Here is a 57,671-nt window from a genome sequence, read left to right as displayed (position 1 = left end):
CACCCGATGGCCCCTGACAGGTTTGACCGGACTGGTGATCGCAACATCCACCGACCCAGGGACCCTGGCCGCCCATCTGTTCACCAGCGCAGCCCCCATTCTTCTTGCCGCGGTGATACAGCCAGCCTTCGCCCTGCTGTCACTAGCCCTTCTGGGATGGGCGCTGCGGAAGCGTCTCCAACTCGAGCGGATGGCCCTGACGCCCTCCACCGGCGGGGCTTCCGGCGATGCGTGCACGGCCTGCCGGCCACTCTTTCCCGCCAGAACGGGCACCCTGAGAGGACCTTCCACCCCATATCGGCGCAGGTCACAGGCGGACGTAAGCCCACCCTTCCCACTGCCGCGTGGCCAGGTGCGCGATGGCAGCGGGGACCGAACCGACACCGGCGGACAATTCCCCCGGCTCCAGGCCCACAGAACGTAGGCTGTTCCCGCACGCAAGGATCCGGATACCTTGGGCGAGGACTTCACTGACCGACTCTTCCAGGGTCGATCCGGCGGCCAAGAGAGACACCCCGGGGCCTTGCACCACGACCTCGACGGGAACCCCCGCAGCGAGTGCGGCCACCGCGTTCGCCGCACTGCGCAGGGCGGCGGAGATTCCGGCACTGTCGGCCGGTCCCGCGGAATGGACCAGGAGACCGCGGGCAGCCCCCGCGTCCAGGGAATTGCCTGAAGATCCGGCGTCCGGCATGAAGGGCTCCTTTGTCGACGGCAGGGCTTCGACCCGGCCGAAACCTGCATCAGTTTGTCCCTTGCATGCTATGTGACAGCCAGGAAGGCCCTGTGAATAATACGACCGTGTGACTTTGACAGCGGCACTGTCGCAATGGCCGGCGCGCCGGAGTCTGGGGCGGCAGCCGCCTCGGCCCCGACATATCTGGTGGCGGCGGTGCCGCCCCGGACGATGAGCTTCAGGGGGCGGGCCCCGGCGGCCCATCAGGGTTCAGCACGGCGCGTGCTGTTGTCTCGTTTTTGGCAGTGGTGTGCCCCGACTGCAACAAGCTGTCACTACTGGCATTGGGCACCTCTGGCGCCGTATAATCCATCGCACCAATTTAGCCGTTCCTCGCCGCTGCCGCCGTCATCTTGCTGGGATGGTCCGTCCTCAAGCGGGCGGCTTCCCAGGCCCGGTGCCCGGTGCCGTCGACCAGGTCCGTTCGCTCCACATCCGGGAGGTATTGTCGGCGGAGGCCGGCGACGCGGCGCATGCCGGCACGGGCAGCGGAGATGCCCGGTGTGGCGCGATCGGAGTCGGCGGCCTGCCGACAGTCCACCCCGGGCACAGGGTAGATGCGGCCGTGCGGACCGGCGACCGACACTGACCGTGAAGAAGATCACTCCGCCCGTCCTCCGGCACACCAAGGTGATGCGGCTGCTCACAGCCGGGATCGACAGCACCGTCATCGCGTTCCTCGAGGTCTCTGATTATGCCGAGGCCTTCACCCCAGGCGCCCCGAGATTCCGGGCCAGGACCACCAACCTTGGCATAAGCAAGACATCGGCATAAAACGCACCAACCACGACAATGGCTTCGGGCAGTTCGTCGCGGATCGCGCTGGCGTAGCCGCGGAACGGGTCGGGGTTGGCGGCCTTGATCCCTGCCGCGAACGCGGGACCGCGTTCCTTGAGCCAGTCGCCGTGGAGGCCTTCCCCGACCGGCCCGCGACCAGGTCCAGCAGCCTTGCATGGACGTTGCCATGGGCGTCACGGGTGTGGTCAATGATGCCGGTGACCATTCCCGATCCAGGGAACCCGGCGTGCGTCCAGACATGCTCGTCGACCCCGAGCGCATCACTGCCGGCAAGGCGTTAGAGGCGTCCGACCCGGCGCCGACCCTCGGTCTCGATGCCCTTCAAGAGGACCCGCCACGAGACGCCGAGCTGGTGGGAGAGGGCGGAGACGGAGGCGTCGCATTTCTCCACGGCATCGGTTGCCCAGCGGATGGCACGGTTCGTCAGGATCGCCCGCTTGCCGGCCAGGGAGTGCTGTTCGCTGACGACTGTCGTGGGGCAGAGGCCGACCCGGCATTGCCATAACCGTTTGGCCCGGACGAGCCGGACGGGCCCGCCACAACAAGGGATGTCGTGAAGCCGGACCCGGCGCCGGCGATGTCCCACGGCAGCGACACCGCAGGCAGGGCAGCCGGTCAGGCCCTGGGCGGTTTGACCATGGACGATCAGGCCGGTGGCGGCCTGGGCAACAGCGGTCATATGAACGCCGGGAACACCCAGAAGGGCATCGGCACGCCCGCACCACCGTCCACATTCGCAGGAAGTAGGGTTGGACACGTCAGGGCTCCTGATGAAGTTGGAAGTTTGGTCGCTACCAATTCAAGGAGCCCCTGACGTTTCTCCCGGACCGCCACGCCGGGCATAGCCCAAACCCTGACACCTGGCCGGTCCTAACCACGCTTAGAGACGAAGGGCCGCTTATGGCATGGCCTTGAATTCGCCCGTTCCCGAGGAGCCTGATCGACGGTTGGAACAGTTGGCTGCCCAGGAGCGTGCAGCGACGTCGACGGTGCGGGCTCGGTGCTCGTTGATGCCGCGCCCGACCGCCACCACGGTCCACACCAGGGCGAACAGCCAGAGGAGCACGCTCGCCTGTGGGCGCACGGCGGCCAGGGCGATGAGGAGGCCAACGGCGATGATGTCCATGGCCAGTACGAGGCCATACCGGCTGCTGGGCTAGTTGGTTTCTGGCTGGCTCATGGCTTCTCTGCGGCCCTCCCGATGGTGGTGTCTGTTGATTCGTCCGTCTCCAGAAGGGCAGCAAGCTCCGAGAGCGCGGGGATGGCTTCTTCGATCAGGGTTTGGCGGTGGCGCGGCAGTCTGGACAAGGCGTCGGCCACGCGACGTTCATTGGCGTTCTGCCAGGCCTGCAACAATTCCGTCCCGGTTCTGGTCAGTCGCAGGTTCTGGGCGCGCCGGTCTCCGGGGCGCGGGGTGCGGCTGACCAACTGTGAAACCACCATTTGCTGGATCAAGTTGCTGACGGTGTTCGTCGCCAGGCGCTGTCGGGCGGCGAGCTCGCTGACGCCCAGATCGGGTTCGTCGGCAAGGCGCTGGAGGATTTCCACCTGTGCCATGGGCAGTGCCTCCCAGGGGAACTCATGTCGAACGCTCGAGCGCAGAACGCGACGCAACCGGGTGATGACGTCGGTCAGTGACCATGCATCTCCGACCCCGTGCAGTGGTTCGCTGGGGGGCTCGGGAAGCGCTTCTGCCGTGTGGGTCATGCGCCCATGCTATCTCTCTTGGTATTTTCTGACATAGAATATTTCTATGTCAGAACAACTTGCCCTGGGGGTTCCCGGTCCAAAAGCGTGGTGGAAACGACTCTTTCGTGAACCCGCCAGACCCGATTGGGTCCGACGCCGTCCCTCGGCGCCCTGGCTTGTGGTCGCCACGGTGTGCATTGGCGCGTTCATGGGCCAGCTGGACGCCAGCATCGTGACGCTGGCAATTCCCAGCATCAAGACGGACATGAATGCCTCCCTGGCCCAGGTTGAATGGGTCGCCCTGATCTACCTGCTGGTCCTGGTGGGCAGCATCTCCGCCATCGGCCGCCTCGCCGACATGCTCGGCCGCAAACTCCTGTACACCTACGGCTTCGGGCTCTTCACCCTGGCGTCGCTGGGATGCGCCCTGGCCCCGGACATCACTTGGCTGCTGGTGGCCCGCGCGATCCAGGCGGTCGGGGCGGCAATGTTGCAGGCCAACAGTGTTGCGCTGATCCGCACCAGCATGCCGGCGGGCAAGCTCGGCAAGGCGATCGGCCTGCAGGGCGCGGCCCAGGCAGTGGGCCTGGCCATGGGCCCCTCCGTCGGCGGACTCCTTGTCGGCGCGGGAGGCTGGCGCTGGGTGTTCTACGTCAACATCCCGGCCGGCATCATCGGCCTGGTGCTCGGCTGGTTCCTGCTCCCCCGCACCCACGTCAAGGCGCCCAAGGTCCGGCTGGACTGGGCCGGGCTGCTCCTGCTCATGCCAGCAACCGGCGCGCTCCTGCTGGCCCTCTCCGAGGCCTCACGGCTCGGATTCGCCAACCCCCTGGTCGCAGCACTGCTGTCCGCTTCCTTGGTACTTTTCACCGCTTTCGTCCTCTGGGAACGGCGGGCGCCCCACCCCTTGGTCGACATGGGGCTTTTCCGTGCGGGCACCTTCTCCCGGGGCATCACCACAGGCCTGCTCAGCTACCTGGTCCTTTTCGGCGTGCTCTTCGTGACGCCGTTGTATTTGGAAGCGGCGCATTCCATGCCGCCGGTGCAGGCCGGGTTGTTGTTGACCATCTTGCCCATCGGACTGGCACTGATCGCCCCCGTCGCCGGGACACTTGCGGACCGGCTTGGGGCCCGCGTCCCCACTACCGTCGGCATGGCCCTGGCGGCCGCCTCGTTGGCGGTCCTGGCCTTCTCCGGCGGAAATCTCTGGCTCGCCGGTTCCGCGCTAGGCGGGATCGGGGTGGGTCTGGGTTTGTTCACTCCGGCCAACAATGCCACCGTCGCCGCAGCCGGCCACACGCACCAAGCAGGTATGGTCAGCGGGGTGATGAACATGACCCGAGGCGTCGGCACCTCCCTGGGTGTAGCCTTCGGAGCCGTCCTCTACGTCTTGGCCTCCGGAACCGCAACAACCGGCGGACGCGCCCCCGCTTCCACTGCCGGATTCGAACTCGCGATCACAGTGTTCGCCGCCACAGCCTTGCTCGCCGCCATCCTGGCCGTCTCCGGCAAGCGGCAGGCCGGGTCCTGAAGGCTTCACGGGCACGGCACCCGACGGTACCTGCGTCGGGTGCCGTGCACCACCGACCCCCAGCGTTTCCGCAGCAAACCATGACAATGTGCACGATGACGACCCGCCGCGTCCCTCACTCACCGAACGGCACCCCATGACCAACCAGACATTCCTGCCCTCCCCGACGGTCAGCGCCTTTCACCTGGGCCCACTGACCATCCACTTCTACGCCCTTTGCATCATCGCCGGCATTGGGGTAGCCATTTGGCTCGGATCCAGGCGCTGGATCGCCCGGGGTGGGCGCCCCGGACAGGTCATGGACGTCTGCCTCTGGGCCGTTCCCGGCGGCATCATCGGCGGCCGGCTCTACCACGTCATCACCGATCCCGAACTGTATTTCCTACCCGGACGCAACCCGTGGAACGCGTTCGCCATCTGGGATGGTGGCCTGGGCATCTGGGGAGCCATCGCCCTGGGATGTGTGGGCGCCTGGATAGGCTGTCGCCGGGCCGGGGTGTCCCTGATCGCCTTCCTGGACGCCGTCGCCCCCGGCGTCATCTTCGCCCAAGCACTCGGGCGGTGGGGAAACTGGTTCAACAACGAACTCTACGGAGATCCGACAACACTGCCCTGGAAACTCCAAATCCATCAAATGGACACAGCCGCCGGAACCGCCGCCACGGACGCCTCAGGCCACGCGATCATCCTCGGCTACTACCAGCCGACATTCCTTTATGAATCACTCTGGTGTCTGGTCGTCGGGCTCGCCCTGCTCGCCCTGGACCGGCACTACAAGCTCGGCGCCGGTGCCGTCTTCGCCCTCTACGCCGGCGGCTACACGGCTGGACGGTTCGCCTTTGAGCTCATGCGCTCGGACTACGCGAACCTTATCCTCGGCCTTCGGGTCAATACCTGGGTCGCCGGACTGATCTGCCTGGCCGCAGCCACAGCATTCATGGTCCTGCGCACACGCCCACGCTCCACCGCCTACCCACCAACCGCAGGCCCCACAGGCACCCCGGGTACGCTGCACGTCCGGACAGGCACCAGCCAATAGCCGCGCACCACGCACCTGTGGCTTTCCACCGACTCCTTTTTATTCGGCCACCAACAACCACCCGTGTTGGTGCCCAACGAACACCCCCCCGCCGAGTCGATCTTGAAAGGCCCACAGACTGATGAAGTCAACAAGAAACCCAGTCTTCGATACGGCAAGCACTGTGGGCAGGCTGCTGCTCCTGATCGTCGTCAGCGTCGCCTGCGGGGCCCTGGTGGCGGGCCTGTTCGCCCCGGCAACCGCGCTGGCCGCCACGGTGGCCAATGACTCCATCAATATGTTCAATGACCTCCCGGCAGGCCTGGATGTGAATCCGCCCGCGCAGGCCACCAAAGTTCTCGCCAGCGACGGGTCCGTGATCGCGAGGTTCTATGCCGAGGACCGCCACAACGTGTCACTGGCCAACATGTCCCCGTTCATCAGGAACGGCATCGTCGCCATTGAGGATGCCCGGTTCTACCAGCATGGCGGCATCGACCCGACCGGCATCCTGCGCGCCATTGTCGCAACCGTCCAGGGCGGGCGCGAGGGCGCCTCCACCATCACCCAGCAGTACGTGAACAACGTGATCATCGAAAACCTGGTCACGGCCGGCAAGACGGACCAGGCGAAGCTGGGGGCCCAGAAGACCGTGGGTGACAAGCTCAAGGAAATGCGCATGGCCATCGCCATGGAGAAGAAATACTCCAAGGACCAGATCCTGCAGGGCTACCTGAACCTCATCTACTTCGGCAACGGCGCCTACGGCATCGAGGCGGCCGCGAAGCTGTACTTCAACACGACCGCGAAGAACCTGACCCTGCCCCAGGCCGCCGCGCTGGCCGGGGTGGTCAACAGCCCCTCGGTCTATGATCCCGTGGCGCACCCGGACAATGTGGTCACCCGCCGCAACGAGGTGCTGGGCAAGATGCTGGCCCAGAAGAAAATCACCCAAAAGCAGCACGACGCCGCCGTGAAGGCCCCGCTGACCCTGCACGTGAACAAGCCGTCCCAGGGCTGCGTTGCGGCGGCCATGGCACCGTACTTCTGCGACTACGTCCAGCAGCTGGTGCTCAACAACCCCGCCTACGGGGCCACCCCGGAGGACCGGGCCAAGTTCCTCTTCCAGGGCGGGCTGACCATCAAGACCACCCTCGACCCGAAGTTGCAAAAGGTCGCCCAGACCCGGGTGGATAACACCATGAGCCCCACGGACCCGCTGCAGCGCGGGGCCGACGTGGTCAGCGTCCAGCCCGGCACCGGCAAGGTCCTGACCATGGCGCAGAACACCGTGTACAACCCGGCGACGAAGCCGGGGAACTACATGGGCAACTTTTCCCTTCCGCTCAGGGACGCCAACGGCCAGCCACTGCACGGGTCCGGCGGCTTCCAGATCGGCTCCACGTTCAAGCCGTTCGTGTTTGCCGAATGGCTCAACAGCGGCCACTCCATGATGACCATGATCAACGGGGCGGTCCGGGACTACCCGCCGGGCTACCCGTGGAAGAACTCCTGCGGCACCACCACGGGCTTCTACGACCCGGCCAGCGGCACCACGCTGTTGCCCAACGACGACCCGGACCACTACTACCCGATGACCGCCTACCTGGGCCTGGCGATCTCCATCAACACCATCACCTTCCAGACGGCCACGCAGCTGGACTTTTGCAACATCCAAAAGATGGCCACGGCCGCCGGCGTCAAGAACGGCACCACGAACAAGCCCTACGACCTCTCCCACATTTCCAACCTGATCGGCTCGGAGAACGTGGCGCCGATCGACATGGCAACCGCGTATGCCACCTTTGCCGACGGCGGCGTGCGCTGCGAGCCGATCGCCCTGACATCGATCACCGACCCAACAGGCAAAAGCTACCCGGTGCCCTCGGCGAACTGCCAGCGGACCATGACCAAGGAAGTGGCGGCCGGGGTGACCTACGCCCTGCAGTACATGCTGGTGCACGGCTCCGGCTACGCGATCCCGCTCAACGACAAGGCCACCGCGTTCGCCAAGACCGGCACCTCGGACGGCAACGTCGAGACCTGGACCGTGGGCGCCAACTCCGGCATCGCCACGGCGGCCTGGTTCGGCAGCTACCAGGGCAACGGCCCCCAGTGGGTCAACCAGAACATCACCATTAACGGCGTCTACTACCCGAACATTGACGGCAACCAGCTGGCCGGCTCCAACTGGGCCGCGGTCATGAACGCCGCCGCCGGCAACCCCGCCTACCCGGTCCACCCGCTCACAAAGCCGCCGGCAAGCATGCTCAGCCAGACCGCCCCGCTGGTCGCCGGCACCAACGACCCCCTGGCCGGCAGCGGCGTCCCCGTAAAGCAGCAGCCCAATGCGGGCGGCACCCGAGACCAGGCGCCGGCGACCCGGTTGCCCGTAAAGACCCACGCCCCGGCCCCGACGAAACCCGGAAACCACAAGAAGAAGTAGCCAGGAACACGACACACTCAAAACGCAGCTCCAGCCGGCCGGCCGGGCCGGTGTCGCTGTTACCGGCCGCGATGTCCCGGGAGCCCCGGGCCACCCGAGCCTCAGCGCCGCCGGGCCCGGGGCCGGGGCCGGGGCCGGGGACGGGACTGGCAGGCCGATCCCAGGATTCCTTGCCGAGTCCACCGCCGCCACCAAAGACGACAGAAAGCGGTCACCATGGGCCAGCCAGCAGGAACCGCACGGTTTGCCGGGTCCCCCCTCATCGCCGCCGTCATACCGGGACAGGACCCGGCGGTGTGGATGCGGGCCTTGGAACTGGCTGAAAGCCTCTCGGCACCACTCATCGCAGCATTCGTGGATCCAGCCAGCTACCTCATCGAATGGGTCCCGGGCACCAAGGTTCTGCCGATCTCCCTCGATCCAGTCCATGAACCGGACGATGACACCGCCATCGCGGCGGCCCGACTAAAAGAATCCCTCAGTCAGGTCGCCGCCGGCCACCCCACGACCTGGGCCCTGCGGATCATCGCCGGCGACCCCGCCCTGGCCTTGGGGCGCCTGGCCCAGGCCGTCGGGGCGTCCACCATCATCATCGGCGCCCGGCGCCCGGGAATCCTGGCCAAAGTCGACGAACTCCTCTCCGGTTCCCTGATGCACCGACTGCTCACCACACAGCCCGTCCCCGTACTGGGCATCCCCTCCCCCGACAGGAAACACCACTTCCACTCCCAGATAAACGAGGACAGCTTCCACGCATCATGACATCTGCCAGAAAAACAGCCAACAACAAATTCAAGGAAACAGAACGAACACCTCAAGAGCTGCAGCGGACCCTCACGCACGTCAGCCCATCGGACCCGCGGCCACCCAAGCCGTCACAAAACGCCCACCACACCAGACGTCGAACTGTTCGCAGCCCGGTCACGAAAATGCTCCCCATCAAGGCCGTCCCGAACGACACAACGCAGGCCGACCCGCAGCAAATCACCCGAGCATTCCCCGACATTCATCATTGCCCCGCCCAGCAAAGCCCACCACGAACCAGAATCGACCGGCAACATGCCACCAACCAGGCAGGCAAACCTGCAAACGGCCACCTACCCGACCCTTCGGCGCTACGCGGCAGGCCCACGCCACGTCTTACTCACGTTTTTCAACGAAAACCCATGCCAATCCATGGCATGTCAAAGGGACCCTGTTGTCCCGCGCTCCCCCGAAACCAGCAGTTTTTGATGGAGATCGACGGCTGCTGGCATGAGAGTCCCGAGTTTCTCTTGGTCGTGGGTTCAATTCCCGCCCGGGGCACCCAACTGTGGCTCTGACCTGCGGTTTCATTCCGCGGGTCAGGGTCGCTTAAGGCCAAAAAACGCCCAAGTCACGTTTTACTCATCTAATTCAGCGAACTTTTCCTGAGTTTCTGGTCATCTTTTTCAGTCCGTGACGCTCATCTTTTTCAACATTCAGTCACAAAAAGGCCTAGATTCCGCGGTTCTCACTCTACCGTACGCGGCCGGGCAGTTGGGGGCAACACTAGGGCCTTCGATCGTCCCATTCCAAGGCTACATCCGCACCTCGGGCAGTGTCTTCCGAACGATCGTCGCTGGACACCGCCATCCTCGGCGTCGGACTTTTAGCGAATTCACAAGCCACCCCAAATACTAACGATTGATCTTCATCGACGCGGGCAACGACGAATCGGATCCCATGTGGCTGCGCATGATCGACCGCGCCAATCAAATCGTCGTGGACACCACGACACGCAACGACCGCGCCGAAGCCAGCTCCCCTGTTGACGGAAACACTGGCGGACCGCAACGAGCATTCAGCCAGCCTGCACGCTAAGCAGTAGCCGCCATCACCCAAGTCGAGCCCAAGGCCACACGCGCCGATCTAGCACACGTCGCCAAGAGTTACGAAGCACTCGTGCGCCATTCCGTGCAGGTCTCCCATGATCCCTCCCTTGTCGATGGTCAGATTTCCTACAAATCGCTGCGCACAGCTACACAGCGTGCTTGGCCTCTGGCCGCAGCGGTTGTGGCCAACTGCCTCAGCCGGAAATGATACTGAGCAATCAGCCAGACAAACAGCGAGGACACCGGAAAATAAGGCCTCGCTGTCAGGCGTGGAGCCATATCAACACGGATTCAGGGGGTGGTCTGCTCGTCGAGTAGTTCGAGTATGTGCCGGTAGTCATGCCCGGTGGCGCGAGTCATGCCCAGTTCGCATGTGCGGTTGCAGGAGGCGTGGGCGGCGGCACCTAGGGTGTTGACCTCGGCCGCCTGTTGTTCGGTGGCGGAGGCAGTGAGCTCGGGGTGGAGCATGCCGCGGTCCCCGGCGAAAGCACAGCACCCCCAACTGTCTGGGACCTCGACGCGATTGGCGACGGCTGCGGCCACCGCAGTGAGAGACGCGTTCAGCCCCATGCGCGTCGAGGAGCACGTGGGGTGCAGGGCCAGCGATGCCAGTTTGGTCCGCTCCGGCAGCAAGGGCAGGATCGTTTCAGCGGTGAATTCGACGGCGTCGATAATTCGTAGTTTCCGCTTCCCCGGACCTGGCTCGTGAGTCTCCACAGCGTGTTGCAGGCCTTCGGTGCACGAGGACGCATCGCAGATGATCGGCAACTCACCGCCGCGTGTGGCCTCCCAGAGTACAGCTTGGGTGCGGGTCTGCATGGATCTCTGCCCTTTGGCCATGCCCTTGGAAGACCACGGGGTCCCGCAGCACAAGCCGTCGATGGAGGGCGGGACCAGCAGGTCGATGCCGGCCCGTTGGGCCAACCGTTCGAAACTGGCCTGCACGCCCGGACCAGCCCCGCTATCGTTTGCGGTCGTAGCCGGTCCGAACATGGCCCCGACGCAGGCGGGGAAGTATACTGCCGCCGGTGGTCCGGTCGGGGCGGGGCGTCGCCGGGCAGATCCGCCGCCGGGCAATTCGCCCGAGTACAGTGGCACGGTGTCTTCGCCGAGAACGGCCCGGGCGATCTGGTTGGCAGGTCGGATGGCGCCGGCGGGGACCTTGGCGGCGGCGGTCAGCGCCAGGCCAGCGCCCCGTGTGATCGTCCCCCAATGCTGGCTGGCCAGCTTCCACCCGGCGCCTGCAACGGGGCCGGCCTTGTCCTGGCGTAGCTGCTTCACCAGATTGCCGGTGTTGATGCCGACGGGGCAGGCCGTCTGGCACATGCCATCGACGGCGCAGGTCTGGACGGATTCGTAGTCATAGTCACGTTCCAACTCAGCGACGAGCTCCGAGTCTCCCGCAAAGCGCGCCGTTTCGATGGCGCGCAGGGTGACGATGCGCTGGCGCGGGGTCAGTGTGATGTCCTTGCTGGGGCAGACAGGTTCGCAATACCCGCAGGAGACGCACCTGTCGACCTCTTCGGCGACCGGCGGATCCGTCTTGATGTGGCGAAGGTGAGCCTGGGGGTCGTTGTTGAGCAGGACTCCTGGGTTCAGGACGCCTGCGGGGTCGCACAGGAGCTTGATCTGGCGCATCACGTCGTAGAGTTCGTCGCCGTATTGCCGACGGACATAGGGGGCCATGACGCGGCCTGTCCCGTGTTCGGCCTTGAGGGAGCCGTTCTCGCCGAGCACCAAGTCGACCATGTCCTCGGTAAACGCGCTGTAGCGTTCAAGTTCGGTGTTGCTGGTGAATCCGTCGGTGAGCATGAAGTGGATGTTGCCGTCCTTGGCGTGGCCGAAGATGACGCTGTCCTGGTAGCCATGGCGATTGAACAGGCCTATCAGTTCGCGGCAGGTGCGCCCCAGCGCCGGAACAGGGACGACGATGTCCTCCAATAGCGCCGTCGTCCCCTGCGGCCTTGCCCCGGCAACCGAGGCGTAGAGGCCCTTGCGAAGGTGCCACAGTGAGGCCCGGGTGGCGGCGTCAGTAGAAAACCCGGCGGGAGATTCGAGTGGAAATCCGGCCACGGCGGCAGCGCCCCGATGTTGGAGTTCGGCCAGTTCGTCGGCCTGCCCTGCGGCGTATTCGACCAGCAGTGCCGCATGCTCGCGCACGTCCAGTCCTGCGACGGCCTGCGGCGTTCCCATGAGTGACTGGCCGACGCGCAGCGAGGTGGCATCGAGCAGTTCCACAGTCGCCGCACCGGTCTCGACGAGGCCGGGCAGGGCGTCGTTGGCTGCGTCCAAATCGGGGAAGACCAACAGACCGGTGGCTGTGTGGGTGAGCTTCGGGACGGTGCGGAAGACGGCCTCAGCGATGAACCCGAGCGTCCCCTCGCTGCCGATTGCTAGGTGGGCAAGCATCTCCACAGGTGTGTCAAAGTCCAGCAGCGAGTTCAGGCCGTAGCCCATGGTGTTCTTCATCGAGAACTGGTGGCGCACCCTGGCCGCGGAGGCCGGGTTGTCGAGGACCTGGCGGGCCAACCGGTCCAGGCCGGCGTGCAGTCCCGGCTCCAGCGCGCGAAGCCGCGCATCGGCGTCGTGGTCTGCGGTGTCGATCACGGTCCCGGAGGGCAGTACCAAAGTGATGGATTCCAGCGTCCGGTACGTGTTCTCTGTGATCCCGCAGTTCATTCCGGAGGAATTGTTGGCCACCACGCCGCCGATGGTGCAGGCTGCCTCGGAGGCAGGGTCGGGGCCGAGACGGCGGCCGTAACGGGCCAGTCGGGAGTTCACGGAGCGCACGGTGGCGCCCGGCTTTACCCGGACGCGTACCCCGTCATCGAGCACCTCCATGCCGCGAAAATTCCTGCGCACGTCGACCAGGACGCCGTCCGTGACGGCCTGCCCGCTGAGGCTGGTCCCGCCTGAGCGGAACGTCAGCGGGATGCCTTGGGCGGTGCTGGCCCGCATAAGCCCACCAACCTCGGCTGCGTCCCTCGCGACGACGACCGCCTGCGGGACAAGCAGGAAATGGGAGGCGTCGTGGGCGTTGGCGTGCAGGTCGATGGCTCGGGTCTTGACTTGGGCGGGGTCGGCTACGGCCGCCCGGAGGGTGCTCAGCATGGTGCAACCGTCTTTCGCTGCGGAGGTGGGTGAAGTCTTTCCCACTCTAGATCCGCCTGCCGGACGGCGTCTGTCGTCATTCTCGCCCACCGAGAACACCCATTGGCTGGCGGTCCGGGTACCGGCAAGACTTGGCGGACAGCACGCCTTGTCCAGGCCTAGTCCAGGACGGTGAGGCGTACCACCACCGGAAGGAACGCACCGTGATATTCATCGTCGTCAAGTTCAATGTCAAGCCCGACTGGTCGGACCGTTGGCCCGACCTTACCCACTCGTACACCGAAGCCACCCGTGCCGAGCCCGGGAACCTGTGGTTTGACTGGTCACGCAGCTTGGACAATCCTCACGAGTACGTCCTCGTCGAGGCCTTCCAGGACGACGCCGCGGGTGACCATGTGAACAGCGGCCACTTCAAGCAGGCCATGCTGGACATGGCCCCAGCGTTGGTCGACACCCCACGGATCGTCAGCCGCCAGATCGACGGCGATGCCTGGGACCGCATGGGGGAACTGGAAATCAACTAACGAACCGCCACGAGGCTGGGAATTCCGGTCCCGTGCATGGACCGCCGGCGGTGACGGCCGGCGCTGCCCCTTGGGGTGGACGCCGGCCGTCTTAACTTGGTAATCCCCTGCGCTGGGGACAAGATTGGGTGCATGGGACAAAACGATTCACTGACCGGTCTGGCTTCGGTCCAGAAGGCCTTCGCACTGTTGGATGTGGTTGCCTCCCACCACCGGGGAATGTCGGCCAAGGAGATTGCAGCCGAGCTGGCGATGCCGCTGCCCACCGTTTACCGGCTGCTGAAAACTCTGGTTGCCTCCGAGCATTTGATCCATCTCAAGGACGAGAGCCGGTTTGGGCTGGGCTATAAGCTCCACGCCCTGGACCAATCACTGCGTCGGCAGGTTGGCACGCCACCGTCGGTGGCGCGGCTGGTGCGTGAACTGCATGTGCGCGCCGATGCTGCCGCCTATTATGCGGTCCACCGCGGTGAGGACATCGTCGTGGCGCATGTGGTGGAATCCCCGACCCGGCCAAGAATCACCCCCATGGGCTTCGGGTTCAATGATGCCGCGCATGCCACTGCGTTCGGCAAGGTGCTGCTGGCGGGAATGGACGCCGAGCGCTGCCGGACCTACCTGCAGCGCCATGGGATGCCCAGTATGACGGCAGCCACGATCACAGATCCGGCAATATTCGACGCGGAGCTGGACGGGGTGCGTACCTCAGGCATCGCCGTCGAACGCGAGGAATTCATCCGTGGAGCCTCGTGCATGGCGGCCCCTGTGACGACGGCCGCCGGGCAGACGGTCGGATCGGTGGCGGTGTCCATGGATCCGTCTGACTTCCTCGTGCGCTCCGGGGAAGTCTCCGTGCTGCTGCGCGACGTGGCGTCCCGCGTCAGCCGCGCACTGCGCGGCACCCCACTGCTTGGGCGATAGGCGCCGGGCAGAGGGGTGCCAGCCAGTTGCTTGGTGGCAGCTTCGTTTTAGAGGGCCGAAGCTGCCATCTGGTCGACGATGTATTCGGCCTGGCGGATCGCCAGGGCCACGATCGTCAGCGTCGGGTTCGCCGCCGCACTGGTGGTGAACTGCGAGCCATCGGAGATGAACAGGTTGGGCACGTCGTGTGTCTGCCCGAACGCGTTGACGACCCCATCCTCGGGCCGCTCGCTCATCCGTGCAGTGCCCAAGTTATGGGTGGAAGGGTACGGCGGGGTGCGGTGGATCGACGTCGCCCCGACTGCCTCGTAGAGCAGGGACGCCTGCTGGTAGCCGTGGTTGCGCATGTTGACGTCGTTGGGGTGGTCATCGAAGTGCACGTTGGGCACCGGCAGCCCCAGCCGGTCGGTCACGGTGGTGTTCAACGTGATCCGGTTCGACTCCTGCGGCATGTCCTCGCCGGTGATCCACAGCCCGGCGGTATTGACGTAATTGTCCAACAATGCGGTGAAATCCGGGCCCCAGGCTCCGGGTTCCACGAAACTGGCCAGAAACGCCGGCCCGAGCGAGATCATCTCGAGGTAGTAGCCCCCGGAGAATCCGCGCTCGACGTCGTGGCGTGCTTCGTCGGCGATCAAACCGGCCATCGTCTCGCCCCGGTACATGTTCACCGGCTGGTCGAACTTGGCGTACACCGAGCCGGTTGTGTGGCGCATGTAGTTCCGCCCCAATTGCCCCGAGGAGTTGGCCAGCCCGTCAGGGAACAGCGGAGAGGAGGAGAGCATCAGCAGGCGCGGCGTCTCGATGGAGTTGCCCGCAACCGCCACGATGCGTGCCTTCTGGCGTTGGACATTACCGTCGGCGTCGATGTAGATGACGCCATCGGCACGCCCCTCGGGGGTGTGGGTGACCTGTACGGCGTGGGATTCCGGACGCAGGTCCAGCAGCCCTGTGCGCAGCGATTTTGGGATCTCCGAGACCAAAGTGGACCACTTGGACTTGTTCTTGTCGCCCTGGAAGTTGAACCCGTCCTGGATCGATCCGGGTCTGCCGTCATAGGGTTCGGCGTTCGTGGCGTAAGGGCCGGTGGAGAAGTGTCGGTAGCCCAGGCGCTTGGCACCATTGGCCAGGACCTTGTAGTTGTTGTTGGCCGGCAGCGGCGGGCGGCCGTGCCGGTGGGTGCTACCCATCTTCTGCTCGGCGCGGTCGTAGTACGGTTCGAGGTCGGCCAAGGTGATGGGCCAGTCCAGCAGGTTGGCTCCATCGATGCGCCCGTAGGTGGTGCGCGCCTTGAATTCGTGGGCCTTGAACCGCGGGGTGGCCCCGGACCAGTGGGTGGTGGTGCCGCCGACGGCCTTGACGATCCACGCCGGCAGATTCGGGAAATCACGGGCGATGCGCCATGATCCTGACGTGGTGCGCGGATCCAGCCACGCCATCTGGTTGAAGGCCGCCCACTCGTCCTGGTGGTAGTCCTCGTTCTTCAGGTCCGGCCCTGCCTCGAGCAGGACCACCTTGATTCCCTTGCTGACCAGCTCGTGGGCCAGGGTGCCTCCGCCGGCACCGGAGCCGACGATCACCACCACGGAGTCGTCGTCGTACTCAAAACGTGCTGAGATTTCTTCGGTGCTCATCGTGTGCGGCCTTCCTCGATCATTCCAGTGTCCTTGAACAGATTCCCTACGGGTTCAAAGCCTTCTGTGGGGGTGCAGGTTGCCACCTGGTACGGCAGCGGGCCGATCTCGGGTACGGGCTCGGTACACTCCTCGATCCGCGGATCAGGCAGCCAGGCGAGGTCGTTGAACCCGCGGTTGACGTAGCCGCCCTTCGAGTACGACTCGCCCTCGTAACCCAGCGCAGTGTGGACCTCCGGGTCGTCATAGAGGTTGAGCACCACCGTCCGCCGAATGAAGGCAAAGAACTCCAGGTCGGCGATGCGCTTGAGCACCGTGATGGCCCGGTCTTCGGGCAGATCCAGGAAGTGCTCGTCCGTGAGCGTGTCCAGGGTCGCCAAGCCCTGGATGAGGGCCATCCGGAACCAGCGTGATTCCTCGGAAGCCTCGATGATCTTCTCGGTCATCCGTTCGTAGGGGCCCTTCGGGAACTGCGGGTGCGGGAATGAGACCCGGATGATCCGGGTCAGGATTCGCCGCGCCTCGCCGGAGAGCTCCAGGGCGTTGAGTTCCGAGTATTTTGCGGGAAACACCATCGTTGTCACCTCGGTTGTTTAGGGTCAGGCTGGGTCAAGGCTCCCGGGCCGGCACTGGGTGGTGCTGCCACCTGACGGTCGGGAAGCCATACCTACAGTGTGTGCCACGCATCACACACGGGCCAACGGCTGTTATCGACTGGTGAGAATGCCCGTGCCATGGCCCACGCGGGTCCACATAGCCTGATCGCATGATTGATTTAGAAGAGATTACTATCCGCAACTGCTCCGTCAGTGACATGAACAACAACGTCTACCTGCTGACGTCCAAGCGCACCGGGACGCAGGTGCTCATCGATGCCGCCGATGACCCGGAGGCAATCCGGGAGATGATCGCCGCTTCGGAGGCCGACTCTCCCGCGCCGACCCGGCTGGAGTGGATCGTGACCACCCACTCGCATTGGGACCATGTCAGGGCGCTGGCTCAGCTGGTGAAGAACACCGGGGCCCGTACAGCAGCCGGGACGGCGGACGTGCCAGATATTGAAGTCCCTACAGATCTGCCGCTGGAGGCCGGTCGACTGGAAATCGGGGACGGTCTGGAGCTAGAGGTCATCAAGCTCCGCGGCCACACTCCCGGCTCCGTGGCCCTACTCTACCGGGACCGGTCGGGACCCGACCATATATTCACCGGCGACTCTCTGTTCCCCGGCGGCGTCGGCAACACCTTCGGGGACCCCGAACGCTTCGCCACGCTGATCGCCGATGTCACTGGCCGGGTCTTCGACCGGCTGCCGGATGACACCGTGGTGCATCCGGGCCATGGCACAGGCACCACCCTGGGTGCCGAGCGGCCGCAGCTGAGGCAGTGGCTGGAACGCGGCTGGTAGGTTCCCGCCCTCCAACCTCAGTGAGGCGGATGACAGGGCGCGAAGACTTCACCTCCTTTATCACTCCGCGATAAAGGGACTACACAAAGGTGTGACCCAAGGCACAGGCTGGCCGTATCGAGCTACATGACCCCCAGCCGTCCTTGAGCGAGCGGCCACATTCAGGAGGAAGTACCATGGCAGCATCCACTTCACGCCTCGCCTTGATCACCGGAGCCGGACGGGGTATCGGTCGGGCCATCGCCGAACGGCTGGCCGAAGACGGCCAGGACATCATCGTCGCCGACGTCCCGAGTGCCCAGGAGAACATCGATGCGGTAGTTGCCGCCGTCGAACAGCGCGGCCGCCGCGCTGTCGGCGTCACCGGCGACGTCGCCAACCCCGCGGACATCGAACGCATGATCCAGGAGGGGACTGACGCCCTGGGTGACTTGAGCGTGTTTATCGCCAACGCAGGCATCGCCCAGGTCGACGAGATCCTCGACGTAGAGCCTGAAGCCTTGGACCGATTGATCGATGTGAACATCAAGGGCGTCTACTACTCTTACCAGTCGGCAGCCCGGCGCTTCATCGCGCAGGGCACTGGCGGCAAGATCATTGCCGCAGCATCCATTGTCGCTTTCAGGCCGTTCCCGGTGTTGGCATCTTACTCCGCGACCAAGTGGGCGGTCAGAGGACTGACTCAGGCTGCCGCCATGGAGTTCGCCAAGCACAAGATCACGGTCAACGCCTACGCGCCGGGCGTCGTGGGCACGGCCATGTGGGACCTTATCGACGAAAAGCTCACAGAACGGGACGGTGCCCCGCGAGGCAGCGCACTGCAGGCACAGGTGGACAACATCCTGGCCGGCCGGGTCTCGGAACCGGAGGATGTGGCCAAGCTGGTTTCATTCCTCTCCGGCCCGGATTCGGACCACATGACTGGCCAGACAGTCCTTATCGACGGGGGCATCAACTTCTCTTGATCTTGCAAGGGGCGCGTCCGTGGTGCCATGGTACGGTCAGGCGCCGCGGACGCATGCTCTACCGCCCAAAACACTCAAGCCGGGCAGTATCTGGCTTCCGACTTCATGCCGCAGATTGTGCAGGGCATCGAAGTTCTTGAGCCACTTATGGCATCGGGATGGTTTGGGATAGGGAATCGGCACCTCTGCTCGTCATTTGTTCAACATGCCTACGCATCCGAATGCCGGGCAACAATTAGCGCCAAGGCCAGTCACATAGTGAAAATGCTTGGACACCCATAGCCTCATAAATATGTTGATCTGGGCGGATGTTCAGCCACATCGACAATGACGTCAAGGAGTTTCTCATGTCTACAAAAAGTCCCATCCGCTCGGTCATCAGCCCAGGTCGCTACGTTCAAGGCCCGGGAGCCATTGCCCGGATTGGCGAATTCCTTGCGCCCATCGGAAACACACCTTTGATCGTTGCCGATGACATTGTCTGGGGTTTCGTGGGACATGAGGTGACATCGTCGCTGAAAGCGGCGGGGTTGTCCGTCACAAGGGAACCCTTCGGTGGACTCCCATCAGCGAAAGAAATCAACCGCCTCGTCGAAGTTATCACGGGCGCGAAAGCGGACGTCGTGGTCGCCGTCGGCGGCGGAAGCACGATTGATGCGGTCAAAGCATCGGGGTTTCTTGCGGGCATTCGGTGGGTAACGGTACCCACTGTCGCTTCCACAGATGCGCCGACATCGGCGCTGTCTGTCATCTACACGGATGATGGGGCGTTCGAGGAGTACCGCTTCTTTCCCCGCAACCCGGACCTTGTCCTCGTCGATTCACAGATCATTGCCAACGCTCCGGCTGCCTTTCTCGCGGCGGGAGTGGGCGACGCACTGGCCACGTGGCTTGAGGCGCGTGCAACCGCGGCGTCCAACTCACTGACAATGGCAGGGGGCCTGCCCACCCTCACAGGCACGACCTTGGCCCGACTCAGTTGGGATGTCCTCTGGGATAACGCGCTGCCGGCTCTCGATGCAGTACGCGACAACCTTGTCACCCCGGCAGTCGAAAAGGTTATCGAGGCCAACACTCTACTCTCCGGCTTGGGATTCGAATCCGGGGGCCTGGCCGCGGCGCACGCCATCCACAATGGGCTGACGGCGGCACCGCAAACACATGGACTGGCCCACGGGCAGAAAGTCAATATCGGATCGCTCACCCAGCTCGTCCTTGAGGGTGCACCGACCAGCGACATCCGGGATTTCATCGAGTTCACAACGAGGGTGGGGCTGCCCACAACCCTCACGGAAATTGGCTTGACGGCGGAAGACACCCGCGAGCTCGAATTAGTCGCCAATGCTGCGACAGTGCCGGGTGAGACCATTCATGCCATGCCCTTCGAGGTCCGTTCATCAGATGTTGTCTCCGCACTTAAATCAATCGAGCGCTTCTCTCGCCGGGTCCGCGACGAAGCCGGCCTCCCTGCGCCGAAGCCATACGTGGCCGCCCACTGACGGGCGGATGGCTTCTCCAGCTAAATAGCTCTGCGTAATTGGTGACGTGCAACGGCGGGTTGGTTGACCCCGTTCACTACCAACCGCAGGTTTTCAACAAACCCTTATTTGAGGAAATACGCCCGGACTCACTCCGTCATGAATATGGGTTGGGGTCAGGCTTTCGGTTTCTACCGCGAGCCCAACCGATAATGAAGCCGACGCCAAGGCAAGCTGCCCGAGCCCAACAATGAGGCGCCAACAGTCCGGATTTCCTGCCGAGAATCCGATGATGGGAAAAATCAACCAAGACAAGCCCAAGACTAGCCACAGCAAGCCGACGACCAACATAAATCCAGGACGAGGTCTTGGAATTGGCTTGCCTGCTTCGGTTAACCAACGTATTTCACTGAAGCATCGTCCACGCCCAACAGGTTTATTCTCTGGCATAAGGCGGATCCTACGCACCTTGATATGGGCTGTCCAGGCCTGATCGACTCTCAAATTGACAAGGTATATTGCGGCGGGATCTCGCCAGAGGTTCCCCTATGAGGGGTTCCTGATAAGAAGCTGGACCGCGAGCTGGCACACTCGGAGCTGTCTCGGTCAGTCGAGCAGCGAGAGGTACTTTTGTCTGCACTTCATCGCGTGGATGAGTTCTTCGGTCTCGTCGTCCCAGACCAGCACCACGAGTTCCAACAGCCTACTTCGGGTATCAAACCCCAGACGGAGGAAGCGCCGAGGATCTTCATGGTCCAGCGGGACCTCCACGAGCGGCCACGAGGCCGCTTCTATCCCGTCCTCATCACTGATTTCGTGCTTGTACGCGGAGCCGCGAACAATCATGAACTGGCAACCGTGTTATCCGTGTGTGCCCAGCTCGACAGCGCAGCACGGAACGCCTCGGAGCGGTTCATGTGCTCGCGCTCAGCCCGCTCCATGACCGCAGCAAGCTCCTCGGTTGTCAAGCGCACGGGCACGACCTGCGAAGCTGTAGCACCTCTGGCGGGGCGTCCCATGCGGGTCTTGAGGTCTTCGACGTCGTAGCCTACCTCGGCTTCATTGACCCACTGGTCGATCTCGGCCTCTGCGACTGGTTGCCCATGTATTTTTCGTTCCATGACTACTATCGTAATACGAATCTCCTGTGGTAGCCAGAGTACCCAGCCAGTCAGCGGTCCAGAGTATGCCCAGTCTCGATGTATCCGGGATCCGTCACTGTAAGACTTGTCTATTCACCAAAGCAGGTTTGATCCTGAGACACCTTCCCTGACTTCGTTTGCACGCATAAAAGAACTTCGACGCAAGCGCGAACCACTGGCAGTTGGCCGCTGACGCGACAGCCCCAACACCAAGACTGCTCTCAGCATCACACGGCATACAACGACTAGCCAGTTCGTGACCGTTGACGGTTAGATAAAGAGGACATCAAACGGACACGGGTGTGGCTCGTCGGCGGCGGTTAGCGCAGGGAGATGCGGACCGAAGCGGCCTTGGGGGCCTCTCCCTGCATGATGGGAATCGCGAAGGCGTCCGCGGCGTTGCTGTATTTCTCCTCGTAGGCGGCATCGATCAGGGTTTCGTCGTCGGTGCCGGCATCCTCGAAGAGGACGTCATAGTAGACGCCGTCGACGCGGACGCGCCCGGCCTTCTGGCTGATGGCGGCCTGGTACCAGCGCGATTCTGTTCCGTTGGCGGCTCGTACATAGACCTTGCCGTCGACAACGAGCGCCCAGGTTTCGGTGGGGGTTCCGTAGGTAGTGCCGTCTTCACGGTACGGGGAAACATACAGGCCTTCGTGTGCCTCGATGGTGTTGAGCTGTTCGGTGGACCATGCAGTCATGATGATGTCGTTCCTTCTTTGTGGGGTGCGAAGGGGTGCCGTGGTGGCATCCCATTTCGGGGATTCGGTACCTGCCGTGGAGACTATGCCTGGGACGTGGGCATAGCCCAGAGTTCGGCGATGGATGCACGGCGGTGGCGGGTCACCATGAAGACAACGCTGTCGGCAATGTCTTCCGGTTGCAGGGGTTCATGGATTGCGTCCACGTTCGTGGCGTTGAGACTCTCGCGGATCTCCTCCGTGTTGTGGGAGATGAGTTCCGTGGCGACTGCACCTGGTTCGAGCACACCAATGCGCACGTTCTTCTTGGTGACTTCCTGGCGCAGTGACTCGCTGAAGCCGTTGACCCCGAACTTGGTCATGTTGTAGACGCCGAAGTTCTTGGTGGCAATCCTACCGGCTTGGGAGGAGATGTTGACGATGTCGGCGACCTCGCGCGGTCCGTCCTGTGCGGCGGCTAAGAGGTGCGGCAGCGCCGCGTGTGTCATGTAGAGCAGGGCTTTCTGGTTGATGGCGATCATCCGCTCCCACGCGTCAATGTCCGCGTCCAAGATCGGGCTTATCAGCATCAGGCCCGCATTGTTGATCAGGATGTCGATCCTTCCAAAGCGGTTAACAACGGTCGCTATCGATTGCTCGGCCTGTGCGCGGTCGGTAATGTCAGCTTCGATGGCGAAGGCCTTGCCACCGGAGGTTTCAATGTCCAAAACCAGGGAGTCGAGCCGGCCCTTTCTGCGGGCTATCACGACAACGGTTGCGCCTTGTTGGGCGAGGCTGCGGGCGGTGGCAGCACCGATACCACTACTGGCGCCGGTGATGACGGCAATGGTTCCGGAAAGTGGAGAATTCACGTGTGGGATGTCCTTTGGTTCTTGGTATGGTGCAGGTTCGGCCGCTGGCGGCTTGCCACTCTGGACCGAACGGGCAGGTGTTACTAGTGCTCGACGGTCATTTCCACCTTGCCCGGGAGGTCGTTGGATACTTCCAGATCTGAGGTGACCTCTCCCCTTTTTGATCGGGGTGATCGGCGACCCGTCAGTGGCAGCCTCGGCGGCAGGTGCGGAGCAAACGGTGAGGGCGATCCCGGCCGCGGTGGCGGCGAGGGTGATGAGGGACAGCGCTCTTTTTCATCCCGCCCTAGGCGTTTTCGATGCCCATGGCCGATGAGAGGTCGCGATGGGCATCGACCTGGGCCAGCAGCAACGCAGCCTTTTCCTCGACGCCCGTGACGACATCCGCCCCGGCAACAAAACGTAGCGGCGGGGTATCAAGCGCGGCCAAGGTGACAAGAGCCGCACCAAGCTTGGCGGGATCCCCGCCCTGTTTCCCATTCATCCCCTTCCATGCGGCGATGGTCGCGGTGGTGCGGTCCTTGTAGTCCTCAATGGAGAGTTCCGGCCAGATCGAGGACGCACCCTCGACCAGTAGCTCGGTGCGGAAGAAGCCGGGTTCCACCGTCGTGGTGTGGATGCCGAAGGGCTCAAGATCGTAGCGCAGGGACTCCATCCAGCCTTCAAGGGCGAATTTCGAAGCGGCGTAGGCGGCACAGAATTCCTGGCCAATGAGCCCGGCTGCCGAGGTGATGGTGAAAATGTGTCCGCTGCGCTGGGCGCGCATGACCGGCAGAATGGCGCGGGTGACATTCAGCGGACCGAAGAAGTTGGTTTCCATCTGCAGGCGCATCTGGCGATCGCTGATTTCCTCGAAGTAGCCAGCGTAGAAGTTGCCAGCGTTGTTCACCAGCACGTCGATGCTTCCAAAGCGTTCGACGGCTGCCTGGGCGGCGGCGACCGAGGCTGCTTCATCGGTGACGTCCAGCGAGAGGGCCAAAAGGTTTTCATGTTTGCCCAGGGCCGCGGTGACCTTGAAGGCGTCGCGGGCAGTGCCCACCACGCGATGACCCGCCTGCAATGCGGCCTTGGCCAGATCGACGCCCAGCAGCGAATGCCTCACCGCTGTCCGACGGCGCGTCCGCGGCATGGCTGGGATCCGAGGCCGCGGCCGGGATCCTGGGGATGGACCCGCTGGCCAGGATCGCCGGGCGCGGTGCGGCCGGGGTGGACCCGCAGTTCTTCGGTTACGGACCCGTCGAGGCCGCGAACCGGGCGCTGGCAAAGGCGGGAATCGGCTGGGACCAGGTGGGTGCCGTCGAACTTAATGAGGCATTCGCCGCTCAGTCACTGGCCTGCATCGATGCTTGGGACATCGACCCGGGAATCGTGAACCAGCACGGCGGCGCCATCGCCATGGGCCACCCGCTGGGCGCCTCCGGCACCCGACTGCTGGGCACCCTGGCCCGCAGCCTGCAGACCAGCGGCGAACGGTGGGGCGTGGCCGCAATCTGCATCGGCGTGGGGCAGGGCCTGGCCGTTGTGCTCGAAAACGTCACCTCGAACAAGTAAGGAAGAAAATGCCCATCATTGCAAGTTCCGCGGCCGAGGCCGTCGCCGGCATCCGGGACAACTCCACCGTGCTGATCGGCGGCTTCGGCAACGCCGGGCAGCCCATGGAACTGATCAATGCCCTGCTCGACGGCGGCGCCACGGGCCTGACAGTTGTCAACAACAATGCCGGGCAGGCCGACGCGGGCCTGGCCCTGCTCATCAAGGAACGCCGGGTCCGCAAGATCATCTGCTCCTTCCCGCGGCAGTCCGACTCCTGGCACTTCGACGCCGCGTACCGGGCAGGCGAGATTGAACTGGAGCTGGTCCCGCAAGGCAACCTTGCCGAGCGAATCAGGGCCGCGGGGGCCGGGATCGGCGGGTTCTTTACGCCCACCGGCTACGGCACGATGCTCGCGAAGGGCCGGGAAACCCGGATGATCGACGGCCGCGGCCACGTGTTCGAAACCCCCATCCACGCCGACTACGCGCTCATCAAGGCGCTGACGGCGGACCGGGCCGGGAACCTGGTGTACCGCAAGACCGCACGCAACTTCGGCCCCATCATGGCCACCGCGGCCAAGGAAAGCATCGTCCAGGTCGGCAACATTGTCGAGACAGGCGAACTCGATCCGGAAAACGTGATCACACCCGGCATCTATGTCAACACGATCGTAGCGATCAACGCCACCACGCCGGCACCGGCAGAACATGGGGTCAAGTAATGAGCACGCAAGAAAACAGCACCCGGCTTGGCCGGGAGGAACTGGCCGCGCTGGTAGCCGCCGACATCAAGGCCGGCTCCTTCGTCAACCTTGGCATTGGCCAGCCCACCCTGGTCTCGAACTTCCTGCGCCCGGAACAAGCCGTCACGCTGCACACCGAAAACGGCATGCTCGGCATGGGCCCGGAAGCTCACGGGGACGACATCGACGATGACCTGATCAACGCGGGCAAGATCCCCGTCACGGAACTGCCCGGCGCGTCCTACTTCCACCACGCCGATTCCTTCGCCATGATGCGCGGGGGCCATCTTGATGTCTGTGTTCTGGGCGCCTTCCAGGTTTCGGCGACCGGCGACCTCGCGAACTGGCACACCGGGGCACCCGACGCGATTCCCGCAGTCGGCGGTGCCATGGACCTGGCCACCGGCGCCAAGGAGGTCTACGTCATGATGAGCCTGTTCGCCAAGGACGGCACCTCAAAACTCGTCGAGGCATGCACCTACCCGCTCACCGGTGTCGGCTGCGTCACCCGCATCTACACCAACGACGCCGTCTTCCTCATCACCGCCGACGGCGTGCGCGTGCGCGAAACCTTCGGCACCACGGTGGCGGAACTGCAGGAACGCATTGCCGTGCCCCTCGAAGCGGCCATCCTCGGATGATCGAGGAACAGTCCGCCCAGCCCGTCGCCAGTGACCAGTATGTACAGTCGCTGGCCCGCGGACTGTCAGTCATCCGGGCCTTTGACGCGGACCATCCGGCCATGACCCTGACCGAGGTGGCCCAACGCACGGATTTGAGCCGGGCCACCTCCCGCCGCTTCCTGCACACACTGGTGGAGCTGGGCTACGTCCGCACGGACGGCCGGGCCTTCTCCCTGACCCAGGACTCTAGACATGGTGGGCGTGGGGCTTTCGTAGTTTGTTGAGTTGCCGCGGTTCTTACTATGGCTCGGGCTGTTAATTCCATCCATTTTGTGAGATAATAAAGGTGTGATGATTTCTTGTTGGGGTGGGTGAAACAATGGTTTCAATGACTATCCAATCCGCCCTTCCCATACTGCCGGATCTCGGCGCTGTCCTGATGGGCGAGCGTGCCGCTCTGCTGGAAAGCGCCTCTGGCGGCAAGGTCTTCATTAACGGGCAGCTGGCCTATGTATGGGCCGCCGGCCAGGACGGGATTCGCCGCTTGGCTGCCTCACAACTGGTTGATACCGGAGCCGCCCAGGTCAATGAAGTCGCCGCGGCTTTCGGTGTAAATACGGAGTCGGTCCGGCGCTGGCGCAAGTCCCTTGAAGACGCAGGCCTGATGGGGTTGGCACCGGTAAAGAAGGGCCCCAAGCGCCCATCCCTGCTCACGGAAGCGAAAGCGGCCCAGATTCGTGCTGTTCGTGCCGGTGGTGCGAGCCTGCGGGCCACCGCTGAAGCGACCGGAGTTTCAACTGACACGGTTCGGCGCGCCATGGCCATGACACCCGCGACAGAAACACCGGCCGCCAATGCTGCCCACGATTCCGTGGCACCCGTTGAATCAACGGAAGAACGTGCACTGCCGCTCTTTCCAGCCCCCGTGGCCCGCACTGCCGAGCGTGCCGCTGCCGGGTTCCTTGAATGCGCAGCCCCGGTGTTTTCCCCAGCCGCACACGTTCGCCATGCCGGACTGTTTCTGGCATTCCCCGCACTGGAAACCACCGGCCTCCTCGCCTGCGCGAAGGAAGTGTACGGAGCGCTACCGAATGGTTTCTACGGCCTCGAAACAATCCTGATCGATGCCGTGCTGCGGGCACTGGCCGGAGAAGCCCGGGCCGAAGGCGCCACCCGCTTCGACCCGCAAGAGCTTGGTCGAGTGTTGGGGTTGGATCGGGCCCCGGAAGTAAAAACCATCCGCCGCCGGATCAGCCAACTCGCCGAGACGGGCAAAGCCGGAGAACTGATCGCCGCCCTGGCCAAACACCACCTAGCCGGCACCGGCCCAGGCGGGGAAGACCTTGCCGCGATTCTCTATGTTGACGGGCATGTGCGCGCCTACCAAGGCACGAAAAAGATCGGCAAACTCTACTCCACGAGGTTGAAGTTCCCGGTCCCGGCGACCGAAGAAACCTGGGTCACCGACGCCCACGGCGCCCCAGTCTTCGTTGTCATGGCCGCACCGGGTGCGTCCCTGGCCGCGGAACTCCGCGACCTCCTACCGGAACTGCGCACAGCTGTCGGGGACGACCGCCGCGTGTTGGTCGGCTTCGATAGGGGTGGCTGGTCACCGGCGTTGTTCAAGCACATGGATGCGGCTGGTTTTGACGTCCTGACCTGGCGCAAAGGCACCACCGAGGACATCACCGAAGAGCACTTCAAAGAGGTCACCCACACCGACGAACACGGCCAGGAACGGGTCTGGTCAGTGGCCGACACGCTCGTTGACCTGCCCCTGAACACGACGAAGAAAACGGGGGAAGTCTTCAGCATCCGGCAGGTCAGCCGGACCGTGGGCACCACCGGTGGCGGCACGAGGCAAATCCACATCCTCACCACCGACCGAACCATGAGTGCCGGGGAGCTCGTGTATCGCATGGGCAATAGGTGGCGACAGGAAAACCAGTTCCGCTACGCCCGCATGCACTTCGAGCTCGATTCCCACGACTCCTACGCCAGCACCGATGACGATCAGGATCGGATGGTGCCGAACCCTGCCAAGGCCAAGGCGTACCAAAAAGTCGTCGCCGCCCGCAATGCCCATGCCGAGGCCGCCGCCATCGCCGATATCAATCTGATGGCGCTGAAAACTCCGGCGGAAGGATCCAATGAACTGACTGTCACGGTCACCAGCGCCATGCACAACCAGGCCATGGCACCGCTCTGGGAAGCAGAGAACGCGCTAATCGTTGAGGAGAGGGCCCACAAAGCCATTCCAGCAAAACTTCGGCTCGGGGAGCTGAATCCGGGGCAGCAAGTTCTGGATACCGAGGTGAAACTGATCCATACCGGCATCCGGATGGCCGCCTACAACACCGCGATGACGATCGCGAGGGAGATCCGCACCAACACCGGCTACAAACGCGCTAACCAGGAAGCCCACGCCCTCATGCGACAGATGTTCAACCAGACCGGCGACATCGACACCACCGGTCTTGGGCATCTGACAATCACCCTGGACCCGCTACCCACCAAAGCCAAAACAGAGGCAGCCGCCGAACTCTGCGCCCACCTCACCAACACCAAAACCCGCTACCCCGGCACCGAGCTAATCCTGCGCTACAAAATCAAGAACAACGCCTAAAACCCCACAGCAATTACCTCGCCATAACCGGAGCCCTGTGACCCCGTCCGTACTGCAATTGGGGTATTCCTACCTGTCCGCGCTCTCACTCCCCCAGCTGGCGCAGCCCCACCTGCAGGCGCTCTCCGCCTTGCTGGGGGAATCGACGTCGGCAGCCGTGCTCGACGGCGGCGACATCAGTTATGTGGCGAGGGTCGCGGCCCGGCGCATCATGAGTGTCGGTATCACCGTGGGCACCAGGTTCCCGGCCCACGCAACCTCGATGGGGCGTGTGCTGCTGGCCGGACTGCCACCAGCCCAGCTTGACGAGTACTTTGCCGTCCACCCGGTCACGCCCATGACGCCTAAAGCCGTGGGGTCGGAGCCGGAACTGCGGCAGGTGCTGGCCGGCGTACGGGACCAAGGGTGGTGCCTGCTGGACCAGGAACTGGAGGTGGGCCTGATGTCCATGGCCGCCCCGGTACGCGGCGCCGGCGGTGAGGTCACAGCCGCAGTCAACGTTTCCCTGCAGGCTCAAGCCGTGGATGGGCAGGACGATCCGGAGGCGTTTCTGGACACTGTGCGCGAGCAGCTGCTGCACACGGCCGCCCTGATCTCCGCCGATCTCGCCGCCGGACGATAGCCGACGCGCCGTGCAGCCGTCACGCCTGCGCGGCGCTGACCGGCCACCAGGTTGGCGGGCGTTGGACAGTCATTCCGTGATCGCCACGTGTTGACCAAGATCGTGTTCAGGATTCATCTGGCCGACTTCACTGTGGAGGCTTAGTCCCCCGGCAAGATGCCGATCGGTGGTTTGGAAAGCCGCCGTAGTCCCTTGTGGACACGGCCGCTTCGTCTTTTTGCAGTCTGTGCATCATTTCGAGACCAGTAGTGCCCCGTAGAGTGGTGTAACACCCGGCGGTGACCGGTGGCCCTGGAAACGGGGGCGGTCACCGTGGGTCCTTCGAGGAAACTCTCACATCCCACTCGAAAGGACATCTCACGATGACCGCTGCTCATATTGTCGACCCTGCAGGCGTACTTACTGAAGTTCTGGGTGATGCGTCACCTGATTTGATGCGTCATCTGCTGCAAACCATGATCAACGCGCTGTTGTCCGCTGACGCGGATGCGGTGGTTGGTGCCGAATGGGGCAAGCCCTCGCCCGAGCGTGTGGCCCAGCGCAATGGCTACCGCCACCGCGAGCTCGACACCCGTGCCGGCACGATCGATGTTGCGATCCCGAAGCTGCGCCAGGGCACGTACTTCCCGGACTGGTTGCTGGAACGGCGCAAGCGTGCCGAGGCGGCCATGATCACTGTTGTCGCTGACTGCTACCTTGCCGGGGTCTCCACCCGCCGCATGGACAAGCTCGTGAAGACCCTGGGCATCCACTCCCTGTCAAAATCCCAGGTTTCCCGCATGGCGGCGGACCTGGATGAGCAGGTCGCCGCGTTCCGCACCCGGCCGCTGGGGGACGCGGGCCCGTTCACGTTCGTTGCCGCGGATGCGCTGACGATGAAGGTCCGTGAGGGCGGGCGAGTGATCAACGCTGTCGTCATGGTCGCCACCGGTGTGAACGCCGACGGGCACCGTGAAGTGCTTGGCGTGCGCGTGGCGACCAGTGAGACCACGGCGGCGTGGAACATGTTCTTTGCCGACCTCGTCGCCCGCGGCCTGACCGGGGTCCTGATGGTCACCTCCGACGCCCACGCCGGCCTGGTCGAGGCCATCGCGGCGAACCTGCCCGGGGCGTCCTGGCAGCGCTGCCGCACCCACTACGCGGCGAACCTGATGGCCGCGACACCGAAGAACCTCTGGCCGGCGGTGAAGGCCATGCTGCACTCGGTCTACGACCAGCCGGACCCTGCCAGTGTGAACGCCCAATTCGACCGGCTCCTGGACTACGTCGAGACGAAACTTCCGGCGGTGTTCGCGCACCTGGACGCTGCCAGGGCGGACATCCTCGCGTTCACCGCGTTCCCCAAGGACGTGTGGCAGCAGGTCTGGTCAAACAACCCCAACGTTATCTCCAGTCCTCTGCGCCGTGTGTTTGATGTCTGGCAGGGGCGTTCTGGTCGTTGTGTTCGCCGTGGTGGACATGGTTATCTCCGGTGTATCCATTACGGAACAGGCTGGAGGGCCAATGTTGGTGCAGAGAGTGATCATCCCGGAGTCACGGGTCGAGTCATGGACGGTGCTCGGGGACGATGATGTCCCGGTTGCGCCGTTGGAAAGCTATCTGGCTTTTCTGAGCGCGGTCGATCGATCGCCAAACACGGTGAAGGCCTATGCCCACGATTTGAAAGATTTCTTCGTCTTCCTCGGCTGCCGGGGCCTGGATTGGCGCCGCGTCACTTTGGAGGACGTTGGCGGGTTTGTGGGGTGGCTCCGGCTGCCGCCGGCAGGGCGCACTGGGCAGGTGGCTGTGCTGCCCGTGACTGCCCCGCAGGTCGGACCGGGCACGATCAATCGGAAGCTTTCTGCGGTGAGCTCGTTTTACCAGCATCAGACGCGACATGGGGTGGAACTGGGGGATCTGCTGGTGAGGTGGGCGGCTCCGGGCGGCAGGTCGGGGTGGAAGCCGTTCTTGCACCACATCAGCAAGGGGCGCCCTCAACAGCGGCGGGCCATCACGTTGAAGGCCCCGGGCAAACTGCCCCGGGTATTGACAGTCGAGGAGGCCCAATCCATTCTGGACGCGTGCACCCGGTTAAGGGACCGGTTGTTGTTTGCGGTGCTTTTTGACACTGGAATGCGCATCGGCGAGGTGCTGGGGCTGCGCCATGATGACCTGGCGGTGGCCGAGCGTGAAGTCCGTATTGTTGCGCGTATCAATGAGAACGGGGCCCGGGCCAAGGCCGGGCGGTCCCGGACTGTCCCGGTCGGTGCGCAGTTGTTGCGCCTGTATTCGGACTACCTGCATGTTGAATACGGCGATCTGGACAACGATTACGTCTTCGTCAATCTCTGGGGCGGCAGGATCGGCCACGCGATGTCCTACCGGACTGTTTATGATCTGGTCGGGCGGTTGCGGCGCCGGACCGGGCTGGACTTCGACCCGCACTGGTTCAGGCATACCGCCGCGACGCGGATGCTGCGGGACTCGGTGCCGCTGGAGGTTGTCTCAACCCTTCTGGGGCATGCCTCGGTCACCACGACGATAGACATCTATGGCCACCTCACTGCCGAGGATGCCCGGAGGGTGTTGGAGAAGGCCGGCTGGTTTGCGGGCGCCGGGGTGATCCTGTGAGCTCCGTGGCCCGGGCGGCTGGGCGCGGGGTGATCGGACCGGGGCTTCTGGAAAAGTTGATGGGCGTCGTGACCGGTGAATTCCGCTCCGTGACCCTGGTCTTCGCAGCCGACGATCCGATTTTCGGTTCGGGCCTTTGCCGTGTCGGCGGTTGCACACGTGCGGGGCGTGCGGGTTATGGGCTTTGTTCCGGCCACCACGGGCGGTGGCAGAAGGCCGGGCGGCCGGAGTTGGAGGGCTTCGTCGCCGCGACCGACCCACGGTGGCGCCGGCAGCAGCCGAACATGGCCTGCCGGGTCGGCGGTTGCGGTTATGGTTCGGCGCGGTCTGGGATGTGTGCCTTGCATGCCCAGCGGTGGGAACGCAGCGGCCGGCCCGGATTGGGCGCCTGGCTGGGAAGCGCGCCGGCGGTCAAGCAGCCCGAGGCCGGTGCCGTCTGCGCCGTCGCGCACTGTGATCTGTGGCCCCAGGCGGCAGGACCGTTATGCCTTGCCCATAATGCCACGTGGCGGGCCAACGGACGGCCCGATCTGGAAACTTTCCTCGGCAGGTTCAACCCGGCCGGGGTGCTCGAAGAACAGGTGGTCAGGCTGGACGGGCTGGCGCCGCAGCTCACACTCGAGCTCCAGTACGCGCTGCAGTGCAGGCGTGGTGACCGCAGCACCAAAACACCCCCTGTCGTGGTGATGCAGGTCGTGAGGTTTCTCCGTGACACGGAGGCATCCTCATTGCTGGAACGCAGCGAAGAGCACTGGCGGACCAGCATCGGCCGGCCTTCCCCGAAGGACTCCAATCCCCGTGCCCTGCTGCTCTACGCCCGCCGCCGGATCGAGGATCTTGCCCAGCCAGCAGGCTGGGAAGGCGAATACGACAGGGACATCTGGCAGCTTCGCCGGCTCGGCTTCGATGGCAACAACACCTTGAAATTCGACACGATACCGCAGCCCTGGCTACGGGGACTGGCCAAGCGGTGGGTGCGCTGGCAGCTCTCCACCGGCCTGGTGCTGGAAACCGTCCGTCGCGGCCTGCGCTCCTTGAGCCGGTTCGCACTCTTCTGCCATCGGCGAGGCGTTACGGCGCTGGCCGGCGTTGACCGGACGCTGCTCGAACACTACCTGGCCGACCTTCAGTCCGAGCTGGCCGGCCGGCAACGCCACGGTGACCACATCAGCCAGCTCAACACCTTCCTCACAGCCATCCGTACCCAGTCATGGGACGCGACACTGCCGGCCACGGCGATGCTGTTCAGCACTGACTATCCCCAACGGCCCGACCGGCCACCGCGGGCCTTGGCTGAACAGGTCATGGCCCAGATCGAACATAAGGATAATCTTCGCCGTTTCGACGACGACGCGCACCGGCTGGCAACCATGATCCTGATCCGCTGCGGCCTGCGAGTGAACGACGCTCTGCGGCTGGAACACGATTGCATCGTCCTCGACGCGGACCAGGCACCATACCTGCGCTATTTCAACCACAAGATGAAACGCGAGGCACTGGTACCGATCGACGAGGAACTCCGTGCCCTGATCACCGCCCGCCAGGCGATCCTCGGGCCCTCGCCGCTGCTCTTCCCGAGACTGACGAAGAACCCGGACGGGCTCGCGCCGATGGGCAGCAGCACCTACAGGGGCGCCCTCTACCGGTGGCTGGAGCGCTGCGAGATCCGCGACGAACACGGCCGGCCGGTGCATCTGACCCCGCACCAATGGCGGCACACCCTGGGCACCCGCCTCATCAACAAGGACGTCCCCCAGGAAGTCGTACGACGCCTCCTCGACCACGACTCCCCACAAATGACCGCCCACTACGCCCGCCTTCACGACACCACCATCCGCCGCCATTGGGAGAACGCCCGAAAGGTCGACATCAGCGGCACCACTGTCGTGCTGGACCCGGCGAGCACACTGGCCGAGGCGGCCTGGGCCAAGCAGCGGCTGGGCAGGGTCACCCAGGCACTGCCCAACGGCTTCTGCGGCCTCCCAGTGCAAAAGACCTGCCCGCACGCAAACGCCTGCCTGACCTGCCCGATGTTCATCACCACCGGCGAGTACCTACCCCAACACCGCGAACACCGCACCCAGGTGCTGCAAATCATCAGTGCCGCCGAAGCCCGGGGCCAGACCCGGCTGGCCGAGATGAACCGGCAGGTCGCCGAAAACCTCGACACCATCATCGGCACCCTCGAGGACGATGCCCTCCAGTCCGACGGGACAGCCGATGCCCGCTGAAAACTCCGGGCACCTTGCCGCCACCGCCCGCCGCCGCCACGAACTGGCCCGTTCCAAAACGATCCGAACGCTACGGGAACTCGACAAGTCCGGCGCCCCCGTCTCGTTCGAGGCCGTCGCCCGCCACGCCGGGGTATCCCGGGCCTTCCTCTACACCCAACCCGATCTCCGCGCAGAAATCGAAAGGCTCCGCGACGCCACCGGGCGCGCACCCGCCCCCGCCATCCCCACCCGCCAGCGCGCCTCCGACGCTTCGCTGCTGGCCCGGCTGCAGGCAGCCAACGACCGAGTACGCACGCTCACCGAGGAAAACAACAAACTCCGGCACCGGCTCGCCCACGCCCTCGGTGACCAGCGGGCAAAGCAGGGCGGCCAAGGTACCGGATCAGGCCATGGACATCACGGATGAACAACAATCTGACGCCGACGAACCAGTTTCAAATGCCTCAAGCAGTCACGTCAAAGACACCGTCCACAACATAAAAGCCCAGTTCAGAGGCATGTCCGACGCCCAGACTGGAGATAACCAACGAGCGGCTCAACAAGGAAATACGCCGCCGCACCGACGTCGTTGGGATCTTCCCCAACCGTGACGCGATCATCCGCCTCGTCGGGGCCGTGCTGGCCGAGCAAAGCGATGAATGGGCCGAAGGACGGCGCTACTTCGGCCTTGAAGTCCTTGCCCGCTGCCGGCTCACCGCACTGGATCCCGGCGACACCGAACACCACACCGACCTGCCCGCACTCGAGACCATGGAGATCGCCGCATGAACACCACCGATCCCGCATCACAACGCGAACACGACCTCGCGCTCCTCGCCGCCGGATACGACACCGGCTGGTGGGACGAACACGGCCGCCCCGCCCCCTGGCCCGAAGACTTCTGGCTCCCCGACGGCACCATCCACCCCGACTGGCAACCCACCGGCAACAACCCAAGGCAAGACACCGAACCAGCAAAGCCGTCCGAGAACTACAACTTCTAACCCCTCAACAACCTCGAAGCATCACAAAACGGCTACACCACTCCACGGGACTTGACCTCGAGACCAATGCAGGCCAGACAGTACCGCTCAAAGCATTCCCGGAGGAAGAGAGTCGGTTCGCTGCCCAATGATGCTGCGGGATGAACCTTCTTTACACATTATTTGCAGGCGCCTCCTCAATTAGCTCGAGGGCTCTGCGCCGCGATTTTCTTGGCCATGGCCTCAATTCCCGCCCGGAACACAAAAAGGCCTCTGAACTGCGGGTTTACTCTTCTTGTCCGGGTGCGCCGAGGCGCCAGATCACGTTCTATTCACGTTATTGAACGAAAAGTTGATCACATTTCTGAAATTTTCGGGGTCTATTTCGAATCCATCTGAGGTCACGACTTTCAATCCGCGCGCATAAAAGTGGTGGAAATCCGGGGCTCATCCAGGCACGAACGACCTGCGACCCTGACTGCCAATAATTGGCCCTCCGATCGCCCTGCTCACGGAACTGGCGACCGCCGGTTACCAAAGAAATTCCCTCAAGACCGTAAACAGCCCGGCGTGGCGGATCCGATCTTCAAGCTCTCGTAATTCGGCAGAATTGCCCTAAACCACCATCCCAACGGCCGGCTGCGGCAGGTCCATTCCAACGCGGCGAGTACCTTGCAGTCGGCCAGACGCCGAACCCGTAAGCCGTTTTCTCACCGGTCAGACTCGCCCTGACCAGCAGCTTTGAATTGGCGCCATATTTTGTGTCCTGTTTAGCCTGTCCGGTAACTTGTCCGGTGGGCGACAAACGATGCGGTTCTTGCCACGGTTTCAGTCAGGAGTTCGGCACGGCAAGACTGCTTGGGGCTCTGTATGCGCAGGCGATGGCGATTCCTCACCTGCGTTTTCAATCATTTAGGCGATTTGGATGCGTTCGTCCCCGAGCTCGACCTCGATGCGCAACGTGCCTCCGATCGCTTCAACATATTTGCGTAGCGTGTCGACTTGGGCGCGGTCAATGTCACCGTGTTCGATCCGCGAAACCCGGTTCTGGGTAACGTTCAGACGACCAGCCAGCTGTACCTGAGTCAGCTCGGACGCCTCACGCAGTTCACGCAGACGGTAAGCACGAACCTCATCAAGCATCCGCTGCTTATGCCCCTCCACGACCGCCCGGCCGACCGGACGCTTCGCCAGCATCTCCTCAATGGACATAGCCATCACGACTCTCCTTTCAAAGTCTTCAAATGATCATCGAACAAGTCATCAGCTATCGGAATATTTTTCGTGTACCACTTAGACCAGTTTCCAGCCTTGTCCCTCGCCACCAGCAAAATCGCCTGACGCCGCGGATCAAAGGCAAACAACACCCGCAGCTCCGACCGCCCACTGGACCCTGGCCGCAGTTCCTTCATGTTCTTGTGCCGCGACCGAACAACGGTGTCCACCAAGGGCCGGCCAAGCTGCGGCCCGCGCTCGGCCAACAACTCCAGGGCAGCAACCACTTGCGCATAGGAGTCGTCATCCAGACCGAACAACCATGCTTCAACCAAACCCGCATCGATGTTCCACATTACCACCAGAATACAACACTTAGGTCATATAACTCAAGGGGTGTATCAAGGCCCGCCCTCCGACAGGCTTTCGGACTCGCCGCCTGGAATTCGGTCTCAGATTGCTTCCCGCGTCAGACTTCTGACCGTTCGCAGCTCGGTCACGTAAATGACATTCATCCGGGCTGGTCCGAACACCAGATCGGTGCCCTGCCATTGGTTAATACCTTCGCTGATGCCTTGATATTCATGGTTATCTCTCCCCCGAAAACGCCACCAAGAATCAGAATTGACCGCGAAACCGGAGGCTCTCCCGCATGAGGTGAAACCACACCCTGGACCACAAAGTTTGTTGGCATACGACGGCCCGCCCATGACAAACGGTGACATGTCACCAGCCATGCCGATGAACCTGCAAACGGCCATCAAACAACAGCTCCAGGGCTACGTTGCAGGGCCTCGTCACGTTTTACTCACGTTTTTCAACGAAAACCAGTGCCAATCCTTGGCATATCAAAAGGACCCGCTGTCCCGTCCGCCCCCAGAAACTGGCAGTTTTTGACGGTCAACGGCGGCTGTTGGCATGAAAGTCCTGAGTTTCTCTTGGCCGCCGGTTCGAGTCCGGCCCGGGGCACAATATGGCTCTGACCTGCGGTTATGTGCGCGAGGTCAGGGTCGGTTAGGTCAAAAAATGACCCGCCTCATCTTTTACTCATCTATTTCGGCAAAATTTTCTCAGACTTGCCCTCATCTATTTGAAGACTCCCAACTCATCTTTTCGCCCGCAAGTGCCACGGCCTAGCGATGGCCGCCTGGGTTCCGGACATAAGCCGCGGCGAAGCCCGTCCACGCACCGGAAACATTCGCCCCACCCGGGCCTGCCGTGGTTCATGTACACCGGGTCCGCACGATGAGATGCTGTTGAGGACCCACGCCAGTTAAGGAAGGGGCACCGTTCGGCCCGAATGCTCAGCAGCTGGGCCCTTTCCGCCACCTTCCGGCGGCTGCAGTCTTGTCCCTCCTGGCAGTCGTAGCATTCAGCCTGAGTCTGCTCGATGGCTCCAGTCTCGATGGGCTCCAGGGCGGCGATGATCTTCTTATGTTCCTCGTAGTGCCCCTTGTCAAGACGTCGGGATTAAGAGTCCAGTTGTTTGGCGCCGCACAGAATGGCTTTGGGTAGCGGCGTTCTGCTCGGCACTATTTGGGAACCCCGAATGATTGCCGGGCTGCAGCGGCCGGTACAGGACCTGTTCCCCTTCGTTGCGCTCGCATTCGACGATCCTGCCGCAGCTGCGGCACAATCAACGTGCTGGAAATGCAAGCCAGGAATGGAGTTGATCCAGGTCTCGGGGTGATGGCAGTCGTCTCGGCCTCGGACCGCCACCCGACCGCCCGCGGCGAGGACCCCCACCGGGGGTCCGTCGACTGGAACGAACCTGATGACAAGAACTGCCGGGGCGAATGGGTCCCCGTCGCCCTAATCAAAAGCATCGTGGGCAGGGACTGGTTCGGAAAAGCTCCTATCACCGCCGACGGCCAGGAAAGAGTGAACTAGCGCGCCACTGTCGCGTCCTGGAGGTGCAACGGCAGGACTCGCCCTCGCCGATGCGCCGGGCCTGCACCAGCGAAGCGTGGATCGCCGGGGTCTTTTCCAGGACGTCCGTCGCCGGAACATATGGCCAAGTGTGGTGCGGACAATGGCCAGGGCCAAAGTTGCAGTTGACATACCCGAGTGCTGGCCCAGGGTCTGGGTTGACGTTCGCAAGACCAGCATCGTTGACGTCGTCGGGGATTCGCTTCCAATGCCCGACCGCGGCTGGCTGTGGCGTCCCAACCCTCACCGTGCACCGTTGTCAACCGTTCCCGTTCCCGAGAAACGGGCCAACCGTGATGGCGTCACGAAAATCCATCCAATGTGGACCCCGTAAAAGTCTTGACGTGAGCCACGTCATAGTTTTAGTCTTTATTAAGTCCTAAACAAAGGAGATTTCAATGGTTCGGCCAAGCGGAAACGCCGACGTCACACGGTCTGCGATCCTCGCATTTCTTGGTACTTCCGGAAGTGCGTCCCGGGCTGACCTGGCCCGGGCGTTGGGGGTCTCCCCCGCCCTGATGACCCAGCTGGTCAAGGATCTCATTGCGGACGGCCTGGTGCGGGAGTTGTCCATGTCCCCTTCCAATGGCGGCCGTCCTGCCCGGATGCTGGGCTTGGCCACGGCGGCAAGGCGGGTGGTGGGCATGAAGGTCTCGAAGGATCATGTTGCTTTCGTCGAAACGGAACTTAGCGGGCAAATAGTCCGGTCGGACAGCAAGGACTACGATGCGACGTCGTTCACATCCCTGTCTGATCTCGTCTCGCTCGTACATGCATTCGTCGGCGAAGAACGTGATACCCCGCTTCTGGGGATCGGGGTCGGCGTTCCCGGGTCTGTTGACGCCCAGGGCAGCGGTGTTGTCGATTCCAGCCTCCTGGGTTGGCGGCAGGTGCCGCTCGGGGAGGTTTTGAGTCGGGAACTGCATGTTCCAGTGCTGGTGGAGAACAATGTCAACGCCCTTGCCGTTGCCGAACGGCTTTATGGTTCGGGTCGTGAGCATGCCGAGTTCCTGGTTGTGACCATTGGGGAGGGCGTCGGTGCAGGATTCGTCACCGGCGGCGTGGTTGTGCGGGGCAGCAGGGGCGGTGCCGGCGAAATCGGTCACATCGTCGCTGTTGACGACGGTCCACTGTGCTCTTGCGGCAACCACGGATGCATTGAAGCCCTGGTTGGGGAAAAGACGCTTGTGGAGCATGCCCGCCAGGCCGGGATCATTACCCCCTCAGCCGCCATCGCTGATTTGCAGGGGCTCGCCGACGACGGGGTCCAGCTTGCCCTGGACATTTTCCGCAGGGCCGGCCGGCCGCTTGGCCGAATCGTCGCCGGGCTCGTGCAGGTGCTGGATCCGGAGGTCGTCATTGTCAGCGGCGAAGGGACCAGGGGTTGGCGCCACTGGGCCTCGGAATTCGAGCGGGCCTTTCGGGGCGCGCTGACGGCAGACCGTCGAAGCATTCCTGTGATCGTGGAGTCCTGGGACGACGAGGCCTGGGCGCTCGGTGCGGCCGCCCTCGTGGCCTCTGCCCCGTTTTACAGTGAAGAAAGTTCAGGTGAGCAGGGGCGGCGGGTTCGTGCCCGCCTTACCAATGTGCCGGCGGGGGTGGTGGGATAGTGACCGCCCTACAAGACTCGCGGTCCGCCAGCCCCGGGCCGACCGCCCCGCCACGGCGCCGGCCGGGTCCCGGGACCCGGCGCCGGGCTGGCCGTCCACGTCTCAAATATGCGCTGGCCGTCGCTGTCTTCCTCATACCGAGCGCGGTGCCATTGCTGTTCTTCACGATCATTCCCATGTTCTCCGCCTTATGGATCAGCTTGAACAAATGGAACCTTGTTGGTCCGATGAAATGGGTGGGACTGGGCAACTACACCAAGCTTCTCACCGACCCCGGGACGCAAGGCGCCTTCCTGCACACCATTTACTACATCATCGGCTACCTGCCCCTGGTCTACATCGGCGGGCTGGCCATTGCACTGGCCCTCAATTCCCGCATCAAGGGACGGAACCTGATGCGGGGGTTCTACTTCCTCCCCGTGGTCACCAGCTGGATCGTCGTTGCACTAGTTTGGCGTTGGCTGCTCAACCCCAGCACGGGAATCGTCAACTGGCTCCTTGGACTCATCGGTATCGCGGGGCCCGGTTGGTGGACAGATCCGGCATGGTCCATGCCGTCGATCATCCTGGCGTCGGCGTGGAAGGACCTTGGCTTTGTCATGGTGATCCTGCTTGCCGGCCTCCAGGGAATTCCGGAGGAATTGTTTGAGGCGGCGACGGTCGACGGCGCCGGCCGCTGGCGACGCCTGTTCAGCATTACCCTTCCCATGCTGTCCCCCTCGACGTTCTTTGTCGTGGTGTTGTCGCTGATCAACGGATTCCAAGTCTTTGACCAGGTCTATGCCATGACCGGCGGCGGTCCCAACAACTCTTCACAGGTCGTCGTGCAGCAAATTTACGACCTGACCTTCCGATACGGCAGGGCCGGCGAAGCGTCCGCACTGTCGTGGCTGCTATTCCTGTTCATCCTGGCCATCACGCTGATCCAAGTCCGCGGTCAAAAGAAATGGGTCCACTATGCATAAGCAGCGTCCCTCGATCGTGTTGAATCTCCTCGTCTTCGCGGGTGCGATCCTGATGGTCCTGCCGTTCGTGTGGGCGTTTGTCACCTCCATCAGCCCAGGCGCCGGACTCTCTGCCACACCGCAGCTGATTCCCAAAAACCCATCACTGTCCGCCTACACCCAACTGCTCCAACGCCTTCCCTTTGCCCAAATACTGCTCAATAGCCTCATGCTGGCTGTCCTGACGACGTTTTTCCAGCTTGTCACCAGCTCACTGGCCGCATATGTCTTTTCCCGGATGCCGTTCAAGGGACGCAACGCGGTATTCGCCGTGTACCTGGCCACCATGATGGTTCCGCTTCAAGTTCTGGTGGTCCCGTTGTTTGTGGAAATGAAAACCCTGGGCCTCATCGACAGCTACCTCGGCGTGCTGTTGCCAGGGGTTGCCAGCGCATTCGGCGTGTTCCTTCTGCGGCAGGCCATGAATTCGGTGCCGCAGGACCTGGACCAGGCGGCGACACTGGACGGGGCCGGGCATTTCCGGATCTTCGGGTTCATCGTTCTGCCCCTGGTCCGCCCGGCACTGGCGACACTGACGGTCTTCGCGTTCCTGAACAGCTGGAACAGCTTCCTATGGCCCCTCATCATCCTGCGCACCCCGGCCATGAAGACCCTCCCGGTGGCGTTGGCAGGACTCCAGGGCCAGTACACGACCCAATGGGACATCGTCATGGCCGGATCAGTGGTGAGCATCCTGCCCATGCTGGCCCTCTACATCTTTACCCAGAAATACATCATCCAGGGGGTCGCGGGAACCGGACTCAAATAGACCGGACCGTCTTGCTTCCCCCTTAACCAACGGAGAAACACATGAACAAGAAGCCCCTGGCATCGCTGGGCCTGGCACTCGCCGCAATCCTCGCCATGTCGGGCTGCGGATCCGCAGCCAGCACCGACAGTTCCAGCACTGCAAAAGTAACCGTCAAGTACTCAAACTTCACCTCCAACGGAGGCAACGAGAAGAACCTTGACACCATCGTTCAGGCCTTCGAAAAGGCCAACCCCAACATCACCGTCCAAGTCACGACCCTGCCCTACAAGGACTACACCACCGCTCTCCAGACCGACCTGGCTGCAGGGACCCAGGCGGACACCTTCGACATCGAATACGCGAACCTGAGCTCCTACGTGGCCAACGGGGCAGTAGCCAGCCTCGACGGAGTCGACGGTTCCAAGTACAAGCAGTCCCTGCTGAAGTCATACCAGTCAGACGGCAAGCAGTACGCACTCCCCAGCTCATTCTCCGACGTCGTCCTTTATTACAACAAGGCACTCTTCGACGCCGCCAAGGTCTCCTATCCCACAGCCAGCTGGACGTGGGCCGACGAAACCGCTGCAGCAAAGAAAATCACCAACAGCGCAGCCGGCGTCTATGGTGACTTTCAGAACGTGAGCTTTTACGAGTTCTACAAGGCACTGGCCCAAACCGGTGGCAAGTTCCTCAACGACGACGGAAAATCCGTCGCGTTCAACTCGCCCCAAGGCATCAAGGCCGCAGAATGGCTGGCGGGCAAGAGCGGAACCACCATGCCCACACCCGCCCAGGGCGCCGGCACCCCGGACTTTGACACGAAACTTTTCAAGGACGGCAAACTCGGCATGCTCCACAGCGGCATTTGGGTGGCGAGCAGTTTCTCCGATTCACCCAAAAACTGGGACATTGTCGTCGAACCGGGCGACACACAAAAAGCAAGTGCGGAATTCTCCAACGCCATCGCGGTATCTGCCAACACCAAGAACAAGGCCGCAGCCCAGAAATGGGCCGAATACATGACCAGCTCGAACGTCATGGCACAGACCCGCATCAGCGCAGGATGGGAACTCCCGGCCACTTCCGATGACTCCGTCCTCAAGCCCTACCTGGCAAAGGGCAAGCCGGCAAACCGCCAAGCCATTTTCGACGCCCTTGACCAGGTCGTGCTCCCCCCGGTCATCGGCGACAACCAGCAAAAAATGGTCGACATCATCACCAACGCCCTCGGTGAAGTCGAAGCCAAGCGCTCCAGCGCCGCCGACGCCCTCAAAGGCGCGGCAGACCAAATCAATGCACTCCTGAAATAAGACGGGCACAACCCGTACACGGCCGGAGAGCGGGCCGCGGCGACACGGACAACTTCCGACACCGCGACCCGCCCCCCATCTGAAAGAGAAGCCCATGACCGACAAGTCCAAGACAGAATCAACAAAAACCCCCGGCATGGCAGCAGATGTCAGCGCGATGGTCAAATCCGGCATCGAGCTAATCCTGGAACAACAGGACCCCGGCGGCGCCTACCCCGCGAGCCCCTCGTTTTCCGCCTACGCCGGCTACTGCTGGTTTCGTGATGGCTCGTTCATCGCTGACGCCATGTCGGCCGCAGGGCAAATCGAATCAGCCGAACGATTCTTTGACTGGTGCTCCAACGTCCTGACGTCCCGCGCCGCAAGGATCCAACACATTGTGTCCGAGAGCTTGGCAGGCCGGCCGCCGGCCGATGAAAACATGCTCCCCACCCGATTCACCATCGACGGCGCCGAAGGAAACGATGAATGGTGGGACTTTCAACTCGACGGGTACGGCACCTGGCTTTGGGCACTGGCCGAGCACAGCGCCCGCCACGGCCGGCCCCTGGAACGCTGGTCAAATTCCATAACGCTCACCATTGACTACCTTTCCGCGTCCTGGCAGCGCCCCTGCTACGACTGGTGGGAGGAATCAGCCCAACACGTGCACGTGAGCACTCTGGGCTGCCTCGCCGCTGGCCTGGAAAAAATCAGCCACACCGGATGGATAGAGCAGCCGTCCGCCGACCTGGCCGGATCGACCGCGGAGCAGATCCGTCGGCTGGTCCAACAGGACGGTGCACGGGAGAACCACCTGACGAAATGGCTGGGAACCACGGCCGTGGATGCCAGCCTCCTTGCCCTCATTGCACCGATGAACTTCCTTGCCCTCCACACTCCCTTGGCAAATGGAACGATTGCGGCCATTGAAGAGCAGCTCACCGTCGGCAACGGAGTTCACCGGTATCTGGCCGACACCTACTATGGCGGCGGCCAATGGCCCCTGCTCAGCTGCTTCCTCGGGCTGGCCCACACCGCTGCCGGCAACCAGGGAAGAGCCCACGAACTACTGAACTGGGCCGCCTCAGCGGCCCGTGAGAATGAAGAACTCCCCGAACAAGTTCAGGCCCACCTTCTTGCCCCCGATCACCTTCAACCCTGGATCGAACGGTGGGGGCCCTCGGCAAGTCCGCTGCTGTGGAGTCACGCCATGTTCGTGCGTCTGGCCATCGCGCTCGACATGCCCCATGTAACGCCCGATCCGTCCCCCGTTCCCGCAGCGAAAGAAAATGCCCAATGATTCGCCACAAACCCCTCGGTTCCGGCCACCCCTACGTTGACGACACCGAACAACGCAGCCCCTCCCACCCCGTCGCCGGGGAACCAGTCACCCTCGGCGTGCGAACCTCACCCGGCCTCAGCGACGTGGCCTGTGAGCTTGAAGTCACCGACAGTAACGGCACCGTCACCAAAACAACTGAAAACCTCACCCGGGTTCCCGCGGCATCCCGCGGCCAGGTCATCGACGGCGGCCACCTCGCCTCCGCCCAAGCCAAACTCGCCCGATCGGCCAGCGGCTGGCAAGTAACCCTCGGGCCGGCGCAGGCCCGGACAACATGCAGGTACCGCTTCACGGCCCGGTCCAGCAGCGGCGGGGAAGAAACGACCCGATGGTTCACCTACAGCACCGCCAGCTGGTCACCGGCCAGCCAGGCCCTTAGCGTCACGGGAAGGGACCGGGTCGTCCCCGAATCCGTGGAGGTACTACACGACGGTGTCCGGCCGCTGCGCATTCGTTTCTCCCTCCCCCTGGACCGCAACGAGCGCGTCACCGGCTTCGGGGAGCGCTTTGATGCCCTCGAACACCGCGGAACCACGCTGGACGCCGTCGTCTTTGAACAATACAAAAGCCAGGGAGCGAACCGGAAAACATACCTGCCAATGCCCTTCGCCCACGTCGTCGGCGGGGATGGTTGGGGATTCCACCTCGAAACCTCCAGACGGACCTGGTACGACATTGGAGCCTCCGACAAAGACCGACTCCTTATTGAAGCCGAGGTCGGCCCCGAACCCCTAACCGGGGACACCCTATTGAATCTGAGGTTTTTCGACGGGACCCCGACCACGGTCCTGAAGTCCTTCCTGTCGACCACCGGCAGCGCCAAGGAGCTCCCCGACTGGGTGTTCAAGCTCTGGGCCAGCGGCAACGAATGGAACACCCAAGCCGAAGTCATGCGCCAAATGGACCTCCATCGGGAGACGAGAATTCCCGTCGGATCCGTCGTCATCGAAGCCTGGAGCGACGAAGCCACCTTCACAGCGTTCCGCGACGCCGAATACGAACCAACCCCCGACGGTTCACCACACCGCCTCAGCGACTTCACCTTTCCCGAACACGGCGCCTGGCCCGACCCGAAAGCCATGGTCGATGACCTTCACGCCCGGGACATCCGCGTTGTCCTATGGCAGATCCCACTGATCAAAATGCGCCCCCACCCGCAAGGACAAGCCCGCTTCGACGCGGAGGCCGCGATTCGCGAAGGACGGCTCATCCAGGAAGAAGCCCCCGACGGGCACCTGCGTCCCTACCGGAACCGGGGATGGTGGTTCCCGCTCAGCCTCATGCCGGACCTCACCGACCCGGAAGCATCCCGGTGGTGGACCGAGAAACGCCGCTACCTCGTCGAGGAAGTCGGCATCGACGGGTTCAAGACCGACGGCGGAGAACACGCCTGGGGCGAAGAACTCCACTACCTCAACGGCAAGCGCGGAGACGAAGGAAACAACCTCTTCCCGGTAGCGTACGCCAAGGCCTACGGCGATCTGCTTGAATCCGCCGGCAAGGCCCCCATCACCTTCAGCCGTGCAGGCTTTACCGGTTCCCAGGCCCACGGCGCGTTCTGGGCAGGGGACGAGAATTCCACCTGGGACGCATTCCGCTGGTCCCTGTTCGCCGGGCTTTCCGCCTCAGCCTGCGGCGTTCTCTACTGGGGCTGGGACTTCGCCGGCTTTTCCGGCGACGTCCCGAGCGTGGAGCTTTACCTCCGGTCGGCCGCGGCAGCCGCATTCGTGCCCATCATGCAATACCACTCCGAGTTCAACCACCATCGCAAACCCTCCCGGGACCGCACCCCGTGGAACATTCAGGCAACAAGCGGCGACCACAGCGTCATCCCCACCTTCCGCGAACTCGTCGAACTGCGCGAACGCCTCATCCCCTACCTGGCCCAACAAGCCGGCAGAGCGATCGACACCGGGGCCCCACTCATGCGCCCACTCTACTTCGACAATATCGAAGACCAAGAAGTATGGGAGCACCCGCTGCAATGGATGCTCGGGGAAGACCTCCTCGTCGCACCCGTTACCGAAGAGGGAGCCCGAACATGGACGGCCTACCTCCCCAAAGGGGAATGGGTCGATGCCTGGACCGGGGAAACACATTCCGGCCAGCGGACGGTCAAGGTGCCTGCACCCTTGAACCGGATTCCCATCTTTGTCAGGGCAGCAGCATGGAACAACATGAAAGACATCTTCACGACGACGGACTGAGACCGCCACCGGGTGACCCCCGCCAACGCCGAGGCGAACGGGGCCGCTGGCGTCAAGGACTACCAACTGTCCGAATCGACCATCCGCTTCGACAGGCGCCAATCGGCCCTAATCAACCCCTCAGAAGCAGATGGGCACACCTCCAAAGGAAAGAGAGCAGGACAATGATTTCCAATCCAGTCCCACCAACGGTCTCCCGCCGCGTCGCCATCCTCGGCATCCTAGGCGCCGTGCCGCTCAGTCTGCTGCCAGCGGTCGTACGCCCCGCCCCGGCCCTCGCCGACTCAATCAGTGGCGTCTTCCACGGACCCACCGGTTACGACCAGCTGTACAGCACTACGCCGACCGAACGCGGTCCGCGCGACCCGATGTCCGCCCAGGCCGTCCAGCTACACTCGGCGACATGGCCGGTTTCTCCCGGACAGACGTGCTGGGTGTCCTGGACGAAGAACGGGATCGCCCAGACCGATGTTGGCTGCTCTTTCGACTACAACAATGGCAACAACAGCTACTGGAAGGTCAACCTCGGCACCTTCGCGAAGGGCGACCAGATCACTTACACCGTGCACGCCAACGTTGACGGTACAGGCGCGATCGCCAGCGGACCGTTCAGCTTCGCCGTCACCGACTGGTCAGGCACCGGCAACGTTAGCGGTTACACCGACAACGCCACCTCGGTCGATGTCTCAGTCAGTGACACGTCCGGAAGCTTCTCCCCCAAGATCCGCTACACCTTCCCCGCACCAGACCGCTTCCACGTCCAGATCGCACCCAACGGCACAGGCCTGAATATCACGGGCGCCACGGGTTACACCGTCACCGACACCGCCACCACGTTGCAACTGACCACCAGCGCACTGCAGGTGAAGATCCAGAAGAGCCCCTACCGGGTCTCGGTTTACAAGGCCGACGGCACCACCCTGATTGCCCAGCAGTACGACCCGGCCACATTCCGCAACACCGGATGGGCGAGCGACGGCGCCACCACAGTTACCAAAATCGAGGACCACTGGCTGACCCCCTCAGGGGAACGGTTCGAGGGCTTCGGCGAACGATACGACTACCTGGACCAACGCGGCCACGACGTCGACAACTACGTCTATAACCAGTACCAGGACCAAGGCCCCACACACCGGACCTACATGTCGGTTCCGTTCTTCACCAATTCCGCAGGCTATGGCGTGTACGTCCCCAGCACTCGCTACTCGCTATTCAACGTGTGCACCTATCTCTCTGACATGGTCGGCTTCACCATCGACACTGGTGGATCCCTCGGCTCCACCGTCGACTACCACTTCCTCACCGGTACCCAGGGAAACATCCTGGACGCCTACACCTCTCTCACCGGACGCCCCTGGCTGCCCCCAAAATGGGCCTTTGGTTTATGGATGTCCGCCAACGAGTGGAACACCCAGACCGAGGTCACGAACGAGCTCGCCAACGTCACCAGCAACAACATCCCCCACAGCGTTCTGGTCCTGGAGCAGTGGAGCGACGAGGCCACCTTCTACGTCTGGCATGGCGCCACCTACACGGCCAAACCTGGCAGCGGCGCCCTTGCCTATTCCGACCTCACCTTCCCTTCCGGCGGCGAATGGAATGACCCCAAGGCCATGGTTTCCGCCGCCCACGCCCAGAACATCAAAGTCGTCCTGTGGCAGATCCCAGTACTCAAGCAAGACTTTAATACCAACCCCGCCACGGCACCGCAACAACACCTCAACGACGAGAGCTACGCCTCCACCCAGGGCTACCTGATCGGAGACGGGGCAGGCGGACAATACCGGATCCCCACCGGGGAATGGTTCGGCGACAGCACCATGCCGGACTTCACCAACGCCGCCGCGACCGCCTGGTGGATGAGCAAGCGCGCCTACCTCTTCGACGACGTCGGCATCGACGGAATGAAGACGGACGGCGGCGAAATGGTCTTCGGCCGCAACGCTTCATTCTTCGACGGCCGCAAAGGCGACGAGATGCACAACGGATACACCAACGCCTACACCGGCGCCTACGGCAGCTACGTCCAAAACAAGAAAGGCGGAAACGGGGTCCTGTTCAGCCGCGGCGGAACCGCAGGCGCGCAGGCACACTCCATCTACTGGGCCGGCGATCAAGCCTCAACGTTCTCGGCCTTCCAGCAGGCCCTGCGGGCAGGCTTGAGCGGCGGGGAGTCCGGAATTCCTTTCTGGGCGTGGGACATGGCCGGATTCACCGGGACCTTCCCCAGCAGCGAGCTCTACCTCCGGGCCGCCGCCCAGCAAACCTACTCCCCAATAATGCAGTACCACTCCGAGAAATCCGATCCCAGCCCCTCGGAGGCCCGAACCCCATGGAACGTCCAGGCCCGCACGGGCGACACTACGGTGATCCCCACATTCCGCAAGTTCGCCAACACGCGGATGAACCTGGTTCCCTACATCTACACCGAGGCCAAAAATGCCTCCCTGACCGGGTTGCCACTTCTCCAAACCATGCGGCTGGCCTTCCCCGGCGACGCCGCGGCAGCGCCCCTGGACTTGCAGTACATGTTCGGCCGCCAGCTGCTCGTGGCCCCCATCACTTTCCAGGGGGCGACCTCGGTCACGCTCTACCTCCCCGGAGGGGAATGGTATGACGTCATCAACGGCGGCAAAGCATCCGGTCCCGGCAACAAGACCTACACCGCCGACACCTCCGCCATCCCGGTCTACGCCCGCGACGGCGCGATCATTCCGCTAAACCTCAACGCCAACTACGAATACGGGGGAAGCATCGGCAACGACGTCTACAACTACACCAACCTTGTCTTCCGGATCTACCCCGCAGGATCTACCTCGGCCGACTACTTCGACGACGCAGCCGGTACCGTCAAGCAGGTCACCAGCACTGAGAACTGGGGCAGCCATCAGGTCACCGCCACAGTGCCCCCGCTCGCCACTTCTGCGACCCTTCAAGTCAACACCTCCATCCCCAGCACCGTCACGGTAGACGGAAGCGCACTGCCCGCCTTTGGCACGCTCAGCGCCCTCACCGCCGCTGCAACGGGCTGGTACTGGGATCCCATCCAGCAGTTCACCCTCGCCAAAATAGCCTCCGGGACCACCACCCGCACTGTCGTCATCTCCGGCGTCAACAAGAGCGCCTATGAGGCGGAATTCGCCACGACCACGGGCACGACGACCAACACCAACCACGCCGGGTTCACCGGCACCGGCTTCGTCGACGGCTTCACCGCCGCCGGTTCGTCCCTTACCTTCGACATCAGCGCCAACGCAACCGGCACCCACCAGCTCACCTTCCGCTACGCCAACGCCACCGGCGGGCCAGCCACCCGAACCGTCTACGTCGACGGGATCTCCATCGGAACACTCACGCTGCCCGCCCTGGCCAACTGGGACACATGGGCCTCCGCCACCGTCAACGCCACCCTCACTTCAGGACGGCACTCGGTGAAGATCTCCTACGACACCGCCAACACAGCCGCAATCAACCTCGACAACCTCACCCTGGGCCGGCCATGACCGCCCCGTGCCGAGACCGGCCCCGAAACAGCCTCAGCGGTATCCTCGTCGGAGTGCTCATGCTGCTTGCCTCAACCGCCGGGGCAACCTTCGTGACCGCCGTCCCAGCCCACGCCGCAGGGATCCAGCGCGTCCAGTTCACCGGAGCCGGTGACTACCTGGTCGTGGAAGCCCTCAGTGACGACCTAGTTCACTTCGAGATGGGGACCGGATCCGGGCCTGGCGCCGGAGTCGCAATACCCACCACCGACCAAGTCTCATCGACCAGCTACGCAGGCCCCACTGCCTTCACCCAGACCGCCTCGACCCTAACCACGGCGCACATCCTGGTCAGTGTCGACACCACAACCATGTGCGCCGACGTCACGGACACGACCCGGACACCGGCACTGCTGCTGCACACAGTCTGCCCACGGAACCTGACCTCAGCGTGGAAGGGGTTGTCCTTCACCAAGTCCTCCATGCAGAACGCCTACGGCCTCGGCGAAGAATTTTTCACCGGAGGCAACGCGGACGGCAACAGGGTCGGCGTCGACCGTTCCTCCCCCGGCGCCTACGGCAACACCATGACCTACGACGTCGACAATGGCCCAGTCGGCAACACCCAGATCCCTGTGCTCTTCGCCGTCGGCGCCAACAACGCCAACTACGGGCTCTTCGTCGACCAGGTCTACAAACAAGACTGGAACCTCACCGCGGACCCCTGGACCATGGACACTTACGGTGACCAGCTGCGTTGGTTCGTCATGACCGGTCCCAGCCTGCCCGACCTGCGCAAGAGCTACATGGACCTCACAGGCCACCCGCCCGTGCCCCCACAGAAAGCATTCGGGCTCTGGAACTCCGAATACGGGTACAAAAACTGGGCAGAGATCGACAACACCTTGGCCGGCCTGCGCGCCGATAAATTTCCCGTGGACGGATTCATGCTCGACCTGCAATGGTTCGGCGGCGTCACGGCCGGCTCTGACAACACCAAAATGGGCACCCTCCAGTTCGACCCGACAAACTTCCCCAACGCCGCCTCCAAGATCGCCGACTACCGCGACGTCCAAGGCATCGGCCTGATGACCATCGAAGAGTCATACATCGGCAAGGGACTCCCCGAGTACACCAATCTGGCCAATCAAGGCTACCTGGCCCGCGCCGGCTGCTCCACCTGCGCCCCCGTCTACCTCACCGCCAATGACTGGTGGGGCCGCGGAAGCATGATCGACAGAACTCAGCTGGCCGCCGGCGCCTACTGGGCCGCGACCAAGGAGCAACCCCTCGTCAACATGGGCATTCTCGGCCACTGGCTCGATCTCGGTGAACCCGAGATGTACGACCCCAACGACTGGACCGCCGGTCTGCTTCCCGGTAAGAACGCCCACGCCGATTACCACAACTTGTATGCCCTTGAATGGGCCAACAGCGTCGCAAAAGGGTACACCGCCGCATCTTCAACCCAGCGACCATTCCTACTCTCCCGCTCGGGAGCAGCAGGCATTCAGCGCGACGGCGCAGCCATGTGGTCCGGTGACATTGCCTCCCGGATGACCGCTCTCGCTGATCAAGCCAATGTCCAGATGGAAATGTCGATGTCCGGCATCGACTACTTCGGCTCCGATATCGGCGGATTCCACCGTGACGAGGCCGTCGCCGGGTCAGACATCAACGAGATCTACACCCAGTGGTTCGCGAATTCAGCCTGGTTCGACGTCCCGATCCGCCCCCACACCGACAACACCTGCAACTGCCAGCAAACAGCCCCGGACAAGATCGGCGACGTCCCCAGCAACCTGGCCAACCTTCGCCAGCGATACGAGCTCACGCCCTACTACTACTCCGTGGCGCACAATGCCTACAGTACCGGGGACCCCCTCGCCCCGCCGCTGGTGTACTACTACCAGAACGACCCCAACGTCAGATCCATGGGAAGCGAGAAGATGATCGGCCCGAACATGCTGGTCGGCGTTGTCGCCGCATCGGCCGAACGGCAGAGAAACATATACCTGCCCGCCGGAACCTGGTACGACTATCACACGAACAAGAAATATGTCAGCACCGGCCAATGGGTCAACAACCTGCCCGAGTGGAGCAACGGAGTCTTCCAGCTCCCTGCGTTTGCCAAGGCCGGAGCGATCCTGCCGAAGATGTACGTCGATGACAAAACGATGAACGTGACGGGCGCCCGAACAGACGCCACCACCCGCAACGAACTCGTCGCCCAGGTCTACCCCGACACCAACGCCTCAAACTTCACCCTCACCGAAGACGACGGCAAGTCGATCAACTATCAGACGGGCGCGCAACGCCTCACCAGCATCACCCAGCAACTGTCAGGGTCCACTGAAACTGTGAACATTGCAGCAGCGTCCGGCACCTACGCCGGGGCGCCCGATAGCCGCCAAAACGTCGTCCAGCTCGTCACCGACGAAACCCAGGCCTCCGCCGTAACCCTAAACGGAGTAATGCTGACCCAATACTCAAACAAGGCGGCCTTCGATGCCTCCGCCAGCGGCTGGTACAACGCCGGAGGAAACCTCGTCGTCGCCAAATCCGACAGCACTCCCGTCGGAACCGCGAAATCGTTCCAATTCACCCTCGGCCAGACACCCGCCTCAGCCAGTTTCACCTGCTCGAACGGCACCACAACCAGCGGGCAGTCGGTCTACGTAGTAGGCAACGTCCCCGAGCTGGGGAACTGGTCGCCAGCCAGCGCCGTCAAGCTCGACGCTACCTCCTACCCCACGTGGACTGGAACGATCGGCGATCTCCCGCCGAACACCTCCATCGAGTGGAAGTGCATCAAGCGCCAGGAAGCCAACTACCCGGCCTCCGCAGACGCCTGGCAGGCCGGCTCCAACTCGACCTTCACGACACCGGCATACGGTTCAGCGGGACCAACGACGGGAGGTTTCTGAAGTCCCGGGAAGGAACGCGCCGACATCCCCGCCGCGGGAGCAACGCCTTGACAGTCCCTCGCCTCATAGAGGACGGGGGACTGGCCCCCGACCCAGTAAAATCGACGAGGCATATGAAAGTTTTATCGAACTTCATCGTTCGGGGCGTTGCGCACTGGTCGGCACTGCTGTCGCCCCGTTCGTCCCGCCCCGACGATTCGTTTCGTCGCGCGTTCACACTGATCAGGCGCCATGGAGGACGCAAATTAGATCGGGGCTGCCTAAATACAAAGGTCACTGTCCTCTGCAACGTTAAAGTGACCCGTGGCGGTAACCATGATTTCTTCATGGGGCGAGCACTCAAAGCTCCCTGTCTGCAAAAACAAGTCGGTACCCAGCAACGTTTTGCAGGCGTGTCCTCGACGCTGGTAGTGAGATCGCCGGCTCAGTCAGTCCAAGTTCTGTGGTAAATTTATTGCAACACGACCGGTTCCGCCCTTAGGGGTCCAGGGCCGGTCTTTACTTTTCACTGGTGATGAGAGTAAGTGGATGGATCCCAAACCGCACAAATCCTATTCTGACCAACTGGACCTTCTCAAGCGGCGCGGCATGCACGTTGAGGACACCATGTCTGCCTTGGCACTTCTGCAGCGGGCCGGCTACTACACGCTCAGCGGCTACTCGTATCCATTCCGCCTAAAAGCCCCCGGCGGCGCGCGAACCGGCCAGTTTCGCCCGGGAACGTCGCTGGCCCAGGTTCAATCGCTGTGGGAGTTCGACAACCGGCTCCGATCGTCAACCTTCGCCGTGGTCCAGCACGTGGAAACCTATCTCCGCGCCTTGATGGGGTACGCGCTAGGCGCTGTTGACCCCTTGATCCATCGCAAGCCCGGACTCCTATCCATCGACCGGTCCCAGGACTATCCAAAATGGCTCGCCAAACTCGACCGCCAAGAAGCGGACTCACGCGAAGACTTCATCATCCACCATCGCAACAACCGACACGGGATCATCCCCATCTGGGTTGCCGTCGACGTTCTCGACTGGGGCGGCCTCTCCTACCTCTTCAGCTTCGCCCCTCTCATCGTGCGCGATGAAGTCGCCCAGCATTTCGGGCTCAATGCCGCACAACTCAAATCGTGGTTGCGCGCCTTGAACGTCCTACGCAACGTCTGCGCCCACCACGGGCGCTTCTACAACCGCTACTACTCACTGACCCCCAAACTCCCCGACCGGGGCCACGGCGACTCCCTGGAATTCATCGCCCCGCTGAAGGACACGACCTTCGCGATGCTCACCCTGCTTCAGCACCTCGCCTCATTCACCCTTGGCGCGAACCCCCGCCTGCTTCCCGCGACGCTGCGGTCCTTTCCCACGGCCAGTGGGATGACCATTGGATCGACGGGGGCACGGGAAGGCTGGGAATCCCTGTCACTCTGGCACCCGTAAATCACGGAGAGGAACAACAACCCGACGCCACACCGTGGGCATGGACCATCTCAGGCATGACCTTTTGACCGTAGAGGAAGGGCACCTCCCAGCTAGCCGCATGTCCCTTGTCGTATGGACAGGCAAGCCCACCACGGCAACGTCGCCCAGGGGCCTGCGGAACCCGAACCTGGCAATTCCACCGCAGCACACGGAAACGCCCGTGAGCATTGGACCCGCACAACCCACCGCGCCGACAAACACACCAAGGCGCCCTGACGCACCACAACCCTGGCCGCTCCCCCGGCAACCCGCTGGACATGATCCTTGCGATCAAAAACCCCCGACAATGCCCCGTATCCCATACCCGACGTCGAAGTCGAACCGCAGTTCGCCGCCAATAATGACCAGTCCTCCCTCACCCGAACGCGCTTCGAAGCCTGGAGTAAAATGATAGGAATTGGCCGCAGCCACCACCATCCAATAACGGTTGAAAATGGACCTGGCTGTCAGTCACTGAAGGGGCGAATGCGAATTACGCTCAACGTTCAAATCGGGCCACTCATCTTTTACTCACCTCATTCAAACAAAAACTCCCGCATGCCATTGCATGCCAAAAGCTGCAGAAGCAGACAAAAATGCCGGAAAGCCGCGGATTTTGACAATCAACGGCACCCATCAAAATCCAGATCGTCAGATTCTCTTGGCCGTCGGTTCGAGTCCGACCCGGGGCACCAATGTGGCCCTGACCTGCGGTTATGTCCCCCGGGCCAGCGACGGCAAGGGCTTAGAATTGCGGTCACCCATCTTTTACTCATCTTATTCAACAGGATTTTCTTGCACTTGCGCTCATCTATTTGATGACCGCCACCTCATCTTTTTGGACAGCTGGGCCCAAAAAGTGGCCAGATTCCGAGGTTTCCTGGAGCTCGGGCTGCCCGGAGGCGTAACTGGCATAAATTGACCCCTGGATCGTCCTAATCACGCCGGTAATAGATACTTCGACGGGCAAGAACGTGCCCGCAGGACAGAAACCCAGCGATGCTGCTTCGAACCTTGAGCCCTCGTAATTCGGCCATCTTGCCGTGAACCACCGGCAAACCGAACGGCGACGGCAGGCCCATTCCTGTCCGGCCTTCTTCCGGTCAGCCCGGCGGCTCCCTGCTCGCCCGCAAGGGCAATATTTACTGGTCAGCGTGGAGGGCAGCAAGGCGGCCGGGAAATTCGCTACCATCTCGACCGGGCAGAGCCGCCGCAACGTCGCGGATTCCTCGTCCGGGGATGTACCCGAATGTGCCGCCGGACGGGAATTGGACTTATCCCCTGGCACCCGTGCCCGCCGATGAACTCGCCCGCCATGGCTGAATCTTTCAGGGAGCGCCCCGGCGCCCGGAGCAACGACGCCGCATCTTGCCCTGGCGTGGCTGCCGCGCCGCGCACCGGTCATGGTGTGCGTTCCCGGCACAGGTTCGCTCACGCACCTGGAGGAAAACCCCGGCGCCGTCGGTGTCGAGCTGGACGGGGCCTCGTACACGGACCTTCCCGCCGCGCAACAGGGCAACGGAGCAACTATCCGACCCTCGACGGTGCGAGAATTGCCTCCATGGCGCAAACTCAATCCGGCGAGTCCGCAGAACCCCTGCCCCCGGTAACCCCGGTGGCTGCCCGTGGCGGGAGATACGCACAAGGACTGCCCGCGATCTGGGGCGACGCACTGGGCCGGTCCGCGATCCGATCAGCCCAGGCGTTGTTGGTCCTTGCCCTTGTCGCGGGCGTCATCTGGGCCCTCACACGGGTCCCCCTTGTCCTCACCCCAATCCTGCTTTCAATGATCCTTGCCGCGGCGATCAGCCCCTTGGTCCATTGGCTGAGCAGACACCGCTGGCCCCGGGCCGTGGCGGTGCTGACATCATTCGTGGCGATCCTGGCGGTCTTCGGCGGCGTGATCACCGGCATTGTCTTTCTCATCCGTTCCCAGTCAAAAGACCTGGCCGCCCAGGCCGACATCGGCATCGACCGACTCCACGGGCTGCTCGTCCAAGGCCCCTACCCCATCACCGACGCCCAAATCAGTTCCACCCGAGACGCCATACAAAAATTCATCCTCAGCGCCACCTTCGGAAACGAAGCCCTGACCGGGCTCCGCGTGGCCTCCGAGGTAGCCGTCGGGGCGATCTTGATGGCCGTCATCTTGTTCTTCCTCCTCAAGGACGGGGATAGGATCCGCAACTTCCTGTTCGATTTCCTCCCCGCAACCCAACGCACGAAGGCCCACGTCGCGGCCGATCACGGCGCCGTCGTGCTGGGCGGATACGTACGCGGCACCGCCTTGGTGGCATTGACAGACGCGCTCATCATCGGCCTGGCCCTGGCCATCATGCGCGTGCCCCTGGCGCTGCCGCTGGCCGTGTTCGTATTCATCGGCGGATTCATTCCGATCATAGGCGCCACCACCGCCGGTACCCTGGCCGTGGTCGTCGCACTGATCTTCAACGGCCCGGTCCCGGCCCTGGTGGTGCTCATCGTCCTTGTCGGCGCCAACCAGCTCGAACACCACGTCCTCCAGCCCCTGCTCATGGGCAAGGTCCTGCGCATCCACGGCCTTGCCATCCTCCTCGCCCTCGCCGCCGGAACCACCCTGGCGGGGCTGGTCGGAGCACTGCTGGCCGTACCGCTCACCGCCGTCGGCTGGTCGATCATCAAAGTCTGGACCGGGCGGGACGCCCTCGCGACAACGCCGCCTGACACGCCCGCTGCTGCCGTCGAGCCTCCCGGGGCCACTGGCCCCCCTGCCGGCAAGGCGCAGGAATAGTCCCCTCATGGACGGATGGGAGGACGCAGTGAAAACACCTGTTTCCCAGAAAACCCACCTGCGCGCAGGATGGCACCAGTGCCGTACCTGGCATTACCGGAGCGCGAGGAGCACGACTGATGCATCGGCGGGCGGCCGCAAGTCCAACCCAGTGTGTCGCTGAAAAGACTCCAGGCGATTGACAATGGTGTTCCTGTGGCAATGCAGTTCGACGGCGGCATTGACCAGACTTCCCGTGCGCAGGTATACGACGGCCATCTCCAGCAACCGTTCCCTCTCGGCGTCCGTGCACCGTCGCAGAAGCGGATGGACCAACTGGCCCGGGTCACACCCGAGCTGTGCCATCCGGTGGCGGACAATGGACTGCCACCGGTCGCCGAGAGTGAAGATCCCCGTGCACCCCATCGGGAGATCACTCATGATCTCCCGTGCGGCGAGAACTGCGGGGCGGACGTTGGCAGAGCCTGCCGACAGGAGTGCCACGGCCGCTGCCGCTCCCTCAAACAGCGACACGTCATCAAATTCCAGCTCGGGCGCCACCCCCTGTCGACGCCGCTTGATGACCCGCGTGTGGTGCCTCTGGTCGTATGTGAAAACCTTGTCGTTCTTTCGCGATTTCAAGGCAAAACGTCGCTTTACCGGCAAACTGTCGTCTCGACTGCAGACCGCCACAAGGAAATCGGCCGACATGTCGACCCTCAAGGCCCCCGCGATGCGTTGAAGCACCGACTTTGAGGGGTCGACAGGGGCGAGCAACTGCGTCAAATACTGGTGTTGCAAATCTGCGTCGACCAGTTCAATATCCTCCAGCTCGGCATGCTACCGCTCCTGGACACTTGCAGCGAAGACACCGCCATGGCCGGGAGGGGCCGCTCCGACTACCATCAAATAATGAGCCGGATGTCCAGATCTCTTGCAGCGTTTGTCATCGGAATCG

General features: G+C 63.1%; 44 protein-coding genes and 6 pseudogenes. 34 read left to right on the top strand and 16 right to left on the bottom strand.

Annotation, left to right across the window (positions count from 1 at the left end):
• Window positions 1–307: 307 nt before the first annotated feature.
• Together LPN03_RS04160 and LPN03_RS04155 are read right to left on the bottom strand one after the other, a co-directional pair.
• Window positions 308–694: a DsrE family protein gene (locus tag LPN03_RS04160; protein ID WP_218064044.1), complete on the bottom strand. Its 387-nt coding sequence runs from the start codon at window positions 692–694 to the stop codon at window positions 308–310.
• Between the two features lie 364 nt (window positions 695–1,058).
• A complete protein-coding gene (locus LPN03_RS04155; protein ID WP_176636465.1) occupies window positions 1,059–1,277 on the bottom strand; it encodes a hypothetical protein in 219 nt (72 codons plus the stop codon).
• Between the two features lie 50 nt (window positions 1,278–1,327).
• Between LPN03_RS04155 and LPN03_RS04150 the strand changes: the two genes are divergently transcribed.
• Complete coding sequence (locus tag LPN03_RS04150; protein WP_176636466.1) at window positions 1,328–1,510, top strand: hypothetical protein; 183 nt, start codon at window positions 1,328–1,330, stop codon at window positions 1,508–1,510.
• 301 nt (window positions 1,511–1,811) lie between these two features.
• Here LPN03_RS04150 and LPN03_RS04145 read toward each other — a convergent pair whose 3' ends face one another.
• From LPN03_RS04145 to LPN03_RS04135, 3 genes are all read right to left on the bottom strand, one after another.
• The gene (locus LPN03_RS04145; protein WP_262453229.1) at window positions 1,812–2,291 is read right to left on the bottom strand and encodes a hypothetical protein; all 480 of its coding nucleotides are present in this window, start codon (window positions 2,289–2,291) and stop codon (window positions 1,812–1,814) included.
• Between the two features lie 141 nt (window positions 2,292–2,432).
• The gene (locus LPN03_RS04140; protein WP_176636468.1) at window positions 2,433–2,660 is read right to left on the bottom strand and encodes a hypothetical protein; all 228 of its coding nucleotides are present in this window, start codon (window positions 2,658–2,660) and stop codon (window positions 2,433–2,435) included.
• Between the two features lie 50 nt (window positions 2,661–2,710).
• Window positions 2,711–3,241 (bottom strand): MarR family winged helix-turn-helix transcriptional regulator, encoded by a 531-nt coding sequence (locus LPN03_RS04135; RefSeq protein ID WP_176636469.1) that lies wholly within the window; start codon window positions 3,239–3,241, stop codon window positions 2,711–2,713.
• Between the two features lie 46 nt (window positions 3,242–3,287).
• On the opposite strand from LPN03_RS04135, the gene LPN03_RS04130 reads away from it, so the two are divergent.
• The 5 genes from LPN03_RS04130 to LPN03_RS04110 all read left to right on the top strand — a co-directional run bounded on the left by LPN03_RS04130 (window position 3,288) and on the right by LPN03_RS04110 (window position 10,060).
• The gene (locus LPN03_RS04130) at window positions 3,288–4,754 is read left to right on the top strand and encodes a DHA2 family efflux MFS transporter permease subunit (RefSeq protein WP_176636470.1); all 1,467 of its coding nucleotides are present in this window, start codon (window positions 3,288–3,290) and stop codon (window positions 4,752–4,754) included.
• A 136-nt stretch (window positions 4,755–4,890) separates the two neighbouring features.
• Window positions 4,891–5,793 carry a prolipoprotein diacylglyceryl transferase gene (gene lgt / locus LPN03_RS04125; protein WP_176636471.1) on the top strand — a complete coding sequence of 301 codons (903 nt, stop codon included), beginning with the start codon at window positions 4,891–4,893 and terminating at the stop codon, window positions 5,791–5,793.
• A 121-nt stretch (window positions 5,794–5,914) separates the two neighbouring features.
• Window positions 5,915–8,218 (top strand): transglycosylase domain-containing protein, encoded by a 2,304-nt coding sequence (locus LPN03_RS04120; RefSeq protein WP_262453228.1) that lies wholly within the window; start codon window positions 5,915–5,917, stop codon window positions 8,216–8,218.
• 216 nt (window positions 8,219–8,434) lie between these two features.
• Window positions 8,435–8,980, top strand: a complete 546-nt coding sequence (locus LPN03_RS04115; RefSeq protein ID WP_262453227.1) for a universal stress protein — start codon at window positions 8,435–8,437, stop codon at window positions 8,978–8,980.
• 903 nt (window positions 8,981–9,883) lie between these two features.
• Window positions 9,884–10,060, top strand: coding sequence for a hypothetical protein (locus tag LPN03_RS04110; RefSeq protein ID WP_262453226.1), 177 nt, complete (start codon window positions 9,884–9,886; stop codon window positions 10,058–10,060).
• Window positions 10,061–10,362: 302 nt separating this feature from the next.
• Here LPN03_RS04110 and LPN03_RS04105 read toward each other — a convergent pair whose 3' ends face one another.
• Window positions 10,363–13,182 carry an FAD-binding and (Fe-S)-binding domain-containing protein gene (locus tag LPN03_RS04105; protein WP_262453225.1) on the bottom strand — a complete coding sequence of 940 codons (2,820 nt, stop codon included), beginning with the start codon at window positions 13,180–13,182 and terminating at the stop codon, window positions 10,363–10,365.
• A gap of 203 nt (window positions 13,183–13,385) precedes the next feature.
• Between LPN03_RS04105 and LPN03_RS04100 the strand changes: the two genes are divergently transcribed.
• A complete protein-coding gene (locus LPN03_RS04100; protein ID WP_262453224.1) occupies window positions 13,386–13,706 on the top strand; it encodes a putative quinol monooxygenase in 321 nt (106 codons plus the stop codon).
• Window positions 13,707–13,838: 132 nt separating this feature from the next.
• The gene (locus LPN03_RS04095; protein WP_262453223.1) at window positions 13,839–14,627 is read left to right on the top strand and encodes an IclR family transcriptional regulator; all 789 of its coding nucleotides are present in this window, start codon (window positions 13,839–13,841) and stop codon (window positions 14,625–14,627) included.
• A gap of 47 nt (window positions 14,628–14,674) precedes the next feature.
• On the opposite strand, the gene LPN03_RS04090 is transcribed toward LPN03_RS04095, so the two are convergent.
• Window positions 14,675–16,261, bottom strand: a complete 1,587-nt coding sequence (locus LPN03_RS04090; RefSeq protein WP_262453222.1) for a GMC family oxidoreductase — start codon at window positions 16,259–16,261, stop codon at window positions 14,675–14,677.
• Window positions 16,258–16,836 carry a hypothetical protein gene (locus LPN03_RS04085; RefSeq protein ID WP_262453236.1) on the bottom strand — a complete coding sequence of 193 codons (579 nt, stop codon included), beginning with the start codon at window positions 16,834–16,836 and terminating at the stop codon, window positions 16,258–16,260. The genes LPN03_RS04090 and LPN03_RS04085 overlap by 4 nt, the downstream gene beginning before the upstream one ends.
• Window positions 16,837–17,027: 191 nt before the next feature.
• Between LPN03_RS04085 and LPN03_RS04080 the strand changes: the two genes are divergently transcribed.
• The 3 genes from LPN03_RS04080 to LPN03_RS04070 all read left to right on the top strand — a co-directional run bounded on the left by LPN03_RS04080 (window position 17,028) and on the right by LPN03_RS04070 (window position 20,130).
• A complete protein-coding gene (locus LPN03_RS04080; protein WP_262453221.1) occupies window positions 17,028–17,666 on the top strand; it encodes an MBL fold metallo-hydrolase in 639 nt (212 codons plus the stop codon).
• Between the two features lie 176 nt (window positions 17,667–17,842).
• Window positions 17,843–18,631, top strand: a complete 789-nt coding sequence (locus LPN03_RS04075) for an SDR family NAD(P)-dependent oxidoreductase (protein WP_262453220.1) — start codon at window positions 17,843–17,845, stop codon at window positions 18,629–18,631.
• Window positions 18,632–18,939: 308 nt separating this feature from the next.
• Entirely contained in the window at window positions 18,940–20,130 is a 1,191-nt protein-coding gene (locus LPN03_RS04070) for a glycerol dehydrogenase (protein WP_262453219.1), read from the top strand.
• A 585-nt stretch (window positions 20,131–20,715) separates the two neighbouring features.
• Here the strand turns inward: LPN03_RS04070 and LPN03_RS04065 are convergent.
• The 5 genes from LPN03_RS04065 to LPN03_RS04045 form a co-directional block, all read right to left on the bottom strand.
• Window positions 20,716–20,955, bottom strand: coding sequence for a hypothetical protein (locus LPN03_RS04065; RefSeq protein ID WP_262453218.1), 240 nt, complete (start codon window positions 20,953–20,955; stop codon window positions 20,716–20,718).
• Window positions 20,952–21,230: a ribbon-helix-helix protein, CopG family gene (locus tag LPN03_RS04060; RefSeq protein ID WP_262453217.1), complete on the bottom strand. Its 279-nt coding sequence runs from the start codon at window positions 21,228–21,230 to the stop codon at window positions 20,952–20,954. Before LPN03_RS04060 ends, LPN03_RS04065 begins: the two co-directional genes overlap by 4 nt.
• A 341-nt stretch (window positions 21,231–21,571) precedes the next feature.
• Window positions 21,572–21,952, bottom strand: coding sequence for a DUF2255 family protein (locus LPN03_RS04055; protein ID WP_262453216.1), 381 nt, complete (start codon window positions 21,950–21,952; stop codon window positions 21,572–21,574).
• An 83-nt stretch (window positions 21,953–22,035) separates the two neighbouring features.
• The gene (locus LPN03_RS04050; protein ID WP_262453215.1) at window positions 22,036–22,803 is read right to left on the bottom strand and encodes an SDR family NAD(P)-dependent oxidoreductase; all 768 of its coding nucleotides are present in this window, start codon (window positions 22,801–22,803) and stop codon (window positions 22,036–22,038) included.
• Window positions 22,804–23,089: 286 nt separating this feature from the next.
• Entirely contained in the window at window positions 23,090–23,932 is an 843-nt protein-coding gene (locus LPN03_RS04045; protein WP_262453214.1) for an SDR family NAD(P)-dependent oxidoreductase, read from the bottom strand.
• On the opposite strand from LPN03_RS04045, the pseudogene LPN03_RS04040 reads away from it, so the two are divergent.
• From LPN03_RS04040 to LPN03_RS03985, 13 genes and pseudogenes are all read left to right on the top strand, one after another.
• Window positions 23,890–24,354, top strand: a pseudogene (locus LPN03_RS04040) (3-oxoadipyl-CoA thiolase); the annotation flags it as partial. The gene LPN03_RS04045 and the pseudogene LPN03_RS04040 sit on opposite strands and share 43 nt — an antisense overlap.
• 8 nt (window positions 24,355–24,362) lie before the next feature.
• The gene (locus tag LPN03_RS04035) at window positions 24,363–25,058 is read left to right on the top strand and encodes a 3-oxoacid CoA-transferase subunit A (protein WP_262453213.1); all 696 of its coding nucleotides are present in this window, start codon (window positions 24,363–24,365) and stop codon (window positions 25,056–25,058) included.
• Window positions 25,058–25,720 carry a 3-oxoacid CoA-transferase subunit B gene (locus tag LPN03_RS04030; protein WP_262453212.1) on the top strand — a complete coding sequence of 221 codons (663 nt, stop codon included), beginning with the start codon at window positions 25,058–25,060 and terminating at the stop codon, window positions 25,718–25,720. Before LPN03_RS04035 ends, LPN03_RS04030 begins: the two co-directional genes overlap by 1 nt.
• A pseudogene (locus LPN03_RS04025) lies at window positions 25,717–25,941 on the top strand (helix-turn-helix domain-containing protein); the annotation flags it as partial. The gene LPN03_RS04030 and the pseudogene LPN03_RS04025, both read left to right, overlap by 4 nt.
• 140 nt (window positions 25,942–26,081) lie before the next feature.
• Window positions 26,082–26,387: pseudogene (locus tag LPN03_RS20880) on the top strand (helix-turn-helix domain-containing protein); the annotation flags it as partial.
• A 240-nt stretch (window positions 26,388–26,627) separates the two neighbouring features.
• Complete coding sequence (locus LPN03_RS04020) at window positions 26,628–28,328, top strand: putative transposase (protein WP_262453211.1); 1,701 nt, start codon at window positions 26,628–26,630, stop codon at window positions 28,326–28,328.
• 37 nt (window positions 28,329–28,365) lie between these two features.
• Window positions 28,366–28,950, top strand: a pseudogene (locus LPN03_RS04015) (IclR family transcriptional regulator C-terminal domain-containing protein); the annotation flags it as partial.
• Between the two features lie 362 nt (window positions 28,951–29,312).
• Window positions 29,313–30,329, top strand: a pseudogene (locus LPN03_RS04010) (IS256 family transposase); the annotation flags it as partial.
• Window positions 30,330–30,468: 139 nt separating this feature from the next.
• Window positions 30,469–31,560, top strand: a complete 1,092-nt coding sequence (locus LPN03_RS04005) for a site-specific integrase (protein ID WP_262453210.1) — start codon at window positions 30,469–30,471, stop codon at window positions 31,558–31,560.
• Window positions 31,561–31,619: 59 nt separating this feature from the next.
• A complete protein-coding gene (locus LPN03_RS04000; protein ID WP_262453209.1) occupies window positions 31,620–33,791 on the top strand; it encodes a tyrosine-type recombinase/integrase in 2,172 nt (723 codons plus the stop codon).
• Window positions 33,781–34,200: a DUF6262 family protein gene (locus tag LPN03_RS03995; protein WP_262453208.1), complete on the top strand. Its 420-nt coding sequence runs from the start codon at window positions 33,781–33,783 to the stop codon at window positions 34,198–34,200. The genes LPN03_RS04000 and LPN03_RS03995 overlap by 11 nt, the downstream gene beginning before the upstream one ends.
• A gap of 122 nt (window positions 34,201–34,322) precedes the next feature.
• Window positions 34,323–34,562: pseudogene (locus LPN03_RS03990) on the top strand (transposase); the annotation flags it as partial.
• Complete coding sequence (locus tag LPN03_RS03985) at window positions 34,559–34,777, top strand: hypothetical protein (RefSeq protein ID WP_262453207.1); 219 nt, start codon at window positions 34,559–34,561, stop codon at window positions 34,775–34,777. The pseudogene LPN03_RS03990 and the gene LPN03_RS03985, both read left to right, overlap by 4 nt.
• Window positions 34,778–35,668: 891 nt before the next feature.
• Here LPN03_RS03985 and LPN03_RS03980 read toward each other — a convergent pair.
• The gene (locus LPN03_RS03980) at window positions 35,669–35,974 is read right to left on the bottom strand and encodes a helix-turn-helix domain-containing protein (protein WP_262453206.1); all 306 of its coding nucleotides are present in this window, start codon (window positions 35,972–35,974) and stop codon (window positions 35,669–35,671) included.
• Entirely contained in the window at window positions 35,974–36,327 is a 354-nt protein-coding gene (locus LPN03_RS03975; RefSeq protein WP_262453205.1) for a type II toxin-antitoxin system RelE/ParE family toxin, read from the bottom strand. Before LPN03_RS03975 ends, LPN03_RS03980 begins: the two co-directional genes overlap by 1 nt.
• A gap of 1,971 nt (window positions 36,328–38,298) precedes the next feature.
• Here LPN03_RS03975 and LPN03_RS03970 point away from each other — a divergent pair.
• The 10 genes from LPN03_RS03970 to LPN03_RS03925 all read left to right on the top strand — a co-directional run bounded on the left by LPN03_RS03970 (window position 38,299) and on the right by LPN03_RS03925 (window position 56,734).
• Window positions 38,299–39,510, top strand: a complete 1,212-nt coding sequence (locus LPN03_RS03970; RefSeq protein WP_262453204.1) for an ROK family transcriptional regulator — start codon at window positions 38,299–38,301, stop codon at window positions 39,508–39,510.
• A 200-nt stretch (window positions 39,511–39,710) separates the two neighbouring features.
• On the top strand, window positions 39,711–40,475 hold the full coding sequence (locus tag LPN03_RS03965) for a carbohydrate ABC transporter permease (RefSeq protein ID WP_262453203.1): 765 nt from the start codon (window positions 39,711–39,713) through the stop codon (window positions 40,473–40,475).
• Complete coding sequence (locus LPN03_RS03960; RefSeq protein WP_262453202.1) at window positions 40,468–41,283, top strand: carbohydrate ABC transporter permease; 816 nt, start codon at window positions 40,468–40,470, stop codon at window positions 41,281–41,283. The genes LPN03_RS03965 and LPN03_RS03960 overlap by 8 nt, the downstream gene beginning before the upstream one ends.
• Window positions 41,284–41,324: 41 nt before the next feature.
• A complete protein-coding gene (locus LPN03_RS03955; RefSeq protein WP_262453201.1) occupies window positions 41,325–42,575 on the top strand; it encodes an ABC transporter substrate-binding protein in 1,251 nt (416 codons plus the stop codon).
• Between the two features lie 94 nt (window positions 42,576–42,669).
• Window positions 42,670–43,857, top strand: coding sequence for a glycoside hydrolase family 15 protein (locus LPN03_RS03950; RefSeq protein WP_262453200.1), 1,188 nt, complete (start codon window positions 42,670–42,672; stop codon window positions 43,855–43,857).
• Complete coding sequence (locus LPN03_RS03945; RefSeq protein ID WP_262453199.1) at window positions 43,854–46,106, top strand: TIM-barrel domain-containing protein; 2,253 nt, start codon at window positions 43,854–43,856, stop codon at window positions 46,104–46,106. Before LPN03_RS03950 ends, LPN03_RS03945 begins: the two co-directional genes overlap by 4 nt.
• Window positions 46,107–46,270: 164 nt before the next feature.
• The gene (locus LPN03_RS03940) at window positions 46,271–49,609 is read left to right on the top strand and encodes a TIM-barrel domain-containing protein (protein ID WP_262453198.1); all 3,339 of its coding nucleotides are present in this window, start codon (window positions 46,271–46,273) and stop codon (window positions 49,607–49,609) included.
• A 59-nt stretch (window positions 49,610–49,668) separates the two neighbouring features.
• Window positions 49,669–52,515, top strand: a complete 2,847-nt coding sequence (locus LPN03_RS03935; RefSeq protein WP_262453197.1) for a TIM-barrel domain-containing protein — start codon at window positions 49,669–49,671, stop codon at window positions 52,513–52,515.
• A gap of 528 nt (window positions 52,516–53,043) precedes the next feature.
• Complete coding sequence (locus tag LPN03_RS03930; protein WP_262453196.1) at window positions 53,044–53,943, top strand: Abi family protein; 900 nt, start codon at window positions 53,044–53,046, stop codon at window positions 53,941–53,943.
• 1,582 nt (window positions 53,944–55,525) lie between these two features.
• Window positions 55,526–56,734, top strand: a complete 1,209-nt coding sequence (locus LPN03_RS03925) for an AI-2E family transporter (RefSeq protein WP_165182783.1) — start codon at window positions 55,526–55,528, stop codon at window positions 56,732–56,734.
• 93 nt (window positions 56,735–56,827) lie between these two features.
• On the opposite strand, the gene LPN03_RS03920 is transcribed toward LPN03_RS03925, so the two are convergent.
• Entirely contained in the window at window positions 56,828–57,499 is a 672-nt protein-coding gene (locus tag LPN03_RS03920) for a helix-turn-helix domain-containing protein (protein WP_262453195.1), read from the bottom strand.
• Window positions 57,500–57,671: the final 172 nt, after the last annotated feature.

It is taken from the genome of Arthrobacter sp. A2-55 (assembly GCF_025548615.1).
Classification (GTDB): domain Bacteria; phylum Actinomycetota; class Actinomycetes; order Actinomycetales; family Micrococcaceae; genus Specibacter; species Specibacter silviterrae.
This window is presented reverse-complemented; position numbering and strand designations above follow the sequence as displayed.

Bases quoted from the DNA above. Each gene is read 5' to 3' on its own strand.
- LPN03_RS04080 (WP_262453221.1), top strand. From the start codon at position 17,028: ATGATTGATTTAGAAGAGATTACTATCCGCAACTGCTCCGTCAGTGAC.
- LPN03_RS04140 (WP_176636468.1), bottom strand. From the start codon at position 2,660: ATGGACATCATCGCCGTTGGCCTCCTCATCGCCCTGGCCGCCGTGCGC.
- lgt (WP_176636471.1), top strand. From the start codon at position 4,891: ATGACCAACCAGACATTCCTGCCCTCCCCGACGGTCAGCGCCTTTCAC.
- LPN03_RS04065 (WP_262453218.1), bottom strand. From the start codon at position 20,955: ATGATTGTTCGCGGCTCCGCGTACAAGCACGAAATCAGTGATGAGGAC.
- LPN03_RS04030 (WP_262453212.1), top strand. From the start codon at position 25,058: ATGAGCACGCAAGAAAACAGCACCCGGCTTGGCCGGGAGGAACTGGCC.
- LPN03_RS04055 (WP_262453216.1), bottom strand. From the start codon at position 21,952: ATGACTGCATGGTCCACCGAACAGCTCAACACCATCGAGGCACACGAA.
- LPN03_RS04120 (WP_262453228.1), top strand. From the start codon at position 5,915: ATGAAGTCAACAAGAAACCCAGTCTTCGATACGGCAAGCACTGTGGGC.
- LPN03_RS04160 (WP_218064044.1), bottom strand. From the start codon at position 694: ATGCCGGACGCCGGATCTTCAGGCAATTCCCTGGACGCGGGGGCTGCC.
- LPN03_RS03975 (WP_262453205.1), bottom strand. From the start codon at position 36,327: ATGTGGAACATCGATGCGGGTTTGGTTGAAGCATGGTTGTTCGGTCTG.
- LPN03_RS04075 (WP_262453220.1), top strand. From the start codon at position 17,843: ATGGCAGCATCCACTTCACGCCTCGCCTTGATCACCGGAGCCGGACGG.
- LPN03_RS04035 (WP_262453213.1), top strand. From the start codon at position 24,363: ATGCCCATCATTGCAAGTTCCGCGGCCGAGGCCGTCGCCGGCATCCGG.
- LPN03_RS03960 (WP_262453202.1), top strand. From the start codon at position 40,468: ATGCATAAGCAGCGTCCCTCGATCGTGTTGAATCTCCTCGTCTTCGCG.
- LPN03_RS04135 (WP_176636469.1), bottom strand. From the start codon at position 3,241: ATGACCCACACGGCAGAAGCGCTTCCCGAGCCCCCCAGCGAACCACTG.
- LPN03_RS04115 (WP_262453227.1), top strand. From the start codon at position 8,435: ATGGGCCAGCCAGCAGGAACCGCACGGTTTGCCGGGTCCCCCCTCATC.
- LPN03_RS04090 (WP_262453222.1), bottom strand. From the start codon at position 16,261: ATGAGCACCGAAGAAATCTCAGCACGTTTTGAGTACGACGACGACTCC.
- LPN03_RS04045 (WP_262453214.1), bottom strand. From the start codon at position 23,932: ATGCCGCGGACGCGCCGTCGGACAGCGGTGAGGCATTCGCTGCTGGGC.
- LPN03_RS03950 (WP_262453200.1), top strand. From the start codon at position 42,670: ATGACCGACAAGTCCAAGACAGAATCAACAAAAACCCCCGGCATGGCA.
- LPN03_RS03940 (WP_262453198.1), top strand. From the start codon at position 46,271: ATGATTTCCAATCCAGTCCCACCAACGGTCTCCCGCCGCGTCGCCATC.
- LPN03_RS04085 (WP_262453236.1), bottom strand. From the start codon at position 16,836: ATGGTGTTTCCCGCAAAATACTCGGAACTCAACGCCCTGGAGCTCTCC.
- LPN03_RS03985 (WP_262453207.1), top strand. From the start codon at position 34,559: ATGAACACCACCGATCCCGCATCACAACGCGAACACGACCTCGCGCTC.
- LPN03_RS04000 (WP_262453209.1), top strand. From the start codon at position 31,620: ATGGGCGTCGTGACCGGTGAATTCCGCTCCGTGACCCTGGTCTTCGCA.
- LPN03_RS04105 (WP_262453225.1), bottom strand. From the start codon at position 13,182: ATGCTGAGCACCCTCCGGGCGGCCGTAGCCGACCCCGCCCAAGTCAAG.
- LPN03_RS04070 (WP_262453219.1), top strand. From the start codon at position 18,940: ATGTTCAGCCACATCGACAATGACGTCAAGGAGTTTCTCATGTCTACA.
- LPN03_RS04060 (WP_262453217.1), bottom strand. From the start codon at position 21,230: ATGGAACGAAAAATACATGGGCAACCAGTCGCAGAGGCCGAGATCGAC.
- LPN03_RS03980 (WP_262453206.1), bottom strand. From the start codon at position 35,974: ATGGCTATGTCCATTGAGGAGATGCTGGCGAAGCGTCCGGTCGGCCGG.
- LPN03_RS03935 (WP_262453197.1), top strand. From the start codon at position 49,669: ATGCTGCTTGCCTCAACCGCCGGGGCAACCTTCGTGACCGCCGTCCCA.
- LPN03_RS03970 (WP_262453204.1), top strand. From the start codon at position 38,299: ATGGTTCGGCCAAGCGGAAACGCCGACGTCACACGGTCTGCGATCCTC.
- LPN03_RS03995 (WP_262453208.1), top strand. From the start codon at position 33,781: ATGCCCGCTGAAAACTCCGGGCACCTTGCCGCCACCGCCCGCCGCCGC.
- LPN03_RS03945 (WP_262453199.1), top strand. From the start codon at position 43,854: ATGATTCGCCACAAACCCCTCGGTTCCGGCCACCCCTACGTTGACGAC.
- LPN03_RS04130 (WP_176636470.1), top strand. From the start codon at position 3,288: ATGTCAGAACAACTTGCCCTGGGGGTTCCCGGTCCAAAAGCGTGGTGG.
- LPN03_RS03925 (WP_165182783.1), top strand. From the start codon at position 55,526: ATGGCGCAAACTCAATCCGGCGAGTCCGCAGAACCCCTGCCCCCGGTA.
- LPN03_RS03955 (WP_262453201.1), top strand. From the start codon at position 41,325: ATGAACAAGAAGCCCCTGGCATCGCTGGGCCTGGCACTCGCCGCAATC.
- LPN03_RS03930 (WP_262453196.1), top strand. From the start codon at position 53,044: ATGGATCCCAAACCGCACAAATCCTATTCTGACCAACTGGACCTTCTC.
- LPN03_RS04095 (WP_262453223.1), top strand. From the start codon at position 13,839: ATGGGACAAAACGATTCACTGACCGGTCTGGCTTCGGTCCAGAAGGCC.